The organism is Kitasatospora sp. NPDC090091 (assembly GCF_044747365.1).
Classification (GTDB): domain Bacteria; phylum Actinomycetota; class Actinomycetes; order Streptomycetales; family Streptomycetaceae; genus Kitasatospora.
In genome coordinates this window covers 1-57,671 of sequence record NZ_JBIVDY010000031.1, presented here as the reverse complement: position 1 = coordinate 57,671, position 57,671 = coordinate 1, and the positions used below count along the sequence as shown (strand labels likewise).

General features: G+C 73.0%; 34 protein-coding genes and 1 pseudogene (1 of these 35 running past the window's edge). 11 read left to right on the top strand and 24 right to left on the bottom strand.

Annotation, left to right across the window (positions count from 1 at the left end; genetic code table 11):
• The 4 genes from ACIPSC_RS35600 to ACIPSC_RS35585 all read right to left on the bottom strand — a co-directional run.
• A protein-coding gene (locus tag ACIPSC_RS35600) for a peptidoglycan-binding protein (RefSeq protein WP_400833156.1) crosses the window boundary here: on the bottom strand, positions 1-1,170 show its 5' portion. The gene continues 363 nt to the left of window position 1, outside the view; the window shows 1,170 of its 1,533 coding nt (coding positions 1-1,170); the start codon lies at positions 1,168-1,170; the stop codon falls past the left edge of the window.
• Positions 1,171-1,297: 127 nt separating this feature from the next.
• Positions 1,298-2,278 carry a hypothetical protein gene (locus ACIPSC_RS35595; protein ID WP_400833150.1) on the bottom strand — a complete coding sequence of 327 codons (981 nt, stop codon included), beginning with the start codon at positions 2,276-2,278 and terminating at the stop codon, positions 1,298-1,300.
• Positions 2,279-2,418: 140 nt separating this feature from the next.
• Entirely contained in the window at positions 2,419-2,736 is a 318-nt protein-coding gene (locus tag ACIPSC_RS35590) for a hypothetical protein (RefSeq protein ID WP_400833147.1), read from the bottom strand.
• A gap of 962 nt (positions 2,737-3,698) precedes the next feature.
• Positions 3,699-5,234 carry a phosphatidylinositol-specific phospholipase C domain-containing protein gene (locus ACIPSC_RS35585; protein ID WP_400833145.1) on the bottom strand — a complete coding sequence of 512 codons (1,536 nt, stop codon included), beginning with the start codon at positions 5,232-5,234 and terminating at the stop codon, positions 3,699-3,701.
• A gap of 371 nt (positions 5,235-5,605) precedes the next feature.
• On the opposite strand from ACIPSC_RS35585, the gene ACIPSC_RS35580 reads away from it, so the two are divergent.
• Positions 5,606-6,037 (top strand): hypothetical protein, encoded by a 432-nt coding sequence (locus ACIPSC_RS35580; protein ID WP_400833142.1) that lies wholly within the window; start codon positions 5,606-5,608, stop codon positions 6,035-6,037.
• Positions 6,038-6,204: 167 nt separating this feature from the next.
• Here ACIPSC_RS35580 and ACIPSC_RS35575 read toward each other — a convergent pair whose 3' ends face one another.
• Both ACIPSC_RS35575 and ACIPSC_RS35570 read right to left on the bottom strand, forming a co-directional pair.
• Positions 6,205-6,900, bottom strand: a complete 696-nt coding sequence (locus ACIPSC_RS35575; RefSeq protein WP_400833138.1) for a response regulator — start codon at positions 6,898-6,900, stop codon at positions 6,205-6,207.
• On the bottom strand, positions 6,897-8,159 hold the full coding sequence (locus ACIPSC_RS35570; RefSeq protein ID WP_400833134.1) for a sensor histidine kinase: 1,263 nt from the start codon (positions 8,157-8,159) through the stop codon (positions 6,897-6,899). Before ACIPSC_RS35570 ends, ACIPSC_RS35575 begins: the two co-directional genes overlap by 4 nt.
• Before the next feature lie 257 nt (positions 8,160-8,416).
• Between ACIPSC_RS35570 and ACIPSC_RS35565 the strand changes: the two genes are divergently transcribed.
• From ACIPSC_RS35565 to ACIPSC_RS35555, 3 genes are all read left to right on the top strand, one after another.
• Positions 8,417-10,606, top strand: coding sequence for an MMPL family transporter (locus ACIPSC_RS35565; protein WP_400833127.1), 2,190 nt, complete (start codon positions 8,417-8,419; stop codon positions 10,604-10,606).
• 236 nt (positions 10,607-10,842) lie between these two features.
• Entirely contained in the window at positions 10,843-11,130 is a 288-nt protein-coding gene (locus tag ACIPSC_RS35560) for a hypothetical protein (RefSeq protein WP_400833123.1), read from the top strand.
• Positions 11,131-11,260: 130 nt separating this feature from the next.
• A complete protein-coding gene (locus ACIPSC_RS35555; protein ID WP_400833119.1) occupies positions 11,261-12,484 on the top strand; it encodes an esterase/lipase family protein in 1,224 nt (407 codons plus the stop codon).
• 533 nt (positions 12,485-13,017) lie between these two features.
• Here ACIPSC_RS35555 and ACIPSC_RS35550 read toward each other — a convergent pair.
• A complete protein-coding gene (locus ACIPSC_RS35550) occupies positions 13,018-13,611 on the bottom strand; it encodes a TetR/AcrR family transcriptional regulator C-terminal ligand-binding domain-containing protein (protein WP_400833117.1) in 594 nt (197 codons plus the stop codon).
• A 104-nt stretch (positions 13,612-13,715) separates the two neighbouring features.
• On the opposite strand from ACIPSC_RS35550, the gene ACIPSC_RS35545 reads away from it, so the two are divergent.
• Positions 13,716-14,939: an alpha/beta hydrolase family protein gene (locus tag ACIPSC_RS35545; RefSeq protein ID WP_400833112.1), complete on the top strand. Its 1,224-nt coding sequence runs from the start codon at positions 13,716-13,718 to the stop codon at positions 14,937-14,939.
• A gap of 87 nt (positions 14,940-15,026) precedes the next feature.
• Here the strand turns inward: ACIPSC_RS35545 and ACIPSC_RS35540 are convergent, their stop codons facing one another.
• Complete coding sequence (locus tag ACIPSC_RS35540) at positions 15,027-16,493, bottom strand: ATP-binding protein (protein WP_400833109.1); 1,467 nt, start codon at positions 16,491-16,493, stop codon at positions 15,027-15,029.
• Entirely contained in the window at positions 16,486-17,163 is a 678-nt protein-coding gene (locus tag ACIPSC_RS35535) for a response regulator transcription factor (RefSeq protein ID WP_400833105.1), read from the bottom strand. Before ACIPSC_RS35535 ends, ACIPSC_RS35540 begins: the two co-directional genes overlap by 8 nt.
• A gap of 153 nt (positions 17,164-17,316) precedes the next feature.
• Here ACIPSC_RS35535 and ACIPSC_RS35530 point away from each other — a divergent pair, with 153 nt between their 5' ends.
• The 4 genes from ACIPSC_RS35530 to ACIPSC_RS35515 all read left to right on the top strand — a co-directional run bounded on the left by ACIPSC_RS35530 (position 17,317) and on the right by ACIPSC_RS35515 (position 19,853).
• Positions 17,317-17,853 carry a hypothetical protein gene (locus tag ACIPSC_RS35530; protein WP_400833101.1) on the top strand — a complete coding sequence of 179 codons (537 nt, stop codon included), beginning with the start codon at positions 17,317-17,319 and terminating at the stop codon, positions 17,851-17,853.
• Positions 17,854-17,956: 103 nt separating this feature from the next.
• Positions 17,957-18,604 (top strand): DedA family protein, encoded by a 648-nt coding sequence (locus ACIPSC_RS35525; RefSeq protein ID WP_400833096.1) that lies wholly within the window; start codon positions 17,957-17,959, stop codon positions 18,602-18,604.
• On the top strand, positions 18,601-19,221 hold the full coding sequence (locus tag ACIPSC_RS35520) for a phosphatase PAP2 family protein (protein WP_400833093.1): 621 nt from the start codon (positions 18,601-18,603) through the stop codon (positions 19,219-19,221). The genes ACIPSC_RS35525 and ACIPSC_RS35520 overlap by 4 nt, the downstream gene beginning before the upstream one ends.
• Entirely contained in the window at positions 19,218-19,853 is a 636-nt protein-coding gene (locus ACIPSC_RS35515; RefSeq protein WP_400833089.1) for a hypothetical protein, read from the top strand. Before ACIPSC_RS35520 ends, ACIPSC_RS35515 begins: the two co-directional genes overlap by 4 nt.
• Here ACIPSC_RS35515 and ACIPSC_RS35510 read toward each other — a convergent pair.
• Positions 19,790-20,962 carry a CopD family protein gene (locus ACIPSC_RS35510; RefSeq protein ID WP_400833085.1) on the bottom strand — a complete coding sequence of 391 codons (1,173 nt, stop codon included), beginning with the start codon at positions 20,960-20,962 and terminating at the stop codon, positions 19,790-19,792. The two genes, ACIPSC_RS35515 and ACIPSC_RS35510, sit on opposite strands and share 64 nt — an antisense overlap.
• A 178-nt stretch (positions 20,963-21,140) precedes the next feature.
• Positions 21,141-28,496 carry a LamG-like jellyroll fold domain-containing protein gene (locus tag ACIPSC_RS35505; RefSeq protein ID WP_400833082.1) on the bottom strand — a complete coding sequence of 2,452 codons (7,356 nt, stop codon included), beginning with the start codon at positions 28,494-28,496 and terminating at the stop codon, positions 21,141-21,143.
• A gap of 673 nt (positions 28,497-29,169) precedes the next feature.
• On the opposite strand from ACIPSC_RS35505, the gene ACIPSC_RS35500 reads away from it, so the two are divergent.
• Complete coding sequence (locus ACIPSC_RS35500) at positions 29,170-29,589, top strand: molybdopterin-binding protein (protein WP_400833078.1); 420 nt, start codon at positions 29,170-29,172, stop codon at positions 29,587-29,589.
• A 243-nt stretch (positions 29,590-29,832) separates the two neighbouring features.
• Here ACIPSC_RS35500 and ACIPSC_RS35495 read toward each other — a convergent pair whose 3' ends face one another.
• Positions 29,833-30,438, bottom strand: coding sequence for a hypothetical protein (locus ACIPSC_RS35495; protein WP_400833074.1), 606 nt, complete (start codon positions 30,436-30,438; stop codon positions 29,833-29,835).
• Positions 30,439-30,896: 458 nt separating this feature from the next.
• Between ACIPSC_RS35495 and ACIPSC_RS35490 the strand changes: the two genes are divergently transcribed.
• A complete protein-coding gene (locus ACIPSC_RS35490) occupies positions 30,897-32,012 on the top strand; it encodes an alpha/beta hydrolase family protein (RefSeq protein ID WP_400833068.1) in 1,116 nt (371 codons plus the stop codon).
• A gap of 220 nt (positions 32,013-32,232) precedes the next feature.
• On the opposite strand, the gene ACIPSC_RS35485 is transcribed toward ACIPSC_RS35490, so the two are convergent.
• The 12 genes and pseudogenes from ACIPSC_RS35485 to ACIPSC_RS35430 all read right to left on the bottom strand — a co-directional run.
• The gene (locus tag ACIPSC_RS35485) at positions 32,233-33,255 is read right to left on the bottom strand and encodes a hypothetical protein (protein ID WP_400833065.1); all 1,023 of its coding nucleotides are present in this window, start codon (positions 33,253-33,255) and stop codon (positions 32,233-32,235) included.
• Positions 33,256-33,770: 515 nt separating this feature from the next.
• Positions 33,771-34,058, bottom strand: a pseudogene (locus tag ACIPSC_RS35480) (transposase); the annotation flags it as partial.
• Positions 34,059-34,096: 38 nt separating this feature from the next.
• The gene (locus ACIPSC_RS35475) at positions 34,097-35,329 is read right to left on the bottom strand and encodes an MFS transporter (protein ID WP_400833063.1); all 1,233 of its coding nucleotides are present in this window, start codon (positions 35,327-35,329) and stop codon (positions 34,097-34,099) included.
• A 157-nt stretch (positions 35,330-35,486) separates the two neighbouring features.
• On the bottom strand, positions 35,487-36,068 hold the full coding sequence (locus ACIPSC_RS35470) for a TetR/AcrR family transcriptional regulator (protein ID WP_400833060.1): 582 nt from the start codon (positions 36,066-36,068) through the stop codon (positions 35,487-35,489).
• A gap of 440 nt (positions 36,069-36,508) precedes the next feature.
• Positions 36,509-37,276 carry a hypothetical protein gene (locus tag ACIPSC_RS35465; RefSeq protein WP_400833057.1) on the bottom strand — a complete coding sequence of 256 codons (768 nt, stop codon included), beginning with the start codon at positions 37,274-37,276 and terminating at the stop codon, positions 36,509-36,511.
• Positions 37,277-37,531: 255 nt separating this feature from the next.
• A complete protein-coding gene (locus ACIPSC_RS35460) occupies positions 37,532-38,785 on the bottom strand; it encodes an MFS transporter (protein WP_400833053.1) in 1,254 nt (417 codons plus the stop codon).
• Positions 38,786-38,888: 103 nt separating this feature from the next.
• A complete protein-coding gene (locus tag ACIPSC_RS35455) occupies positions 38,889-40,154 on the bottom strand; it encodes a KamA family radical SAM protein (protein WP_400833048.1) in 1,266 nt (421 codons plus the stop codon).
• 140 nt (positions 40,155-40,294) lie between these two features.
• Positions 40,295-40,510: an MbtH family protein gene (locus ACIPSC_RS35450; protein ID WP_400833046.1), complete on the bottom strand. Its 216-nt coding sequence runs from the start codon at positions 40,508-40,510 to the stop codon at positions 40,295-40,297.
• Positions 40,511-40,600: 90 nt separating this feature from the next.
• On the bottom strand, positions 40,601-41,827 hold the full coding sequence (locus ACIPSC_RS35445) for a cytochrome P450 (RefSeq protein WP_400833044.1): 1,227 nt from the start codon (positions 41,825-41,827) through the stop codon (positions 40,601-40,603).
• Positions 41,824-49,200: an amino acid adenylation domain-containing protein gene (locus tag ACIPSC_RS35440; protein ID WP_400833041.1), complete on the bottom strand. Its 7,377-nt coding sequence runs from the start codon at positions 49,198-49,200 to the stop codon at positions 41,824-41,826. Before ACIPSC_RS35440 ends, ACIPSC_RS35445 begins: the two co-directional genes overlap by 4 nt.
• Positions 49,197-57,107, bottom strand: coding sequence for an amino acid adenylation domain-containing protein (locus ACIPSC_RS35435; RefSeq protein WP_400833039.1), 7,911 nt, complete (start codon positions 57,105-57,107; stop codon positions 49,197-49,199). Before ACIPSC_RS35435 ends, ACIPSC_RS35440 begins: the two co-directional genes overlap by 4 nt.
• The coding region (locus ACIPSC_RS35430; RefSeq protein ID WP_400833037.1) for a phosphopantetheine-binding protein at positions 57,104-57,671 on the bottom strand (568 nt) is incomplete at its 5' end. The genes ACIPSC_RS35435 and ACIPSC_RS35430, both read right to left, overlap by 4 nt.

Here is a 57,671-nt window from a genome sequence, read left to right as displayed (position 1 = left end):
GCCTTGCCCGTTCTGGCTGGAGCGCATGGGGTCCGTGGGGGTGTCGGCGACGGTGGTCACGGTCGCGTCGGCCGCGATCCCGGTGGTCTCGGACAGCAGGCGCACGCGCATTCCCGGACGCACCAGGCCCTTCTCGTGCGGCGCGAGCGCGCCCTTGGCGAGCAGTGCCCCGGCCGAGACGGTGACCGCCTTCTCGCGGACCTCCGCGCCGACCTGCGCGCCGACCGCGTCCACCCGGGCCGGGAACCCGCCCAGGAACACCACCTCGGACGCCGGCAGCATCGCCCCGGCCTTGGCTTCGAGCCCGGTCAGGTCAGTGCGCGCCCGCGCCAGGTCCTCTTTGGCGTAGACGAGTTGCTGCTCGGCGGCCTTGACCGGGTCGGGGCCGTTGCCGGCGGCCCCGGCACCCTTGTCGTCTGCGGGAGCAGCGGACGGCGGCCCGACCGGTGTGCCCGCGCCTGTGTGAGCGGTGCGTGCCGCATCCCGGGTCTCGGCTGCGGCCTTGGCCGCACGCTCCGCCGCAGTGACCCGGTCGCGCGCTGCACGCAGTTGGTCCTCGTTCGCATCCGGAGACTTGGGTGCCTCGTAGCCGAGCTTGCGGTAAAGCGCCTCGACGGCTGTGCGGGTGCCGGGCCCGAAAGAGCCGGACTTGTCGCCACCGCAGCTGAAGCCCATCCCGGACAAGGCCGTCTGCATCTGGGCGACATCCTTTCCTTCGCTGCCGGGCTTCAGGTCCCGGAACACGGGGATCTCGCCGTCCAGCACGAACACTGGCCGTCCCGCGACCTCGAGCAGTACCTGCCCGGCCGTGAGCGTGTCCCCGGCCCTGACCCTGACGGCGGTCACCACCATGCGGCCGCCGCCGTCCTTGCCTCCGCCCTGCGGCGCCACGTCCACGGTCTGCGCGGCGGTGACCTGGCCCCGGACCACCACGGTGTCCGTCAGCCGCCGCGACTCCACCGTCGCGGTGATCACCGACGGCGCGGGCGCAGCAGCCTCGGCCGCGCGCTCGCCCGGCGACTTGATGAATCCGGCGGCCACGACACCGCCGCCGATCGCCAGCACGGCGGCGGCCGTCACCGCCACCAACGCCCGATAGGGTCGGCGGTGCGAGGCCGCGTCGGGTCCCGTCTCGGCCTGCGGGCCCTGTGTGGTTGCGAGTTCGTCCATGGTTTGCGCGCCTCGGGTTGCTGCCCGGCTCGGCGGTTCGGCCGCGCCGTGGGGATGGGACCGCTGTGGCTGCCGCCCGGCGTCGCCGGCGAGCCCGCCGACACCTGTGCCAGGCGAGGGGACCTCATCACGGCGCGGGGGTACCGCCCATGACCGCGGCGGCCTGCTTGAGTGCCGCGTCCTTGGCCTGCTTCGCGGCCGCGAGCGCGGTCGCGTTCTTCTCGACCAGGGCGTTCTGGTACGCGGTTTCGGCCGCGTACCAGATACCGATCAAGTTGGTCTGGGTGCGGCAGTCGATGTCCGCCAACGCGGTGGAGATCTCCACCGGCGTCGAACTCGGGCCGGAGAACCGCGGGTCGTTCGGCGCGTCCATCGGCTTCGCATAGGCGAAACCCTTCTGCGCCATGCACGTCGACCAGGCGCCGATCGCCGCGACAGTCTTCGGGTCGGCCTCCGCCTTGGCGTACGCAGCGTCGTTGAGGTCCTGGACCAGGTCACTGACGAGCGGCCGGCCGGCGGTCACCCGCTGCGTGCCTTCGCCCAGGCAGCCGCCCTTGGGGAGCTCCCGGCCGGCCACCGAGGCAGACGACGACCCGCCCGCGGAGGCGCCTGGCCGCCCGGCGTACCCGCCCGTCAGAACGAGACGTTCGGTCTCGTTCATCGACGCCGACGCCTGCCGACGCGCCTCGCCCTCGTCCTTGAAAACAGCCGCATCGCCGGCGGGGTGATATCCGCGCTCGGCCGCGAGTTTGGCATCGTGGATGCCGTAGCGCAGATCGGTGCGGGAGGCGGGACCGAAGGCGGTCAACGGCGGGCCCGCGGTGTACCGGTAGCCGTAGCGCTGCATGCACTGGTCGGTCAACAGGTTGATCGCCTTGCTGATCTGCCCGATCTCGGCGTCCGTCGGCCGGTACGCGTCCAAACCCAAGGACAGTGGGACCGGGTCGGGAATGGGCGGCGCCGGGCGTTCCGCTGGCACGGACACATCCGTATGCGGGGCCGCGACCGCATCCGGCGACGCACTCTGGCAGGCGGCCGCCGCGGTCATCGAGCCCAGCAGGCACACCGCAGACAGCAGGCGCCGGGCATGGCGCGGGAACAGGTGCACGAACGACGCCCTTCGGGTTGGTGGTTCCGGTGCCCCGCCCCACGGCGGGGCACCATTGCCGCAACGCGGGGGAACAAGATCGCCCCGCCACCGGACGGCCGCGCTTCGGCGCTACCGCCTACGCGCGGAGGCCATCGTTGCTACGAGAACCACTGGAACGAGGCGTTGTTGTTCTTTATGGTCGGAGACAGGTTCCGGGTAGTCTGGCGCATCACGATGTCCGAATTTCCCTGGAACCAGCTGTTGTAGTAGACGCGGGCGTACTCGTGGAAGATGTCGTGGTTCGAGACGGAGGCCGCGTTGTTCTTCACGTTCTGCCCCGCGCCGCTGTACCCGGGGCAGAACGTCGCCGGGCCGGCGCTGGTCGAACCCAGCTCACCGAGCTGGTTGAAGTCGCCTTCGGCGTAGCCGAAGTAGCGCATGGCGCCGGCAAGGTTGGAGTTGTAGAAGAACCCCATGTCGAACCCGCTGTAGCCATAGCAGACGGCGTCTGTCCCCGCGTAGCCCGACCAGTTGCGGACATCGGCATTCGCGGGTGACGCCGTGAACATCACCGCCGCCGCCCCGGCAGCCGCCACCAAGGAAACAACTCGCTTTGCGCGCACCAAGACCCCCACTTAACTTGCGTTCGTCAAGGAAAGTGAACGAGAAGAAGCCTGACGTCTGAGATGGCCGTACCGGCGCAAAGAGGCGCGCGCCATGCGGCGCGACGGAGAATCCCGCAACGAAAGCGTCTTCTAGTGCGACGAGGCAAGGGCAATGCTGAGCGCCCCACCACGCCGTGAATCCCCAATGCCAGCCGCTGAGGCGGCCGCAATCAAACTATTCATGTGGAGGCTGCCGCTGTCAAGGAAGGTGCGGAATATTGCTGGCAGCAGGTTCGCGCGGCGATCAGCGGGTGGTGGCGCGCCTGAAAGGCCGGCCATGTTTCGCACTCGAAACCGGCAGTTCGCAATAAACCTGCCTCAAGTGCAATACCGGCGACTTTGGCGGGTCAAGCTTTGCCCTATTTCGTGGACACTTGCCTTCTATGGCACCAATCCCGGGCTATCGTGGCATCTGAAACTCGAAGTCGGCAGGGCCGAGATGGCCGAGGGCGGAGCAGCGTCGGCGCCGGTTGTACCAGGCCGGCCCGGAGAGCACGTCCCGCGAGCTGCGACCGGGTCAGCCGGCGTGGACCGTGTCGAAGGGTACGTCTGCGTTCACGGGTGGATCTTCGAAGGGGTGGTGGTGGACGTTCACCCCATCGGAGGCCCGCACCTTCGGTACCTCGGCGTGGTTCAAATCCTGCCCCCGCTACCAAAACCGGGCCCGATGCGCTGAGACGCACCGGGCCCGGCCTGCCGAGCAGACTCGCCTCACGTCAGCCCGACCCGCCCGGCGCCAGAGCGCCGGGCTGCCGGGTGGCGGGGTGGTCCGGTCAGGCCGGGCAGTTGCCCAGGATGACCTTGCCGCCCGACTGCGAGGCGGTGGCCGGATCGACCATCAGGCACAGGTTCGTCCACTGGTTGATGAACCGGTAGGCCGCCTGGTCGGCGAGATTGGTGGGCATGATGTTCCACATCTGGTTGCCGGAGAACCAGCGGGTCTCGCAGGGCCACCAGAACAGCTGGGTGCCGGCCGGCGGGGGAGTCCCGTTGTTGTAGGGGGCGGTCAGACACTGGCCGTTGTTGGCCTTGATCCAGAAGTAGCCCATGCTGTCGAAGGTGGACGGCTTGGCGGCCTGCCACTGGTGGCTGCCGGGCGGGGTGCTCTGGCAGGTCCGCTGCTGCACCACACCGCCCTGCCCGGAGCTGTCGAACTCCGGCCCGCGGGTCATGCACCGGCCGTACTTGCTGTCCACGTACGTCTTGTCGGCCTTGACCACCCAGATCGCCGGGCTGCTGTTCCTGGCCTCGTAGTACCTGTTGCGGGCGATGATGTCCTCCACCAGCGCCCAGCCGGGGAAGTCCATCATGACGATGCCCAGCCGGTTGCCGCCGCCGCCGTTGAGGTAGTTCATCAGCCGCACGTTGACGCCGTCGACCCAGACCAGGTCCTTGCCGTGCAGGACGCCGTAGCCGCCCGCGTACTCGGAGGGGACGAGGTTGAAGGGTGCCCGGGACGCGGAGGTGTAGGTCACGAAGGTCTGGTTGGCGGGAGCCGAGGCGGCCGCGGCGAGGTTCTTGTTGACCAGGCTCCACTTGGCCGGGGCGTCGGCGGCGTTCCAGGTGTCCTCGGTGTGGTCCTCGAAGCCGTTGAGGCCGTAGGAACCGCCGTTGGCGGCGTTGAAGACGGACAGCACGATCTTGCCGCGGGCCTGGCCCAGCGTCGGCGGGTCGCTGCGCTTGCCGTTGTTGTAGAACAGTCCCGCGTACTGCTTCGCGTACGCGTCGAAGAGGGCCGTGTGGCTCGCCGTCGGGTGGTCGTCCGAGCAGCTGAAGGTGGAGCCGTCGCACTCGGCCCGCAGCCGCATCAGGACGGTCTCGCCGCGGTGGGCCGAGAGGAAGGCCTTCGCCTTGGTCAGGACGTCGTCGAAGTTGGCGTTCTGGTAGTAGGGGCCGTGGTGGATCACGAACTTGTCGTTGATGATGCGGACCCGGATGTCGATTGCGCGGATCCCGCGGTCCAACTGCGCGGTCAGGGTCGCCGCGCTATCGCCGAAGTCCTGCTGAGTCTGGGTGTTGGAACCCCCGTGCAGGGAAAGCGTCTCGTGCGTGCCGGGAATGGACATCGCCGTCAGCGGTGTGGTCGCCCCCACCTTGCCCATCCAGTCCTGCTGGGTGGCCGAACCGAGGTTCCGGAAAGCGTCGCGGTTGTCCTTCCCCGCGGCCAGGGCGGCGTGCGGTGCGGCCAGCGGGGCCACGGCCAGGGCGAGGGTGGCGACAGCGGTCACCGTCGCGGTCCGGGCCAGACGGCGCAGGCGCCGCAGGGCGGCACCTGACGGGCGGACGGACCTGGCGGGGGTGTTGAGCATGGTCACCTTTCGCGGTTGGGGACGGCCGTACTCGTACGGCCCCCTGATGCTGGCCCGGGCGACGGCTCCAGGGGTAGAGCCGCCGGGGCACGATGGTGGCGCCGAAAGGGCAGGCGGGTCGGGCACCCTGACGCCCGCCCCGCTGGTGTGGATTGTCGTGAGGACAGCAGCGGGGTCTGCCGTGGAGTGGCAGTGGGTCTGTCAGGGGAGGTGTCAGTTGGAATGACAAGGGCGAAAGTTGGGACCGCGGACCAGGACTGTCTCGGCGAAGAGACGCTGTGTCGGCTCCCGGCTCGCCGGAGAAGATCATCGCCGCGGCCGAGAGTCTATGTTGGGGCACAAGCAACCCGATCCCGATTGGCACTGGTCAGATGGCTTACAGCTCCAACACCGTCCCGGCTCGCTCATGCTCGATCGCGCGGTGGCCACTGCCCGCCACCATGGCGGCCCTGACCGTCCCGATCGGACTGGCCTGCACCGTCTACGCGTTCTGGGCCCATCGCCACTACGTTGACGGACTGCTGTGCGTCCCCACCCCCGCGATACCCGTGTCCGCGCAGGTCGCCGCATGGGCCGGCCCTGCCATCGGCATCCTCGCCGCGCTGTTCCTCGCCAGGCTGCTGTGGGCCGCGCCGCGGGGCCAGAACACCACGGCACGGCCTCTCAAGCCACTGATGATCACTGCGCTCGTCATCGACCTGTTGCTCATCACGCCGGAGGTGGCCAACCTTCACTCGGTGCTTCCGGACTTCGAGCCGCACAAGGTCACCGCCAGCTTCTGCAAGCAGGGTTACAGCTACTGAGATCCGCGAGCCCGTGGGCACCGGATTCGAACGCAGGCCGTACCGCCCCGTTCGCGGCCGCCAGGCTCGCCCTGCGCGAGGCCCACTGTGCCAAGTCAGCCGGGGCGCGCACGCCGAGCCCTGACCTCTGCACCGCGCCGCCCCGGCCTTCTCGCTCAACCCCGCCGTCAGGCCTGGTCGCCGCCCCCCGAACGGGCGGTGACCAGGCCGGACTCGTACGCCGCGATGACCGCCTGGGCGCGGTCGCGCACGTCGAGCTTGCCGAAGAGGCTGGTGATGTGGTTCTTCACCGTGGAGTGACTGATGTTCATGGCCCGGGCGATCGCGGCGTTGTCCAGACCGGCGGCCATCAGCCGCCACACCTCCACCTCGCGGGGTGTGAGCTCCCCCGCCACGACCCCGGACGGTGGCAGGACACCGAGCGGCGTCCGGACGTAGGCGGAGATCAGCCGGGTCAGCAGTCGCGGCGCGACCACGGCCTCCCCGGTGTGGACGGTGCGGATCGCCGTGGCGAGGTCCTCCGGCGAGACGTCCTTGGGCAGGAACCCGTACGCGCCGGCGCGCAGCGCGGCCACCACGTACTCGTCCATGTCGAAGGTGCTCAGCGCCAGGACCCGGCATCCGGGCAGCGTGCGGGCCAGCTCCTCGGTCGCGGCGACCCCGTCCAGGACGGGCATCCGGATGTCCATCACCACGACGTCGGGGCGCAGCCGCTGGGCGAGCGCGACGGCCTGCGCGCCGTCCTCCGCCTCGCCCACCACCTCGAAGGCGGGGTCCGGCGAGAGGATCAGTGACAGGCCACGCCGGACCAGCGGCTGGTCGTCCACGATGAGGACCCGGATCCCGGGCGTTACGGTCGTCACCGGCACACCGCCTCCCCGCGCAGCCCGCCGCCGACGCGCTCGGTGCGCTCCCCGCTCTGGACGGCAGCCTCGGCCGTCTCCTCCGCCGCCAGCGGCAGCTCGGCCACCACGGCGAAGCCGCCCTCCGGCCGCGGCCCCGCCTTCAGGGTGCCGCCGTGCAGGGCGACCCGCTCGCGCATGCCGATCAGGCCGTACCCGCTCCGCACCGGTTCGTGCCCCGCGTCCTGGGACGGCACGCCCCGGCCGTCGTCGCACACTTCGACGGTGATCCCGTCCGCGCGGTAGGTCAGCAGGACGGACGCGCTGGCCGGCCCCGCGTACTTGCGCGCATTGGTCAGGCCCTCCTGGACGATCCGGAACACCGTCAGGCCGACGGTCGGCGGCAGTGGCCGACGCGCCCCGCGCATGCTGAACGCGGTCGGCAGCCCGGCCCGGCGGGACTCGTCCACCAGCCGGCCGAGGTCGTCCACCCCGGGCTGGGGCGAGGCCGGGGCGGCGTCCGGTTCGTCACCAGCCCGCAGGACGTGCAGCAGTTGGCGCATCTCGCGCAGGGCCAGCCGCCCGGAGGACTCCAGGGTGACCAGGGCCTCCCGCACCACCTCCGGGTTGGCGAGATTGGCGCGGGCGCCGCCGGCCATCAGCTGCATGGTGGTGATGTGGTGGGCCACGATGTCGTGCAGCTCCCGCGCGATGCGGCGGCGCTCCTCGGCCACCGCGCGATCGGCCAGCAGCCGGCGGTTGGCGTCCACCTCACGCTGCCAGCGGGCGACCGTGAGGCCGCCGCCGGCCACCAGCGCGGCGGAAGCGGCGGCCGCGATGCCCGCCTCCGCGGAGGGCACCGGGAAGCCGCTCTGGCTCAGCATCGTCACCAGCGCCGTTGCCGCGGCGGCGCCCGCGGTGACCGGCCAGGAACGGTTCCGGGCGACCGAGTACACCGCCACCGTCAGGACGGCGCCGAAGTGGATGCCCATCGGGGTCGACAGGTCGATCGCGGACTGGAGCACCAGGACGGCGGTGAGCGCCTGCACCGGGTGGCTGCGCCGGGCGAGTAGCGGCACGCCCGACAGCACGAGCAGGACCAAGCCCGGCACGCCGACGCCGCGGGTGCCCGCCACCTCGCTGACGAGCAGGTGGGTGAGCAGGTCCAGCGTGCTGCTTCCGACGGCCGTCAGCGCGTCCGCCTGGGTCCACGGCAGGCCGTCCGTGCGGTTCTGCGGCACCTCGTCCGCCGCCGCGCCGGGGTGTTGACGCCCGTCCATCCTCATCCTCCCGGCCGACCAGCGTTGATGCCTCATTCTGGCACCGGCCCGCCCGGCCCCGGATGGTCCCTCCGGCCGAGGGCGGGCGGACAGACCAGGAGCACGGTCCTGGTTCCGGCCCGCCGGGGGACCGGGGGCCCTGGCTCGGATCGTCCGCTGCCCGGACGCCCGGCATCCCCTTCGCCTGATGGGCTGGGAGCCTGCCGGGAACCCCCGGCGACAAGGCCGACGTTCGCGTCCATCAGCCGGAGGGCACCGTGATCCGCGCACTGACCAGAAGCTCCACCAGACACGCCTGGAAGGTCATCGCCCTCTGGGCGGTGCTGGGACTGGCACTGGGTGCGCTGAGCCCGACGCTGCTCGGCCGGGTCACCCAGACCCAGACCGGTGACTTCCTGCCGAAGAGCTACGACTCGGCCGCCGCCCTGCGGATCGCCGAGGAGGAGTTCGGGGTGAAGCCCGACGCCACCACGGTCACGGTGCTGGTCGCCCGGAGCGACGGCAAGGCGCTCACCGACGGCGACCGGCTCCGGATCGAGGCCGAGGCGGCGGAGCTCGGCAAGCGCCGGGTCACCATGCCGAGGGAGGAGGACGAGCCGGCGTTCCTCAAGCCCGACCGCTCGCAGACCCCCCGGGTTGCCCCGGCGATGACGGCGCCCGACCGGAGCTTCGAGCTGCTCTCCGTCGAGCTGACCGGCAGTGCCGCGGACGAGGGCGTCCAGAAGGTCTACCGGACCTTCCGGGACTCCGCCCGTGCGGAGTTCGCCGCCGCCGGGATGCGCACCGGATTCACCGGCGGACTGGCCGAGGCCGCCGACAGCGCGGACGACAACCGGGTCGCCGCGCTGATCGGCAGCAGCCTGGTCACCGTGCTGATCGTCCTGCTCAACGTGCTGGTGTTCCGCAGCGTGCTCGCGGCCGTGCTGCCGCTGCTCGCGGTCTCCCTGATCGGCGGCGTGGCCGCGGGAGCGGTGGCCGGCACCGCGACGCTCACCGGCCTGCGGTTGGACGTCTCCACCCCGGGCCTGATCTCCGTGGTGCTGCTCGGCATCGGCGTCGACTACCTGCTGTTCCTGCTCTTCCGGTTCCGCGAGCACCTGCGCGCCCGGCCTGACCAGCCCGCCCGCGAGGCGGCGGCCGAGGTGTCCGGCCGGGTCGGCACCGCGATCACCTCGGCCGCGCTGACCATCGTGGCCGCCTTCGCCACCCTGGGCGTGGCGAGCTTCGGGCAGTTCCGCTCGCTCGGCCCGGCGATCGCCGTCGCCGTCCTGATCATGCTGCTGGGCAGTCTCACCCTGATGCCGGCCCTGCTCGCCGCCTGCGGCCGCAAGATGTTCTGGCCCTCCCGCAGCGTGGACCGGGAGCCGCGGGCGGGTGCGGCCGCCCGCTACGGCGCCTTCGTCGCCCGTCGCCCGACGGTCCTGCTGTTCGGCTCCCTTGCGCTGCTCGGCACCCTTGCCGCCGGGATGACCGGGATCCGGATGGACTACGGCCAGGGAGGCGACTCCGGGACGGCGGCCGCGGCCACCGCCAAGGAGATCGCACGCGCCCTGCCGGCCGGCGTGTCCGACCCGACCACCGTCTACGTCACCGCAAACGACGGCGGCACCCTCGACCCCGCCCGGCTCGACGGCCTCTCCCGCGCCCTCGCCAAGACCGAGGGCGTCGGCCAGGTCGGCGGCACCGCCCTGAACGAGAACCGCCACGCCGCCCGGATCGACCTCTTCCTCACCGCCGACCCGCAGAGCGCACGGGCCCGCGACCTGGCCTCCGGCCCGGTCCGCGCCGCCGTCGCCGCCCACACGCCCGCCGGGACGAGCGCCCACGTCGGCGGCACGGCGGCGATCTTCGCCGACATCTCCGTCGCCGTCGACCACGACCTGACGATCGTCTTCCCGGTCGCCGCCGTCCTCATCGCCCTGATCCTGCTGCTCCTGCTGCGCAGCCTGCTCGCCCCGGTGGCGCTGATGCTCGCCGTCGGGCTCGGCTTCGCCGCCACCCTCGGCGCCGCCACCCTGCTGTTCCAGCACGTGCTGGACGAGCCCGGCGTCAACTTCACCCTCCCGCTGGTGCTGTTCCTGTTCGTCGTCGCGCTGGGCACCGACTACAACATCCTCATCACCGACCGGATCCGCGAGGAGATGCACCGCCCCGGCCCGGCCCGCGCCGCCGTGGCCCGCGCCGTCCGCCACACCACGCCCGCCGTCGCCACCGCCGGCCTGGTCCTGGCCGGCTCCTTCGCCACCCTCGCCACCACCCCCGGCAGCGCACAGATCGCCTTCGCGCTGACGCTCGGCATCCTCCTCTCCGCCGTCGTCCTCTCACTCGCCCTGGTCCCGGCCCTGGCGACCCTCCTCGGCCGCGCCCTTTGGTGGCCCTTCCGCCCCACCCGCCACCACACCGCCACCGCCCCGACCCCGCCCCCGACTCACGTCCTCGTCCCCTGACCGCCCCACTCCCGACCGGGCCTCGGCCTGCCCGGACACCCGAGGAGGCCCGGCCCCGAGGGCCGGGCCTCCTGATCGGAGGCGGGCGCGCCGCCCGGCGGCCGACCGGGACGACAAGGGCCGGGATGTGCTGCCCGGCCCCGGTCGGCCTTCCCTGCTCCGAGGGCGTGCGGCTGCTTCCTGCCAACGATCGCCTCGTCCCGCCGAAACCTCGAGGGGGTCGGGGAGGCCTCGTCGTGGCTGCACAGTTCTTGTCGGAACGGCCGCCGGCGCACCAGGAGTTCAAGGACGGATCGCTCCTGTGTGTGAACGTTCCCGACGAAGTCGATTGCCTCCGCGTCTTTGGCGGGGCGACTGACCCGATCGACCCGCAGGTGGAGACCGCCGAGCAGGTGCGCGACCGCGTGCTGCAGGCCGCCCGCCACATCCCGGCGGACCGGCTCGGCACCTGCGACGACGCCGGCTTCTCGCCGTTCGCCGATGCGCCGGAGCCGACGGGTCTGGTGGGTCGCTCGTCCGGGTGACCGTCTTGGGCGGGTCGCGGATTGTTGTGACACGAAGCGTTGAGGATGCGAGGCAGTCATGTCCCCGCCGGCGCGTCGCGGACCCCGTAGGGGCCGCTGCCGTGCGCAGCAGAGCAGTAAGGAGCCGGCCTTGGCCGAGCAGAGCATCGAGCAGGACTTTCCCGTCTTCACGCTTGCCGATCCGATCGCGTCCCCGACGCCGCTTCCGTACCCGGTTCCGCCGGCGGACGAGGAGTGGCCGCTCCCGGGCGGCTTCGCCCGTGTCTACTACGGCGAGGGCACCAAGGGCGTCGTGCGCCCGGTGATCATGGCGGACGGGTTCAACCTCGGCCCCAGCGACCTGGACTGGTTGTACGCCGGGCTCGACCGGGACTTCCCGCTGATCACCAAGATGCGCCAGCGCGGCCGCACCGTCATCCTGCTGGGCTTCGAGGAGCGCACCGCCTCCATCCTCGCCAACGCCCAGACCGCGCAGGCCGTCATCATGCGCACGATCGCCGAGCAGCTGGGCGACGCCCGCCTGATGGTCGGCGGCTTCAGCATGGGCGGCATGATCACCCGCTACGCCCTGGCCAAGCTGGAGGTCCAGCGCATCGACCACCGGACGGCGGTGTACTTCTCCTGGGACAGCCCGCACCGCGGCGGGGTGATCCCGATCGGGCTCCAGGCGTTCGCACACTTCATCCCCACCCTGCCCGGTGTCACGCACCCGTTCGCTCAGCAGATGAACAGCCCGGCCGCCCGGCAGATGCTCTGGCGGCACTACGACAGCGGCAGCGGCGAGGTCCGCGTCGACCCGATGCGCACCGAGTTCCTGGCCGAGCTGAAGCGCGTCGGCGGCTGGCCGCGGATCCCCCGCCTGCTGGCCCTCGCGAACGGCACCGGCACCGGCACCGGCCTGGACGTGCCGCCCGGCGAGATCGCGCTGAAGAGCACCGGGAAGATCGGCTTCCCCGGCACCACCTTCCACACACAGGCCGCCGGCTCCGGCATCACCGTCGCCGAGCTGAAGCGCCTGCTGCCCCCGGCCGCCAAGACGATCACCACCAGCGACTTCCCCGAGCTCGACGGTGCCCCCGGCGGCACCCTCGCCTCGTACCAGATCGTCGCCGACGCCCTGAAGAAGAGCGGCGGCACCGCCGACCTGCGCCACCCCGAGATCTGCTTCGTCCCCTCCGTCAGCGCCGTCTCCGTCCGCGACATCGACAAGCAGGACGACCTCTACACCGCGATCGACAACCTGCCCCCGGACGAGAGCGACCTCGACGACTTCATCTGCTCCTCCGCCACCACGCCCCACACCGCCATCACCGCAGAACTCGGCGACTGGCTCCTCGACCGCCTCCCGGACTGACCACCGACCCGCACCCGCCGGGGGCGTTCCGTGGGTACCACTGACCGGCGACCCAGAACCACATCAGCCCCCGTCCAACAGGTGGCCCGGCCGCTGCGCCCGACAGAGCGCGGCAGCCGGGCCACCCGGCGCTGTCCGGCCGCGGCCGAGTGCGGCGAGCCGGTCGCCGGTCAGGGGCCCCGCCGGTGCCGGTGACCACATCCGGGCACGCGAGCCCGGGCCGGCCACCACCCTGTCGCCCCCTGCTCGACGACGAGGACCTGACGGTCCGCCACGCCTGCGTCTTCACGGCCCTCCCCCTGGTCGAGCACCCTCAGCCGGCACCGCACCGTGCCCTCCTTGCGCTCGGCGAAGCGGTGGGTGACGGCCCCGCGGGCCTCACCTTGGCGGATTCCTTGATGACCGGCGCCCGGAGACCTTGGTGACCCTGCGGACACCTTGGTGGAAGGGCCGGCCTTGATGCTGCCCGCCCCGCACCGCTTCGGCTGCGCGCGGGTGTCGCCCTGGCGCCCGGGCGCAGGAGGTTCACGGCGTCAAGCCTTGCCCGGCGCGCCCGTGGTGCCGAGCAGTCTGTCCACGAGGAGTTCGGGGTAGCCGGTGGCCGGTGGGTCGATGCCGAAGATGGCCCGCAGGTAGAACGGTGCGATGAGCTGGTCGAGGATCTGCTCCAGGGGTGGGGGGGTCTCGCCCCGGGCCGTGGCTCGCCGGCGGATCTGCTCGATGGAGTGCATGCGGCGCCGGAAGTGCTGCGCACGCTCGTCCTGGGCCTGGGGGCTGTTCGGCATGGACAGGACGACTGCGCGTACGAGGGCGCGTCCTTCGGGTGTGCGGATGCTCGCGACGCTGGCCTCGGCCCAGGCGAGGAGGTCGCCGCGCAGGGTGCCGGTGTCGTTCAGCGGTGAGTCGCGTTCGAGGCGGGTGGTGACCATGTCGGCCAGGAGTGCGTCGAGGCTGCCCCAGCGCCGGTAGACGCTGGTGTGGTTGACGCCGGCGCGTTGCGCGATCGCGGGGATGTTGAGGTCTTCGCCCGCCGGGTCGGAGAGCAGGTCGATGACCGCCTGGTGGACGGCCGCGCGGACCTGCTCGGGGCTCTTGCGGATGCGTGTGGTCGGTTGCTTCGAAGTCACCCCCACATCGTAAGCACAGATGTTTGCTTAGTGCGCCCGGAGGGGCTACTGTCTTCATCGCAAGCACAGATCCGTGCTTACCGTCTCCGAGGAGAGTGTGTGCGATGAAGCAGCTGCTGTTCCCGAACAACATCCAGTTCTGGTACGAGACCCTGCGGTCGATGAGTCACATCGCCTATGGCGGCGCGGACTTCGGCGAGGTCGTCGCCACCGGCGAGCGCATCGTCGAGGGCGACTACGACAGCTGGTACACCGAGTGGATGGCCACCGCCGACCGGGTGTCCCGGGAGGCCGAGAAGGCGCTGGCGGCCGGTCACCAGGTGAGTGCCCGGGACGGGTTCCTGCGGGCGTCGAACTACTACCGGTCGGCTGAGTTCTTCCTGCACGGCCACCCCTGCGACCCGCGACACGACCACGCCTACGACCGCAGCGTGGCCTGCTTCCGGGCGGCGGCCGGGCTGTTCACCCCGATCATCGAGCCGGTCGAGATCCCGTACGAGGACACCACCCTGCCGGGCTACCTGTACCGCGTCGACGACTCCGGGACCCCGCGGCCGACGCTCATCATGCACAACGGCTTCGACGGCACCGCGGAGGAACTGCACTTCTTCGGCGCGATGGCCGGCGTCGAGCGCGGCTACACCGTGCTGGTCTTCGACGGCCCCGGCATGCCCGGGCCGCGCCACCACGAGGGACTGGTCTTCCGCCCCGACTGGGAGAACGTCATCACCCCCGTCGTGGACTTCGCCGAGACCCTCCCGGAAGTCGACAACAGCCGCATCGCGCTCCTCGGCATCAGCATGGGCGGCATCCTCGCCCCCAGGGCCGCCGCATTCGAGCACCGCCTGGCCGCGCTGATCGCCGTCGACGGCCTCTACGACCTCGGCCAGACCTCCGTCCGCAACATCCCCGGCACCCGCGCCGAGGCCGAGCGGCTCCTGCGCGCGCAGTCCGCTCCCGAACTCGACGCCGCCCTCGAACAGATCATGACCAAGGACCCGATCGCCCGCTGGGCGATCAACCACGGCATGTACGTCATGGGCGTCGACACCCCCCGCGCCTTCAACGCCTCCTACCTCGACTACACCCTCGCCGGCGGCATCGCCGAACGGATCCAGTGCCCCACCCTCGTCTGCGACGCCGAAGACGACATGTTCTTCAAGGGCCAGCCCGAACAGCTCTACGACCACCTCACCTGCCCCAGGACCCTCATGGTGTTCACGGCCGAGGAAGGCGCCGGCGCCCACTGCCACCCCGGCGCCATGCGCCTGACCCAGGCCCGCATCTACGACTGGCTCGACGACACCCTCGCCACCACCAGCGCCTGAGGCCTCGGCCCACCTCTCATGACCCGCACCGGCATCGAGGCCGCTCTCACCGACCTGCTCCTCGACGTCGCCGAAGGTCCGCTCGTGCTACGTCCTGGCGCCCGGCAGGCGGGTCCGGAAGGTGGTGCCGTCGGGTGTGTCCTCGGCGATGAGCGTGCCGCCGTGGATGGCGGCGATGTCGCGGGCGATGGGCAGGCCGAGGCCGGTGCCGCCTTCGTCACGGCTACGTGCGTCATCGAGGCGCGTGAACCGTTCGAAGATCCGCTCCCGGTCGGCGGGCTCGATGCGGGGGCCGTCGTTGGAGACGTCCAGGAGCACGTCGCCGGTCGTGCCGTCGGTGGTCAGCCGCACGGTGACCAGGCTGCGGGCGTGCCGCTGGGCGTTGTCGAGGAGGTTGGTCAGCAACCGTCCCAGCCAGAGCGGGTTGCCGGTGACGGTGATCTCCTCGGGAGCGTGGAGGGCGATCGGATGGGCCCTGGCCGCGCCGGGGGCCGCGGCCGTGCGGACGAGTTCGGTCAGGTTGACCGGTTCGTCGGGCCGGTCGTGGCCCGTGGCATCGAGCCGGGCGAGCAGCAGCAGGTCGTTGGCGAGGACCTGGAGGCGTTCGGTGTCCTGGAGGGCCCCGGCGACGAGGTCGGTGCGCACGTCCGGCTGGGGGTGGGTGAGGGCGATCTCCAGCTGGGTGCGCAGGACGGTGAGGGGGCTGCGCAGTTCGTGGGAGGCGTCGGCGATGAAGCGGCGCTGGCGGGTGCCGGCGGCTTCGAGACGGTCGAGCATGGCGTTCATGGTGTGGGCGAGGCGGGCGATCTCGTCGTCGCTTCGGGGTTCGGGAACGCGGCGGTCGAGGTCGCGGTCGCCGATGGCGGCGACCTCGGCGCGGATGGCCTCGACGGGGCGCAGGGCCCGGCCGGTGGCGCGCCAGGTGAGGAGGCCGACGGTGAGCAGGAGGACGCCGCTGAGGCCGGCGAGGGCGGCGGTGGTGAGGTCCTCGGCGGTGTCGGCGGTGTGCAGGGAGGCGCCGACGCGGATGGTGACCGGGCCGGCGGGAGTGTCGGCGGTGAGGGTGGTGACGCGTTGGTGGTGTTCGTCGCCCAGGACGCCGAGGTCGTAGGTCTCGTGACCGTCCCGGGTGGCGGTGGGGGTGAGGGGCGGGCGGCCCGCGAGGTTCTGGCTGGCGGCCACGACCTTGCCGTTGTTGTTCGTGACCTGGATGAAGTCGGTGCCGTGGTCCAGGGCGAGCTGTGGGGGCAGGTGACCGTCGGAAGCGAGGCGGGCGACGGCCTGGGCCTGTTCCCGCGCGCCGGTCTCGACGGTGCGTTCGAGGTTGACGCGCAGCAGGAGGAGGACGGCGGCGGAGGCGACGAACAGGACGATCGCCACGCTCGCGCAGGCCGCGAGGGTGGTGCGGGCGCGCACGGACCGCGGCGTGAGGCGTTCGAGCAGGGGCGCGATCCGGGGGTGCCGGGTGATGCGGTGCAGCGCGGTGGTGACCCTGCGGCGTGTGCCGCGGGGATGGTCGCCGCGGGGATGGGCGGCGCGGGTCGGGTCAGCCACCGTCGGCCGCCAGCCGGTATCCGGTGCCCCGGACGGTCTGGACGGCGGACCGGCCGAACGGGGTGTCGATCTTGCGTCGCAGGGCGCTGATGTGGACCTCGACGGTGTTGGGGTCGCCGTCGGCGGCGCTGTCCCAGACGGCGTCGAGGATCTCGCGCTTGGAGACGGCTTCGCCGGCGCGGCGGGCGAGGTGGTCGAGGACGGCGAACTCGCGCGGGGTGAGCGGTACGGCGGTGCCGGCGCGGGTGCAGGTGCGGGCGGCGGAGTCGACGACGAGGTCGCCGAGGACGGTGCGCCGGGGTGCACGACTGCCGATGCGCCGGGCGAGGGCCTTGAGGCGGGCGACCAGGACGACGAAGGAGAACGGCTTGGAGAGGAAGTCGTCGGCGCCGGTGTCCAGGGCCTCGGCCTCGTCCCACTCGCCGTCCTTCGCGGTCAGCATCAGGATGCCGGCGTCGCTGCCGACCGCGCGCAGGCGCGAGCACACCCGGTAGCCGTTGAGGCCGGGCAGCATGATGTCCAGCACGATCAGGTCGTAGGCATGATCGGTGGCCCGGGCGAGGCCGGAGAGGCCGTCGTGGGCGAGGTCGACGGTGAATCCCTCGGCGGTCAGCCCGAGCTGCAGGGCCCGGGCGAGCCGGCGTTCGTCCTCCACCACGAGTACACGCATGCTCCCAGGGTGGCAGGTACCGGAGCCGGGAAGCTGAAGGTGTCTTCAGGTCTTCAGCGGGTCTTCAGCATCGCCTCGCCATGCTGGTGCTGTCGTCCGGGCACAGGGTCCGGACCGTGCCACATGATCGGGGTGGGCGTAGTGAGCGAGTCCATGGATGGTCCGCAGCCGCAGCCGCAGCCGCAGCCGCAGCCGCAGCAGGAGACGGGCATGACGGGAGCGGGCCCGGTGAAGCGCGTGCGGGTGTGGCTGGGTGGCCGCCGGGTGCGCTGGGTGGTGCTCGGGGCTGCTGCCGTGGTGGTGGCCGGCGGTGGCATGGCCGCCGTCGCGGAGCACCACGAGGGCGAGGGGCGCGATCGGCACGGCCGCGCGGCAGCCGCCGAGGACGGCCACGAGGGGCACGACTCCCGCAAGGGCCGGGACGGTCGGAACGGCCGTGAGGCGGGCGAGGGCGGTCGCGGGGACCGGTCCGTTCCGGCGCCGCTGCCGTCCACCGACGCGGCGGAGGCGGTGGTCAAGGCCTCGTCGGGCGTTGCCGGCGGCAAGGTCGAGTCGCTGCGGGCGGTCACGGGGCAGGGCGGTGGCCGGGCCTGGCAGGCCGTGGTCGTCGGGCCCGACGGGGTCCGGCACCTGGTCACGGTCGACGGCGCGAGCGACACGATCACCGGCAACACGGTCCTGGGCGGCTGACCACCGGGTGGGCGCGGAGTGAGTGCCTGCGCACGGCGCCCGCTCCCACCCGCCGTCCGAACCGCGCCGCCTCCACATCCTTTCCCGGAAAGGCCCTGTCACGATGTCGTCCTCATCGGTCCTGCTGGCCGTCAACCCCCTGGACGCCGGCTCGCTGCTCGGCGCGTTCGGTGCGCTGGGCATCGCGGTGATCCTGTTCGCCGAGACCGGCCTGTTGGTCGGCTTCTTCCTCCCCGGCGACTCCCTGCTGTTCACCGCCGGCCTGCTCTGCACCACCGGCGCGCACACCGGGCCCCACCTGGACCTCGCCCAGGTCCTGGCCGCCGCTGCCGCCGGCGCCCTCGCAGGCGCTCAGGTCGGCTTCCTCATCGGGCGGCGCGGCGGGCGTGCCCTGCTCGCGCGCTCGCGCAACAAGCGCCTGCACGAGGGTGCGCTGAGGGCGGAGGAACTCCTCACCCGCTACGGGCACGGCAGGGCCGTCGTCCTCGCGCGGTTCGTCCCCGTGGTGAGGACGGTGCTCAACCCGCTCGCCGGCGCGCTCGGTGTCAACGCGCGCACGTTCACCGTGTGGCAGGTGGTCGGCGGCCTGGTCTGGACCCTCGGTCTCGTCCTCGCGGGCTACGCGCTCGGCTCGTCGGTGCCCAACGTCGACCACTACCTCCTGCCGATCGTCGCGGTGGTGGTCGTCGTCTCGCTGCTGCCGCTCCTGCTGGAGCTCCTGCGCTCCCGTCGTCAGGCGAGGGCCCGATGAGCGCATCCGCGGCATTTCCGCTCGCCGTGGACGGCCGTCCACTCGACGGCGGCGTGTACCTGTGGGCCGACCACTGGGCCCAGCACCTGCCCGCGCCGGTGCAGGACGCGATCGCCGCGTTCTCCGCCTACGGCCTGGGGCTCCTCGCGGTTCTGATGCTCTGGGCCTGGTGGGGCGCCCGCTCCGCCGACAGCACCGCCATGGCACGGGCACTGGCCGCCCCGTTCGCCGTCACGGCCGTCTTCGCCGCCGACACCCTGCTCAAGGCGGTCCTGCGTGAGCCCAGGCCCTGCCAGGCCCTCGACGCGGGCCGCACGCTGGAAGCCTGTCCCGGACTCGGGGACTGGTCGCTCCCGAGCAACCACACCGTCATCGTGTTCGCCGGCGCCGCGGTGCTCTGGCGCGTGGACCGCCGCATCGGCGTGCTCGCCCTTCTGCTGGCCGCGGCGATGGGCGTCTCGCGGGTGCTGGTCGGCGTCCACTACCCGCACGACGTCGTGCTGGGGGCGGCGATCGGCGCCGCGGCCGGACACGGGCTCGCCACCCTGGCAGCGCGGGGCCGCAGCCTGGTGGCCCGGGCGCGGTCCGGAGGGCTGAGCTGGTGGCTGACCGCATGACGGAGCGAGGCCGGCCGTTCGTACTCGCCGCCGCCTGGCCTGCCTTCCTGGCGATCGCCGTCGTGGTCGCCGCCCACGACTGGAGACCGTTCGCCTTCGAGCAGGCTGCTGTCGACCGGTGCGTCGCACACCGGCCGCCGGCGGCCCGGACCGCAGCGATGGCCGTCACCTCCCTCGGCACCGGCGTGGCCCCCTACCTCCTCGCTCTGGCCGCAGGCGTCATCGCAGCCCGGACCACGGGATCGCCGAAGCCCCGCCGGACGGTCGTACGGGTGCTGCTCCTGCCCGTGGTGTGGCTGGCGCTGGGACAACTGCTGCGGCAGGGCTTGATGCACGCCTTCGGCCGGCCCCGGCCACCCGAGACGGACTGGGCGTTCACCGCCTCCGGCTTCGCGTTCCCCTCCGGGCACGCCTTCACATCCGCCCTCTGCGCCGGTCTGCTCGCCCTGGCCGTCGCCCGCGCGCGCCCCGTGAGGATCAGGGACGGCGAGCTGCTGGCCTTCGGCCTGGCTCTGAGGGCATGGAGCGGGGTGAGCCGGGCGGCTCACCCCGCACCACGTCCGATGCGTCAGGCCGCCGAGGACGGGAGTCCGCGGCGGGCGAGCGCGTCCGAGGCCTTGGCGGTGGCGTAGAGGGAGACGGCCAGGGCGATCGCGAGGGCGGCGCCACTGGCGAAGAGGGTGCCGGAGGAGACGGCCTTCGGACTGCCGGCCTCGGTCCGGGCCGAGCCGGAGATGAACGGCACCACGACGAGGACGGCCACTCCCAGGATCACCTCGCCCCAGACGACCTTCGGGAAGTGGCGCAGGGTCAGGTGCAGCAGGGAGGTGGTGTCATCGGTGGTACGCGCCCGGACGATACGGGGCATCAGCCAGAACTGGTTGAAGGCGCCCGCGGTCACCAGACCGGAAACCAGGAGGAGCTTGACGAGGAGTGCGATGCCGTAGCCGGTGGTCCAGAGCTGGGAGATGCCTCCGACGTGCTTCCAGCTGAGCCAGAGGCCGGAGACGGTGACCGCGCCCACGCAGACCATGGCGACGAGGCCGAAGCGCCGCCACGTCTCGGCCCACAGCAGGCCGGCTCCGTCGCCGAGGTGCTTGCGGGTGCCGGCGAGCGCGACGAGCAGGGCCAGTCCGCCGAGCCAGACGGTGCCGGCGACGATGTGGGTCTGGCCGAAGACCGGGTTGAGCCATGCGTCGAGGTCGGCCGGCGTCGTGGTCGGCACGCCGGCGATCAGGGTGACGGCCAGGGCGAGCGGAAGGGCGGCGAGGGCGATCCGGTCCGTTTGGCGGCGAACGGCCGGTACGAAGAGGGCGATCAGCGTGGCGGCGGCCGTCACCAGGACGACGTTCTGAACGAGGTAGAGCGTGCCTTGGGCCATCCAGGCTCCCTTGGCCGCCGGAGCCTGCAGGTAGTCCCGGATCCGGTCCGGCGCGAGGGCGTCCCCGAAGGGCATGCCCTTGCCGGCCCGGGCGACGCGGGCGGCGAGCTGGAAGTAGCCCGCGACCAGCAGGACCACGCCGGTCCAGGCGAGGTAGTGCGCTGTGCGTCTACGCAGGACCTCGGCGTCTTCGGACCTCGCTGTCGCGGTCCGCAGTGCCGGGCGGACCGTGGTCGCGTAGGTGACGGTGGCGCCGATCGCCCCGCTGAGGCCGATGAAGTAGCCGGTCTTGGTGAGGATCCGCCAGAGCTGGGGCATGGCGTATCCGGCCGTGGTCGCGGCCAAGGAGGCAGTGTGCATGAGGGTAGGCTAGCCTAAATAAGGTCAGCCTTATGTCGGGTGACCATGATCCGGACGATCGTGGAGTGGATCTGGGCTTCAGCATCCCGCCCGTCGCGGGGTTCGGGCCGATCACGTCGAGGGAGCTGTGGAGGCCCGGCCCTCCGGTGTGCCGGAGGGCCGGGCGGATGTCGGTTCTCTACTCCGAGATTCCGAAGTAGCGGCTGAGGTAGCCGATGATCTCGGGGGCGTGGGGGAGGAGTTCGGGCAGGTGGGCGGCGAGGGCGCTGCGCGTGGCGGCGGCCAGGGCGTCGCTGGTGGTGGCGGCGGGGCGGACGTACGGTTCGAGACGCCTGATCAGCTCGTAGTTGCTGGCGATGTTCTCGGCGCGCATGGCCTTCTCCAGCGGCGGCGCCCCGGGCGGCGGGACGGGCGCGAGCACCCGGCTGACGTACGTGACCCGGTGCAGGACGCGCCAGCACGGCGGCTTCGCCGAGTTCTGGCGGGTCTGCCGCAGGGCGGCGGCGTCGGGGGCGTCGCTGTTCGACAGCCACTGCGGGTCGACGACCTTGTGGTAGAAGTCGTCGAAGTTGGCGCTGTTCTCGCCGAGGTAGAAGCTGAGGAACCGGTAGGCGTCCACCTTGCCCGGCACCAGCACCGGCTTGCCCGCCGCGTCGTAGACGGGCTTGCCGTCCTTGTCGCGGCGCTGCAGGTCTCCGGACGGCGTGCACTGGACGTCGAGGCCGAAGCTGCGGGAGGCGTCCCTGCTCTTGGCCCGGGTGACGGTGAACCCGCCGCCCATGGAGACGTCGGCGTTGGCGGCGAAGCCGATGGGGCCGACGCCGAAGGCGAGCTCGGCGGAGACGCCGACCTTTGCGCTGAAGCTGTAGGAGCCGGAGGTGGTCTCGCTGACGGCGTCGGTGGCCTCGGTGGTCTCGGAGAAGAAGCCGCCCTGGGCCGTCCAGACGTAGGTGTTGACCAGGTCCCGGTGCGAGAAGCCGGTGGCGGTGCTGCTGCTGCCGGCGGTGGGGCGGGGGCCGTCCTGGGTGGCGGTCACGCCCATCGAGCGCAGGGCCTCCTTGGCCTGCGCCTTGGCCGCTTCGTCACTCGTGGTGTGGCCGACCTCGGTCGAGATCGACTCGTAGTAGGCCTGGAGCCGCTGCTGGTCGCGGGTGATCCGGCGCTTGAGCGCGTAGGCGTCCTTCGGCTTGTAGTAGCTGTACTCGCCGTAGCCGGTGGCGGTGGGGTAGTCGGGGTCGGTGACCTTTCCGCGGTCGTCGAAGCCGACCGCGCCGTCGAGGGTGCCCTGCTTGGTGTAGCGGGGGTTGATCGGGAAGTGGATGATGTTCCAGTCCAGCGGGATGTCCGGGTTGGGCATCATCCGGTAGGCGACCAGGGCGCCGGTGTGCGCCAGGCGCAGCGCGAAGATGTCGGCGGTCTGTGACTGGACCAGCGCGATGCCGGTGTTGGCGGGTACGTACCGGCGGCCGACGGTGGAGTTCAGCACCTTGGCGGGGTCCTCGGTGTACCCGGTCAGCGCCAGCTTCGTCTTGCGGGCGGTGTTCTTGCCGACACTGATCTTGGTGTCCTCGCTCCAGCTGTTGGAGCGCTCCACGCTGCCCGTCGCGGAGATCTTCAGGTGGAACTTGGCCGCCGGGAACGCGGTGCCCGCGCCGAGCGGCGCGGCGACCGTCATGATGCCTTGGTCGTTCTCCAGGCCGAGGGAGGCGTTGAACGCCTGGTTGCGGCTGTTCTCCCGGCTGGCGGACAGGCTCTGTACCACCTCCTCGGCCTCGCCGAACTCCACCGAGGAGGCGCCGGCGTAGCCGTCGGACTTGTCGGTGAGGTTCTCGGACGGCACCGGCGGTGCGCCCTCGATGTAGCCCATGAGCTGCGGGTCGAACTGGGCCTGGCCGACCCATTCGGTGATCAGGTCGCCCACCTTGTAGCCGGTGATCAGGTGCCAGCGGCCGTCGCGGACGAAGCCGTAGCAGCGCTTGAGCACGCCGATCGCCTGGCCCTTGGCGTCGTACTGGAGGTCGGCGTACTCGGTGACGCCGGGGGCTCCGGCGATGGTGCTGTGGAAGGGCGTGCGCACGTCGGCGAGGGCCGAGCGCACCTGGGCGGTGTCGGCGGAGACGGGTGCGGTGGAGAGCAGGACGCGCGGCCGCGTCGGGGAGAAGTGCAGGTCGTTGCCGCGCAGGCCCTCGTCGCGCACCGAGGTGGTGCCGGTGTCGGTGGAGTCCCGGTCGAACGGCCAGTAGCCGAGCACGTCCTGCTTGTCCCCGCGCAGGCGGGTGAACAGGTTGTCCGAGATCTGCTCCTGGGTGCGGACGGTGCGCCAGACCCGCACCTCCTCCAGGGTTCCGGTCAGCAGTTCGGTGGGCTTGCCGCCCACCAGGCGGGCGCCCAGGGTGAGTTGGTTGTCTCCCGAGGTGTCGTGGTCGTGGGCGGTCGCCGTGCCCTCGGTCAGCGGCTCGCCGTTGCGGTACAGCCGCAGGATGCTGGCCTTCGGGTCGGGGTCGCGGGTCCAGCGGGCGCCCCGCAGCTTCGCGGGGAAGGAGCCGCCGAGGTCGACGGAGACGTTGCCGGTGTTCTCGTTGAACGGCCAGCAGGCCAGGAGCCCCTTGTCGCGCGGGCCGACCGGCAGCCCGAGCTGGGGGGCGGTGCGCGCGGTGTTCCACAGCCGGACCTCGCACAGGACGCCCCGCAGCCCCCGGCCCATCTCCACCGGGCGGCTGTTGGCCTGGATACCGGTGCCGCCCCACAGGGTGCTGAGGGCCAGCTTGCCGTCGAGGTACAGGTAGACGCGGACGGCCGGTTCGGCCGGCTTGCTCTCGCTCGTCTTGACGGTGTCGAGGGTGTCGGGCTGGCGCTGCCGCACCACGGTCACCCGGTGGAAGGTGCCGGGCTTCACGGTCTCGCCGGAGGTGAACCGGGTGGCCTTGCCGGCGGCGTCGGCGAAGGCGAACTCCAGCCGGCCGTCGCCCAGGATGCTCAGCTGGTAGGGGACGCCCTCCCGGCCGCCGTCGACCGCCGATCCCTTGGAGACCAGGACCGCGGGCTTGCCCAGCTGCTCGACCTGGACGAACGCCTCGATGGTGAGGTCCTCCAGGATGTTCAGCGAGTCCTGGGAGGCCACCGACAGGCCCTCGCCGCCGTCCAGGCGCACCGCCCAGGACTGGGTGAAGGTCGCGGCGACGTGGCCCCACTCGTTGCACGGGAAGCGCTCCGCCGACCGCACCGCCTGGTGGCCCACCCGCGCGACCACCTGGTAGCCCTTGATCGGCGAGGCCGTGTCGTTCGGCCCACCCTCGAACTTCCAGTGGCCCAGCAGTCCGGGCTCCAGGCCGGACAGCCGCTGGAACCGCTGGGAGAGGATCTCCTGCGGGCTGCGGACCCGGTCGAAGACGCGGACCTCGTCGATCTGGCCGTAGAGGGAGGTGCCGTTGAACGGCTGCTGGCCCAGGATCAGCGGCCCGTTGCCGACGTACGATCCCGTGGCGACGTCCTTGGCGACCTCGACGCCGTCCCGGTAGACGAACCGCTCGCGGGTGGCGTTGCGGTACACCACGGCCCAGTGGTGCCACTCCAGGTCGGAGTAGGCCTGGGTGGTGGTCAGGTCGTCGTGGAACATCCCGAAGCCGAAGGAGCCGTTGGGCTCGAAGTGCAGGTGCAGCGTGTGGTCCTTCAGGCCGCCCGCCATGTGGCCGTGGGCCAGCAGCGGCTCCCGGACGCCGCGGACGCTGTCCCGCTTGGCCCACAGTTCGATGGTGAAGTCGCGCCTCGACAGGTCGAGCGAACCGGTCAGCTCGATCTTGGAGTTCCCGAGGAACTGCCACACCGGGAGCCCGGCGGCGGCGAGCGCCAGGGAGTAGTTCGCCCCGTCCGTCCGGCCGTGGACGAGCCGGCCCTGCCCGGTCTCGGGGTGGACCCAGGCCTCCAGGCTCAGGTCGCCGCCCGGGGTGACGGCCTGCTGCTTGGCGGCGGGCAGCGTCAGGTACTGGTCCTTGCCGTCGAACAGGAAGGCGCGGCCGGGCATCTCGGCCCGCCAGCGGCAACCGCGACCGGTGACGGACGCCTTGGCCGTGCCGTTGGGCACGGATTTGACCTCGCCCGTGGTCAGACCGATCAGCCGGGACCCGGCGGAGAGCAGGACGCCGGGACGGCTGGACTCGGCTCGGCCCCAGTCGTAGCTGACGACGCTGACCTTGTCGCCGGGCTTGACCGCGGTGCCCGCCGAGGTGAGGGTGAGGGTCTTGGCGCCGACCGGGGCGTCGGCGGACGCGGCGTAGTTGGTGCTGCCGATGAGCAGGTGGGCCCTGGCCGGGACGCGGACGGTGGTGGCGTCGGTGAACTCCACCGTGCTGCCCGTCACTTTCGCGACCGCGCCGACCGTCACCGGACGGCCGGGGTTCCCGGCCAGCGCGGCAGCCATCTGGTCGGCCTTGCGCGGCAGGGACTTCCAGGTTTCGGTGACCGTCCCAACGGTGACGGTCAGGTCGCAGCGGTCGGGCGCGTCGCCGTCGCCGACCCGGATGGTGCAGGTGTCGAGGGTGACGGCGGGGTCACGGGCGAGGAAGGTGAGCGTGCCGCCGTCCCCGGCCAGCGTCCGGGTGCCGCGGATGACGGCGGTGTCGTAGTACACGGCGAAGAACTGCCCGTTCACCCCGCGGAAGTACAGCACGAGGTTGCCGGTGCCGCTGTCCAGCAGCATCGGCCGGTCGGTGCCCCGGGCGAAGTCGAGCAGGCCGGCGGAGAGGCTCAGGCCGGTGGCGTCCACCGCGAGCAGCGGCATGGCCAGCGTCAGGTCGTCGTCGCCCAGCAGGGCGTTCGACAGGGCGGCCAACTTGGCCTGGGCGTCCTGCAGTTCCACCTGCCGGGCGGTGACCGCGAGCTGCAGCTCGGCGACGCGCTGCTGGGCCGTCCGCGCCCCCTGGAGCTGCGTGCTCAGGGTGTCCATCGCCTGCTTGGCCGGCCGGTACTGCACGTCCAGCCCCGACCGCAGGCCCAGGCTCGTCATGAGGAGCAAACCCGAATCCGCCTTGAGGCATTCGCTCGACTGGACCGGGATGGCGTGGTTGATCGTGGAGGGCGCCCCGAGCGCGAGCCGGGTCTTGCGGTTGACGATGCGGACGTACTTCTCGTCGGAGTTCAGCTCGCCTTCGGTGATCAGCTGGAACTGCTCGAAGTGGTTGCCGGGGATGGGGTTGCTCAGCAGGATCCTGGCGTTCTCCGCCGTCGAGTCGTTCTCGATGCGCAGCCACAGGTTCCCGTCGAAGACCAGCCAGTAGCAGGGCCTGCCGTCCTGGCTCTCGCCGACGGCCTCAAGCCGCCAGGTCGACCTCTTGGTCTCCTCCGGCTTGGTCTCGTCGAAGTACGCCACGCCCCTGGTCGGGTCGTAGCGCGAGCCGAGCAACCAATGCCGCCGGTGCCCGCTCGATGTCACCTGCGGGTTCTTGAGCCTCAGGGTGTAGTCGTAGGCGGTCGGCAGGTCCTTCTCGGCGAGGTAGCGCCGCTCCAGGTCGTCGAACCCCGGCTTCATCCGGTCGTACTGGGCCTGGTACTCGGCCACCTTGCCGGCCTCGCCGGCCAGCTGGGCGATCTGGCGCTGCAGGCCGGCGATCTCCGGCTCCAGCCGCTTGATCCGCTGCTGCTGCTCGCTGATCTCTTCCGAGTCCTGCCCCTTGACCGGCCGCTTGAGCGCCGTCGGGTCCAGCACGTCCGGGGCCTGGGCGAGCCGGCCGTCGCGGCCGACCGCGAAGTCCAGGGTGGCCATGGACGGGCCCTGTCCGTCCTTGGCGACGAACGCCAGCATCACCCGGGCCTGCCGCTTGGCGGGCTTGGGGTCGGGGCGGTACCCGGCGACGACGTTCTCCTGCTGGTGGTAGAGCACGGCCGACATGCCGGACTCGACCGTGCGTCCGGCGAGGGTGAAGCTGTCGCGCCGTACCCCCGGGTGATCGCCCACCGGCGCGTCCGAGCCCGTCCACTCCGCGCCGCCGCGGAGCGTGCCGTGCAGCGCGTTGTCCGTCTGGTCGTAGGCTTTGCCGCCCGCGCCCTCGTCGAAGCGGTAGTAGGCCACCAGGCCGGAATCGTTGCCGATCAGCCGGTGGTTCATCTCCTCGCCGAGCTCGGCCTCCGAGCGGACCCGGTTCCACACCCGGAGCTCGTCGAGGTCGCCGTCGAAGTGGTCGCCCGCGCCGTCCTGGCCGATCAGCGTGTTCACTCCGGTGACCGGGGTGAACGGCAGCGCGCCGCTGCCGGCCGGCTTGCCGTTGACGTACAGCTTCGCGGTCCTGCCGTCGAAGGTGGCGGCGATGTGGGTGTAGACGTCGGTGGGGACGGTCTCGGTGGAGGTCAGCGGGGAGGGCGCGCCGGTGTGGGTGAGGGTCACCGCGCCGGTGGTGTCCACGGCCAGCTGGTACTCCCCGTCGCGGCCGAGCACCGGGCCGTCGTGGGAGGTCGGCTTGACCCAGGCCTCGATCGAGTAGGCCTTGCCCCCGAAGCGCAGTGCGGCCGGATCGCCCAGGTCGACGTGCGGGTCGGTGCCGGTCAGCCGCAGCGCGGTCTCCGCGTGGCCCTCGCCGCCCGTCACCGGGACGAGTTCGCGCCCGGTGAACGGACAGGTGCCCGGGCCGCGCTCGAACACCGAGTCGCGGTAGTCCGCGTCCGGGCTGGTGTAGAAGCGGGTGCCGAGGGTGTTGAACAGGCCCTGGGCGCCCTGCTCGACGTTGAAGCAGTCGACCCGGCCGGTGGCGTCGTTGTGGGCGAACAGCTGCCAGCGCTGCACGTTGCTGATCGCGGTCGGCACGAGCACGGCGGCGAAGCGGCCGCGGGTCAGGTTCCGGACGAAGGACAGCTCCTGGGTCGGCTCGTGGAACGGGCGGCCCTCCATGTCCTCGGTGCCCAGGCTGTCCTTGACCGACTCGGGGAGGGTGGCGTGCCTGCTGCGCTTGAAGCGCACCTCAAGGACGGGCTTGAGCTTGCCGTCGACCAGCAGGAACCGGTCGCACAGCAGGGTGTTGTGCACCAGCGGGATCTTCTCGGTGCCGCTGAGCTCGTAGTCCGTGCGGCCCGGGTCGCCCGAGGAGCCGCGGCCGGTCAGTTTGTGCACCGCGCCGGGGTCCGTCCCGCCGATGGACTGGCGCAGCACCACCACGTACGTGCCGTCGGAGACCACGTGGAACGGGGCGTCGGCCGTCAGCCGCGCCGTCGTGGACAGGAACGGGTCGATCTCGGCGGGCAGCGGCCGCTCGTCGCGGCCCGCCTCCGCCCCGCCGCGCTTGACCGTCGGCATGGCCGTCGGCCCGACGGCGGCGAATCCGACCTCGGCGATCTCCCGGGGGAAGACCAGCTCGGCCGGGTTCTCGCTCCAGTACGCCGAGTCGATCTCGCCCTTGGCCTGCTGGCCGGCCAGGTCCAGCACCGAGTAGACGATCCGGCGGGAGGAGTCCATCGCGAAGGCGATGGTCGTGCCCTGGTGCCGGGCCATGGTCACGTGCCGGTACGACCGGTCTCCGTAGATCTTGAGCAGGGATTCCTGAGGTGCCACTGTTCCCCTCCCATGAGCCTGGACGCCTACCCCGGTTCGTCCCCCGTGCCCGGAGCGGCGGTGAATCCACCTCGTCCCCCTGACGAGGCGTCAGCCAGTCTGGCAGTGGAGCTTCGGTGGAGAGGTCGTGCTGAACTTATCGACGTTGCAGACGACTTGAACGCAACCCTCGGTGGCCGGAATCTCACGTTCCGGTCGTTGGGGCTGGAGAATGTCCGCCAGGCCGGCTCGGGTCGGGGAGCTGGAGGGGCGGGCGGAGAGAGCCCGACCGCTGCGATGTCACCGTGCGGCCGGCGGCAGACAGGAGAGAGTTGTGCGCGACTCTTCGCTGACGCCTACCGGTTTGAGGACAACGATCGCGCAGCGCTGGCCGGCACGGCCCGGGAGCGCTTGGAACACCTCGTCCACCACATGCACCGACAAGCCGACGACGGCACCGCCGCATTCGCCGAGCGCATCGCGGCAGGACACGACGGGCGGAAGAGGGCAGCTCCGACGCTCGGCGGTGATCGCGGAGACTCGAAAACACATTCGGCCCATCCGATCTGCGCCTGATTCCGTCGTGCGTCCTGGCACCTGCAAGGCACGGCCTGCGAGCTTTCGATCATGTGGCTAGCGTTGGTGGTGACGTGCAGGAAGCACGTGTGATTCCCAATCCCGCGAGGTCGGTCCCATGAGCCTGAGCATCCGCAACCAGATCCCCGGTACCGTCACCTCCGTCACCACCGGTGAGGCGATGGCGACCGTGAAGGCCCGCCTGGACGGTGGCCAGGAGATCACCGCGGCCGTCACCGCGGACGCCGTCAAGGACCTCGGCCTCGCCGAGGGCACTGCCGTGCGGGCCATGGTGAAGTCCACCGAGGTCGCGCTCGCGACCGGGTCGGTGGCCGGTCTGAGCATCCGCAACCAGATCCCCGGCACGGTGGTCGACGTGGCGGCCGGCGCTGCCATGGCGACCGTCAAGGTCTCGGTCGCGGGCGGCGAGCTGACCGCCGCCATCACCAAGGACGCCGCGACCGAGCTCGGTCTCGCGGCCGGCTCCTCGGTCGTCGCGCTCATCAAGTCCACCGAGATCTCGCTCGCCACGGTCTGACCCGGTCGGTGCCCGGCGGCCGGGAGCCCGTGAGGCTTCCGGCCGCCGGGGCCTTGTCCGGCCGATCATGTGCGGAGCCGGGTGACGAGGGCGGCTGCGGTGACGGTCCCGAGGTGGACGTATCCGCGTTCGTCGTATGCGGGTTGCGACTGCTCTGGTGTGCCTGGTTCTCTTCGATCGCGGGGCTTCCGGCGGCGCGGCCACACCTCGGCTGTCCTCAGGAACCAAGACTGAACGCCAAGCTCAGCCGACCAGGCGGAACTTGGTGGTCGGTACGCCCTGGATGCTGGCGCAGTCCAGGTTCGAGGTGGTGGCGCTGTAGGTCCAGCCACGGGGGACGTCGCACGCCCACATGCCGTTCACCGGCGTGCGCAGGTGGAAGGTGGTGGAGGGGATGCCGCTTGCGTACGACAGGTTGCAGGAGGTGCTGCGGCCGACGTAGTCATAGGTGAAGGCCGGGGTGCCCACACACGCGGTGAGACCGTCGACCGGTGTGCGCAGGTGGTAGGCGTTGGAGATCACGCCGGACATCTCGCTGCACGCGTAGCCCCAGGAGATGGAGTCGTAGACGAAGGCCGGCGTGCTGATACAAGCGGTCAGGCCGTCAACGGGCGTGCGCAGGTGGAACTGCGGAGAGTTCCAGCTGCCGCCGCCGCTGCAACTGCGGTTCATGGACACCTGGTCGTAGACGTAGCCGGCCGGGACGTCGCAGGCCCACACGCCGTCCAGGCCGGTGGAGGTGGTCGTGGTGGCGGAGGCGGGTACGGTGGCGGCCACGCCGGAGAGCAGCAGCGCCAGCGCGGCGAAGGCCGCGAGCAGGGCGGATCGGACGGTTCGTGCGACGGACATGGGTCTCCTTCGGTTGGAGGAGCTGTCGGTGGGTGCACGGTGCCGGCGGCGGAGATCGCGGGTGAGCGTTCACTGCCGCCGCTGACGGTTCTAGCACGCACGACAGGCCTCCGTTCTGATGATCCGCCCCGGACGATCATTCCGTCACCCGCCGTCTACGCGCCTGCGTGCGGTTCCGCCGGTTCATGTCGGCAGATCGGGCGACCCGGCCGCTGCCGCGTCGTCCGTCCGTGCCGCGGTAGGGACAGCCACAGGACGGATACGCCTGCTGGCCGGACTGCGGCACGAGGGTGACCGTACGTAGCGTGGGCGACATGAAACCCACATACCAGGCAGGCAGATTACGGTCCGCGCTTCGTCGGCTGAGCGCCGGGGCGGTCCTGGCCGTCGTGGCCGCTGCGACCGTGACGGCGGGGGCCGCATCGGCGGACACGGTGCGCCGTGGCGATCGTGGACGTTTGGTTTCCGCTGAACAGACGACCACCCTGGCCACGAAGGAGGACGTCGCCGCGGCACTGGCCGCCGCCAGGTTCGACGCGAGCACGGCCCGGTTCGGAGTGGACGCCTACCGGCTGGTGTACCGAACCGTGGACCCCGGCGGTCGGCCGATCACCGCCAGCGGGCTGTTGGTGCTGCCCCGCGGCGGCGAACACGAGTTGCGGACGGTGTCATTCACCCACGGCACGACCAGTTACCGGTCGGACGCCCCCTCCGCGATGGTCAAGGCGGGGTTCGTGTCCTCGCCCGCCCTCACGTACGCGTCCGCCGGGTTCGCCGCCGTCGCCCCGGACTACCTCGGTCTGGGCACCGGGCCGGGACCCCACCCCTGGATGGACGTGCCGTCGGAGACGACCGCCTCCCTGGACATGCTCCGGGCAGCCCGTGCCTTCGTCCCGGGCACGGGCCGTGCGTTGGGCCACGACGTGCTGGTCACCGGGTTCTCCCAGGGTGCCTCGGCGGCGATGGGACTCGCGCGGACACTCCAGGCCGGCGACGACCGGTGGTTCCGGCTCCGGGCCGTCGCGCCGGTCAGCGGCGCCTACGACTTCCGGTACGCCGAGCTACCCGCACTGCTCGAGGGGTCTCTGGAGCCGAAATCGAGTGTGCTGTACTCGGCATACCTTCTGGTCGCCTGGAACCGGCTGCACCATCTGTACGACTCCCCGGACGAGGTCTTCCGAGCGCCGTACCACAGCACGATCGAGGCACTGTTCGACGGATCGCACACCGGCCCGCAACTCTTCGCCGGCACGCCCGACACCATCGACGCACTGCTCACCCCGCACGGCTTCGAGATGCTGCGTCACCCGACCGGCCGCCTGGCCGAGGCGCTCCGGGTGGCCGACAGCACGTGCGACTGGGCACCACGCGTCCCGGTCCGCCTGTACGTGGCCGACGGGGACGAGCAGGCGGCCGACGCCAACACCGACCGTTGCGAGGCCGCGTTGCGATCGCGCGGCGTGAACGCGGCGGTCGTCAACCTCGGTACCCCGGACTTCGCCGGTTCCAGGCACCTCGGCTCCAACGTCGCCGGCACGGCGGACATCGTGCGCTGGTTCAGCCGGCTTCCTTGAGAACCGTCGGCCCGTCCCTGCTCGCGGGACGGGCCGACTGCCGATGAGCCGGCCACGGCCCGCGGGCGCTCCGTCAAAGGCACCCCTCGTGGAGTCCCGGTCAGCCCCCGGTCGACACAGGATGTCCATCACCGGCTCGGCAGGACGCCTGAACAGCGGAGGCCCAAGGCTCGGCCGTCCGGCTTCGACGCCGTCCTCGATGGCGTCCGGCGCCGTACTCCTACGGGTGGTAGTCGTAGATGTTGAGCCCGCCGGTGATGTCGCTCCCGTCCACCCAGAACGTGCCCGTGTTGCCGTACCTGTCCCACACGACGACCCTCGGGGTGTAGTACACGTGCCAGTTGGTCACCGGCCCGTTGGGGATGTGCCATCCGTCGCCGCCGGTGGTGGAGTGCACCCACGTGAAGCAGAGGTACTGATCGGGATACGACTTGTCGTAGACGGTCGTGTAGTCCCACCAGTTGTTTCCCGCGGGGAAGTTGACGATCTCCCCGGTGCCGTAGGCGTGCGGCTCGCTGTACCAGACGTAGCCGCCGTAGAAGTTCCTGCGGTGGTCGTCCGGGGGGATGTGGCTCGCGATGAGTCCGTCGTAGCCGGAATCGCTGCAGTGGCCGTGCACCCGGAACGTGACGAAGTAGTTCTCTTCGTCCTTCAAGGACAGGTAGTAGTTCCAGGCGTCGGTCGTCACGTACTTCGTGTTGCCGGACTCCTGGGTCGACGCGCGCGAGTAGTCCCAGTTGATGTCATCCCGCGTGAACGTCAGGGCCGTCCGCGGACGGAGTACGACGCTGCTGTCGAATCTCCCGTCCTGGGAGCTGGTGATGGTGTTGACACAACCGTCGTCGTCCGGGTCGGTCCTGACCCGGACGGCGATCGACTTCTGGTCCACGTCGGGCGAGCAGTAGACGTAGAAGGTGACGTGGTGGGTTCCGTTGTCGTCGGTCGCGACCTCGGCGTGTTCGCCGGCTCCGTCGGGGACCGCGGTGAACTCGTTCATGGTGTCCGTGTAGGCCCAGCCCGACTTGCCGTTCCAGCTGAGCGTCGACTCGTCGAGGTAGTCGATGAGCCACAGATTGGAGGCCAGGTGCTGGGGGTCGACCTGGATGCGATCTCCGTTTTCGTCGGTCGGCGTGACGCTGATCGTCACGCCGACCCTGTTCTGTCCGTTCGCATAGATCTTGCAGCTCGGAGCGCCGGTCGTGAGTTTCACCGAGAGCTGCGACACGCCCGTCCACGTTGACATTTACGTCTCCTTTGTTCGTGCGGTCATCGCCGGGATCGCTGATGATCCACCAGCCCCTTCGCGTCAAGGACACGCCTCGAACCGGACCCGCAGGACGACGGCCCGAGGTTGCGATTGGCGACCGGATTCCCCGGCGCGGCCCGGGCGTTGAACAAGCCCGTCAGGGGATCCATGCCCCCTGCATCGCACCGCCGAAATTGCCGGCCTGCGTGAAGAACGACGGCGTTGAACTCATACTGAGGCCCCCGACAGAGCGGACAGCAAGAGAGATCGACCGTGCCGAAAGCGGTTCCTGTGCCCGCGCCCCCGCAGGCAGCCGTCCAGTAGGACACCGCACACGGACTCCAAGCTCCGCATGCGGTCGAGCAGCTCTCACCAGACTGCCGCATCGCCGTCCCCCTCGGTGCACGAATGCGCAGAATGGCTGATTTCCGAAGACGGCGGCGGCCGGCGGGACGGCCGTCGGCACGCAAGTGGAGAACAGCGCGCCGGCGGACATTACTGACCTCGGCTCGTCAGGGTGAGGTTGGGGCGTCGAGGGTCAGGCCAGTGCCGGCTATGAAGCCGTCGAGGGTGTCGGGCCGGTACTGCAGGCGCTTGAGCCGGTTGCGGACGAGGGCCTCGAGTCGGTCGAGGGCCATGACGGCGAGGTTGGCCAGGCTGCGCTTGACGTATGCCCAGACCCACTCCACGGGGTTGAGGTCGGGCGAGTGGGCGGGCAGCAGGAACACCGTCAGCCAGGCGCGCTCGGCGACCAACTCGCGCATGGCGTGGGAGACGTGGGTGTTCAGGCGGTCCCGGACCGCCTCGGCTGTCGGGTGGTGGTCCCTTCTGCCGTCGGTCAGCGTCGCGGGCCGGGTGCAGTCGCCGTCTCGGCCGACCTCCGCTCCCTCGGTGCGCGACGTTGCAGTGACGGGGCCGACTCCGGTGTCACACGAAGATGCAGTGCGGCGAGCAGTAGGCAGAATGCGGCCATCGCCGACCACAGTGCGGTCGTCCCCGCGTGGGCGAGCAACTGGGTACCGAGGACGGGTGCGAGCGTCGCGGCAACGCCCCAGCTGGTGCCGAAGACGGCCAGGTAGCGTCCGGTTCCGCCGGGTGGCGCGAGGTCGGTGACGAGCGCGTAGACGCGGCCCATGACCAGCAGATCGCCGAGGCTCGTCACAGCGGCTGAGGCGAGCAGCGCCGGCAGGGTGCGGGTGAGGGCGTAGCCGGTCAGCCCCGCGGCCAGGAGGAGATGGGCGAGGGCGAGTGCGACAGGCGTGGTGAGCCTGGTCACGCAGGGCAGACGGATCAGTGGTTGGGCGAGCACGGTGGTGGCCGCGGTGGCGGTGAACAGCAGTCCGGCGTCGGCGGCGGGCAGGCCCTGCCGTGCGAGTGCGAGCGGCAGGGTGATCACGGTCTGTTGGTTGATCAGGGCGTAGGCGGTGCCGGTGGCCAGGACGCTCAGCAGAGCCCGGTCGCGCAATGGTCGTACCGCGGTGCCGTCCTGGTCCGCTCCGGGCGGTACCGGACGGTCGCGGGGCAGGGCCAGCCGGATCAGCAGTGCGCAGGCCAGGCAGGTGGCGGCGTCGGTGACGAAGAGCCAGCGCAGGTCCCAGCGGCCGAGGAGAGCGGCGAGCAGTCCGGCGCCCATGCCGCCTGCCGCGAGCGCGGCGCTGAACAGGCTGAACGCGCGCACCCGTTGCTGCTCCGGCACGGACTCGCCGATGATCGCCTGGCTCGGGGGCTCATAGAGCTCGAAGGCCAGCCCGAGCAGCAGCGCCCCGGCGACGGCCCAGGTGAGCGACGCGCAGGCTGCGATCGCCAGCTGTGCGGCGGCGCATCCGACGAGGCCGAGCACGATGGTCGTGCGCCGGCCGAGTCGGTCGGCCAGGTGTCCTCCGGCCAGCCGCGAGGGGATCGTCGCGAGCCCGAAGGCGGCGCTGACCAGCCCGGCGGCGGTCAGGCTCGCGCCGTGGTCGGTGTTGATCAGCGCGGTGAGAAAGGGCAGCGAGAATGCCCCGAGCCGGTTGACGACCCGGGCGAGTAACAGCAGGCGGACGGTGCGGGGCAGTGGTTCGGAGCGCGACATGGCGCCTCCTGTTCTCGTTGATCGTCAATGTCAGTGATCGCTGGGGTGGGTACGTGCGCCGATGTCCGTCCCGTCCTCGTCCGACCTGCCGGCCTTCCCCGACACCGTCTGCTCCGGCCGTGGCATCGGCCTGCGCTGCCGGGTCGGCGATTCGCCGTCAGGTCGGGTCGACGCCACGGGCGAAGTGCGGCAGGACCATCGCGACCAGCGCGTCGACGTCGGCATCGACCATGGGCTCGCCGGTCATGCCCATCCGGTGGAGCAGGGTGCCGACGACGGCATCGATGAAGAACAGGACCCTGTTCTCCGGCTCGTCGAGCGCGTCCTGGAGAGCGAGGCGGTAGGGGTCCTGCAACCGTGCGGAGAGGATCTCGCGCAGGGCCGGGTCGCTGACGGCGTCGCTGAACACGCCCGCGAACGCGTCGCCCACCCCGGGCTCGCCGATCGTCGCCGCGATCCAGCGGATGGTCGAGGACATGAGCTCGGCCCGGTCGGCGCCCTCCTTCAGCGGCGCCGGGCCGAACGCGTCGAGGAGGCAGTCCACGATCAGTGCGCCCTTCGACGGCCAGCGGCGGTAGATCGTCGTCTTCGCGATGCCGGCCGCGGCGGCGATGCGCTCGACCGTGGCGCGCGCGTAGCCGATTTCGTGGACCGTGCGCAGGGTGACGGCGAAGACCTCGGCGTCGATGCCGGTGCGCGGGCGTCCGGGCGGCCGGGCGGGAGGAGGCGTTCGAGTCATTCCCTCACCATAGCTAGTTCCGCTACCTTAGGTATCGATACCTAAGGTAGCGAAACCGTACGGGGAGGGGAAGGCATGAACGGGGACAGTGGTGCGCGGCAGCCGTCGGAGGGCAGCAGCAGGTTGCGGCAGCAGGCATTGGGGGGCGAGCCGGACTGGGCGGCGATGACTTCCGAGCAACTGGCCGCCTACCGCGAGACGGAGAACCGCAGGCGGGCGTCGCCTGAGATGCGGGCGATCACCGGGATGCCGGACCCCGGTGCCGCGATCGACTGGCAGTCGCTGGCGCTGCCCGACCGCCGCCTGCCGGTCCGGGTCCACCGGCCGGTGCGCGAACGCGGAGCCGGCTCCGCCGACCGGGCGGCGGCCCTGCCCCTCGTGCTCCACGTCCACGGCGGCGGGTTCGTGGGCACGGCGGTGCAGAGCGACTGGATCACCAGTCATCTCGCTGCCCGGTTGCCGGCCCTTGTCGTCTCGGTCGAGCACCGCCTCCTCGCCCCGGACACTGCGCTGCGGGTGCGGCGCGCCAGCAGCCGGTCGAACTCGCCCATCGCGGCGGTGACCTGGTCGGCCGTGATCAGTCGCAGCGGACGCAGCGCCTGCTCGCCACCGAACTCCTGGGCCGCCCGCTGCCCGATCCGGTTGTCCTCGGGGAGGTACGTACCGGTGCTCAACGGCACACCACAGGTCGGGCAATGCTCGCCCCGGCCCTCCGCCGTCAGCCCGTCGAAGCAGCCGGCACAGAGCAGGTGCGCGCACGGCGCGAGCGCGCCGATGCCGGCCTCGGCGCCGCGTCGACCGCAGTGCGAGCACGGCTGCCGGGGCTGGTTGAGCAGGAAGGCCCGGATCTGCCGGGTCCAGAACAGCTGCGCGTGGTCGGGCACGGCATCGGGGAAGCGGCGGAACAACGGTACGTGCTCCCGGTCGGCACCGAGCAGATGGTCGATCCGGGCGAGCAGCCCGTCGCCGACCTCCGCCAACCGTGTGGGTGACAACCTTGCCAGGGCGACTCTCAGTTGACTGGTGAGCAGGAACCCGCGCCGTACCAGGTCGGCGTCGAGCGCCACCAGCCCACGGGTACTCCACGGGTCGGCCACGGGCAGCAGATCACCGGGCGCCACACAGACGGCACCGCGCCGGCGGAGCAGGAACGAACCGAGATCGAGATCGACAGCACTGTCGAAGGGAGCCTTGATGGCTCGGGGCATGCGGAGAGACCCTCACGAAAGTGGCAGGGAAGAGGAGAGGCGGGCGGAGAGGGGGCGCACTACAGGTGTCAGAAGGAGTGGAGAAGGAAGCACGCTGCGGAGCCGCCCGCCCCACCAACCTAGCGGTGCCCGTTCATCGGCACCATCGAATATGTTCGCGCGGAGTCCTCGTGCCGGGTGTCTCGCCGGCGCGCCGGGGTCGGTCGCCGGACCTTGGTGAAGCCGGATCCCCCGGTCTGCTGCTCCGACGGGGTGTCAGAGTTCGGTGGGCATGGACCTGATACCGGTACTGAAGGTGGCGGTGACGGCGCCGATGGAGACGATCAGGGCGAAGACCAGCATCGCCGCCGCGCTGGACAGGTGGTCCAGCAGGAGGCCTGCGAGGGCGGGGGCCAGGGCCGCGGCGGAGGTGGCGGCCAGGATGACGACGCTGAAGACGCGGCCCTGGAGGTGGTCCGGGGTGATGGCCGCCTGGTACCCGAAGAGGGCTGCGTTGGCGGTGGGGCCGAGGAAGACGGCGGCGGCCAGCGGGACGGCGGCCAGCACGCTGGTGGAGAACAGCGCACTGGCGGCCATCAGCGCGGCGGTCGCCCAGCTGAGCACCAGGATCAGGGTCGGCAGCCGCAGCCGGCGCTGGACGGAGGGGGCGGCGAAGGCGCCGAGGAAGCCGCCCACCGCGAAGATCGTGCTCGCCAGGCCGACCAGGTAGGACGACGTCCCGGAGCGCTGGAGCGAGACGATGATCGCGAAGATCATGCCCGTGAACGCCATGTTGAGCGGGGCGGCGATCAGCAGCAGGGCGCGCAGGAACGGGTTGGCCAGGACGAACCGCAGGCCCTCGGCGCCGGCCGCCGCGCCGGAGGATTCGGCCGCCTCCTTCCGGGGCTCCTGCATCGGTTCGCGGATCGCCAGCAGGGCGGCCAGCGAGAGCAGGTGGCTCACCGCGTTGCCGAGGAACGGCACCGACCGGCCCAGCCCGAACAGCAGACCGCCCAGCGGCGGGCCGGCGAGCTGCGTCCCGTACGAGCGGGCCTCGTTGCGGGCGACCGCGTCGGAGAGCTGGTCGGGACGGACCAGGTTGCGCACCGCCGCGTGCTCGGCGGTGCTGAACACGGCGTTGGCGGCGGCGCCGACCACCACCAGTACCAGCACCATCGCCATGCCGGCGGCGTCGGCGAGCACGGCGGCGCCGAGCGCGCCGTAGGCGACGGTCCGCAGGACGTCGCAGAGCACCATCAGCCGCCGCCGGTCGAAGCGGTCGGCCAGGACGCCGGCCGGCAGCCGGCAGACCATGCCGGCCACCAGGGCGGTGGTGCCGACCAGGCCGGCCTGGGTGGGCGACCCGGTCAGCTGGAGCACCAGCAGCGGCAGGGCCAGGTTGGCCATGGCGCTGCCGAGGTCCGAGAGGCACTGGCTGGTCCAGAGCAGGTTGAACGCGCGGTTGCGCCAGAGACCGGGCGGCGGCCCGGTCCCGGTGGCGGGGGTGGTGTCCTCGGTGGTCGGCCGCACTACTGCCTCGCTTTCGGAGCACGTCGGGTACGGCGGGCGGGTCTTCCCGGACGTGAGAGAGCCGGGACGGCCGGGGCGGACGGGCGGGACGGCACGGACGGCGTCACCGGGGCCACCAGGAGCCGAGGGCGGGGCGCAGGTCGTCGAACCACTCGGCGGCCGGGTCGTGGTGGGCGAAGAACTGGCGGCCCACCTGGCGTGCGTCACGGGCCTGGAGCAGGCGCAGCGAGAACACCTCGGTGCCGCCGATGTCCGTGACGGCGTCGATGAGCACCTTGCCGGGGGCGGCCGACATCACCGGCCCCCGGGCGCTGCGGGCCAGGCCGGAGACGCCCCGCACGGAGTCCGTGTAGATCTGCAGGGCCCGGGTGAGCGGGACGCCGAAGTAGTTGCGGGCGCCCGTGTCGCGTTCGACGAACATGTAGTAGGGCACCACGCCGAGTTCGACGAGCCGCTGCCACATCGCGGACCAGTCCTCGGCCCGGTCGTTGACGTGCGCGATGACCGGGGCCTGGGCCCGGATCACCGCCCCGGTGGCCCGGATGCGCCGGATCGCCTCGCCGACCTCGGGGTGTTCCAGTTCGCGGACGTGGGAGAAGTGGGCCATCACCGCCACGTGCCGGCCGCCGGCCACGATGCGGTCGAACAGCCGGAGCATGTCGTCGGCGTCCTGGTCGGTGGTGAAACGGGCGGGCCAGTAGGACAGCGCCTTGGTGCCGAAGCGGATCGTCCGTACGTGCTCCAGCTCCGGGGCGAGCAGCGGGGCCACCCACCGGTCCAGCACCGTGGCGCTCATGATCATGGGATCGCCGCCGGTGAAGAGGACGTCGCTGACCGAGGGGCTGGCGGCCAGGTAGGAGACCACCCGGGAGACGTCGGTCGCGGCCTGCCGGATGTCGGCGTTGCCGACGAACTGGGACCAGCGGAAGCAGTACCCGCAGTAGGAGTGGCAGGTCTGCCCCTGGGAGGGGAAGACCAGGACCGTCTCGGCGTACTTGTGCTGGACGCCCGCCAGCGGGCTGCCCTCGTGGACCGGGACGTTCGCGTCCACCTGGGCGCCCGGGTTGGGGTTGAGCAGGGCGTGGGCCGCCCGGGCGGCCTTGCGGATCACGCCCGGGGATGCGGCGGCCAGGTGGAGTGCCGACAGCGTCTCGAAGATGTCCGGCGGCAGCATGTCCCGGTGCGGGAAGGTGAGCCGGAAGATCGGGTCGTCGGGGACGGCGGACCAGTCCACCAGCTCGTCCACGACGTACTGGTTGACCTTGAACGGTAGGACCGAGGAGACCACCCGCAGCTCGTGCAGGTACTCCGCGGGCATGCCCCGCTCGGCGGCCAGCCGCTCCAGCCGCTCGTGGGAGTAGACCTTCATCACCACCACCTCACGCTCTGTCCTGCTTTCTCGTGGATGCCCGGAGCTCCCTCGGCCGCCGGGCGACTGTGGGCGCGCGGGCCCGGGGCCGCCGCGTCGGCGCGGCGGCCCCGGGTACGGATTCGTCGGGTGCGGATGCGTCAGGACCGCTCGGCCGCGGCCATCCGCAGGCGCAGGCTCAGCGGGCGCATGTCCGTCCACACCTCGTCGATGTGGGCCAGGCAGGCGCTCTTGACGCCCTCGAAGCCGGTGGCCGTCCAGCCGTTGGGCAGTTCGCGGCCCGCGGCCCAGATGGAGTACTGCTCCTCGTGGTTCATCACGACCTGGTAGACGGCGTCGTCCTCGGTGTCGGACATCTCAAGTGGTCCCTTCGGGTGTCGGTGTCGGGTCCGGTATCGGGTGTTGGTCTCGGGTCTCGGGGCTCGGGTGGATCGGTGGCGGGCGGTTCAGAGCCGGACCGGCAGCGACCGGAGGCTGCGGTTGAGCAGCGAGGGCTGCCAGCCGACCTCGTGGCCGGCCAGGGCGAGGTGCGGCGAGGCCGCCAGCAGGTCGGTGAGCGCCGCCCCGGCGACCAGCCGGGCCAGCGGCGCGCCCAGGCAGAAGTGCTCGCCGTGGCCGAACCCGAGGTGCGGATTGGGGGAGCGGCCGATGTCCAGCTCGTCGGGGCGGTCGAACCTGGACGGGTCCCGGTTGGCGGCCGCGGTGACCAGGTAGAGCCGGTCACCGGCCCGGAGGGTGCGGTCGCCCAGGGCGAAGTCGGCCGCGACCTGGCGGACCGACAGCTTGGAGGGTCCGTCGAAGCGCAGCAGCTCCTCCACGGCGCCGCGCGCCGACTCGGGGTCCGCGCGCAGCAGTTCGAGCTGGTCGGGCCGGCGCAGCAGGTTCCACACGCCGACGGCGATCAGGTTGCTGGTGGTCTCGCCGCCCGCGAACGCGATGTGGGTGAGCATGGCGACGAACTCGTCCTCGCCGACCTCCGCGCCCACCAGGCCGCCGGCCAGGGCCGCGCTGATCAGGTCGGCCCCCGGCTCCTCGCGGCGTCTGCGGACCAGCCGGCGCAGGTAGCCGAAGAGGTCCAGCAGGGCCCGGTGGGAGTTCTCGGTCTCCTCCGGCGACTGCACCGAGCCGAGGGCGAGGTCACCCACCAGGATCGCCCAGCGCTGGAAGTCCGCGGTGTCCTCCGGCGGTACGCCCATCCAGGCCGCCGCGACGGTGGCGGGCAGCGGGCGGGCGAAGTCGGCCACCAGGTCGGTGACCGGGCCGCCGGCCCCGGCCCTGGCGGTCAGCCGGGCCACCGCCTCCTGCACCATCGGGCGGTTGCGCCGGATCTGCCCGGGGCCGAAGGCACCCCGGAAGACGCTGCGCAGCCGGCGGTGCTCGGGCGGGTCGACGAAGACCATCCAGCCGGCCATGATCTGGAAGGCCCGGGCGGCCTCCGGACCGAGCAGGTGCAGGGGCGTCTGGGCCAGCACCGGGGTGATCCGGTCGGCGGACACCGCGGGCTCGGCGAAGCATGCGGCCACCTGGTCGTAGCCGGTCACCAGCCAGGCCCGGTTGGCCGGGCTCCAGTGCACGGGCGCGGCCTCGCGCAGCCGGGCGAGGTGGGGGAACGGGTCGGCGACGACCTCGTCGTCCAGCAGGTAGGGGTCGATGGCCCGGTCGGTGGCGGTCACGGGGTGCGCTCCATCAGGTCGGCGGCGATGGCGGCGACGGCGGCCACGTCCGGGTCGGTGACCATGCTCCGGTGGGTGCCGGGCAGGTGGTGGACGGTCAGCGCGCCGGGGAACAGCTCCCGGCAGCGCCGCTCGTACGCGGGGTAGCCGTCGCCGGCGGCGACGGACCTCCGGTCCGGGGCGGCGTCGACGGCCTCGGCGCTGACCACCAGGTGCACCGGGCCCCGGTAGGGCTCGGGGCGGTGGCCGGCCGCGGCGCGCAGCAGGGCCGTCCACATCGCCACCGGCCAGTCGGCGCCCAGGCGGGCCTCCGCCTCGTTGACGCCGGCGGCGAGCAGGGTCGCCACCAGCTCCCGCTCCTGGCTGAGCCTGGCCGGGGTGCCGGGGGAGAGCCCCCGGACCGCCTCGCGCAGGGCGACCGCGCGGTCCAGCAGGTCGAGCGCCTCGGTGACGGCGAACATGCCGTCCTCGTCGGGCACGGCGGGCTCCAACAGCAGCAGCACCTCGACCTGCTCGCCCGCCGCCGTGAGCTGGATGGCCATCTCCTGGGCGATGTTGCCGCCCATCGACCAGCCGAGCAGTGCGTACGGGCCCTGCGGCCGGTGCGCCCGCAGCTGCCGGACGTAGTCCTCGGCCAGGGCCTGCATCGTGTCGGCGTCGGTGCCGCCGTCGAGGCCCCGGGCCTGGAGGCCGATCACCGGCCTGCCGGGCGGCAGGGCCTTGGCGAGCGGGAGGTACCAGGCGACGCTGCCGCCGCTCGGGTGCACGCAGTAGAGGGGGTTCCCGCTGCCCTCGCGGAGCACGACCAGCACCTCGCCCTCCCGGCGCCGCGCCGGGGCGGCGTCGCCCTCGAGCCCCGCCGCTGCGTCCGGGCCGGCCTGGACCCGGGCGGTGACGGCGGCGGCCAGCGAGGCCACGGTGGGGTTCTCCAGCAGGTCGGCCACCCCGACCGGGAGGCCGAGGTCGCAGGCCCGGGCGGCGACCCGGACGGTGGCCAGCGAGTTGCCGCCGAGGTCGAAGAAGTCGTCGTGCACCCCGACCCGGTCCAGCCGCAGGATCTCCGCCCAGAGCTTGGCCAGCGTGGTCTCGGCCTCGGTGCGCGGCCCGACGTACGGGTGCTCCGGCTCGACCAGTCCGTCCGGCGCGGGCAGGGCGGCGCGGTCGAGCTTGCCGTTCGCGGTCACCGGCAGGGCGGGCAGCGGCACCAGCGCCGTCGGCACCAGGTAGGCGGGGAGGCGGTCGCGCAGCCAGCGGCGCAGTTCGGCGGTGCTCGGCAGGGCGGACCCGGCCGCCGGGACCAGGTACGCCACCAGGACGGCGTCGCCAGGCCGGTCGGTTCGGGCGAGGGCGGCGGCGGCGGCGACGCCCGGGTGCGAGGTGAGGACGGCCTCGATCTCGCCCGGTTCGATCCGGCGGCCGCGGATCTTCACCTGGCCGTCCAGCCGCCCGCCGAACTCCAGCTCGCCGTCGGCCCGCAGGCGCCCCCGGTCGCCGGTGCGGTAGAGCCGCCGGCCGTGGCCGGCCGGGTCGGGGACGAACCGCTCCGCGGTCAGACCGGGCTGGCCGACGTAGCCGAGGGCCAGGCAGTCGCCGCCGACGAGGATCTCCCCGGACACCCCGGCCGGGACGGGGCGCAGCGCCTCGTCGAGGACCAGGACGGTCGTCCGGGCCAGCGGCCGGCCGATCGGGACGGCGACCGCGTCGGGGGCGACGGCGCGCACCTCGTGCCGGGTGACGATGAAGGTGCACTCCACCGGGCCGTAGGCGTTGATCAGGTGCAGGGCGGGCAGCCGGCTGCGCAGCTCGCGCAGATGGGCCGGGGAGCCGGCCTCGCCGCCGGTGATCAGCTGACGCAGGCCGGCCAGTCCGTCCGGGTCCTGCTCGACGACCAGGTTGAGCAGCGTGGTGGTGAGGAAGGCGGTGGTGACGCCGTGCCGCCGCAGCGAGTCGGCGATGCCGGCCGGGGTGAGCGGTTCGGCCGGGTGGAGCGCGCAGGTGCCGCCGGTCAGCAGCGGTCCGAGGATCTCGAAGAGGGCTGCGTCCCAGCTGACGCTGCTCAGGTGCAGGACCGTCTCGTGCTCGTCCAGGCGCACGAAGTCCTGGGCGACCAGGGAGTCGACGACCGCGCGGTGCGGCAGCGCGATGCCCTTGGGGCGGCCGGTGGAGCCGGAGGTGTAGAGGACGCAGGCCGCGCTGTCGGTGTCGGGCAGGGTGAGGCGGTCCTGCTCGGGGCCGGCGTCCGCGAGGCCGGCGTCCGCCTCGGGTCCGTCGTCCGCCTCGGGGCCGTCCTCGGCGAGGCTCAGGACGGTGCCCACCCGCGCGGGCACGGCCTCGCGCCACGCGGGCTGGACGAGCACCACGTCCACGCCGGTCTCCGCGACCATCCCGTCGAGGCGCAGCGCCGGGTCGCGGGGGTCCAGCGGCAGGTACGCGGCGCCGGACCGGAGGATCCCGAGCATGCCGGCCACCAGGTCGGTGGAGCGCTCCGCGCACAGCCCGACGACCCGGCCGGGCCCGGCGCCGTGCCGGCGCAGCCGCCGGGCGATCCGGTCGGCCCGGGCCCGCAGCCCGGCGTACGTGACCGTGCGGCCGTCGGCCGTGGCCAGCGCCACCCGGTCGGGGTGCGCGGCCGCCCGCTCCTCGAAGACCGCCACCACGCTGCGGTCGTCCCGGGCCGCGGCGGCGGCCCGCGCCGGGCGGAGGTCCTGCGCCTCGGCGGGCAGGCCGGGGGCCGCCTCCGGGTCGGCGACCATCGCGGCGAGCAGCGCGCAGTAGGTGTCGGCGAGCCGCTCCACCTCGGCCCGGGACATCCGGCCGGCGTCGGCCTCGAACGAGACGCCCGTCGGGCCGGTGGTGACCATCAGCCCGAAGTTGGTCCGGGCGATCTCCTCGATGTCCTCCTTGTGTTCGCTGCCCAGGCCGTGGAAGTGCACGTAGTTGAAGGCGGTGTCGACCAGCACCTCCCCGGCCCACCGGCCGCTCTGCAGCTCGGCCAGCGGGAAGCGGCGGTGGGGGATCACCTCCCGCTCGGCGGCGAAGACGTCCCGCAGCAGGCCGAGCCAGCTGGTCGCGGCGGAGTGCGTGCCGAAGGGCACCACGTTGAGGAACACGCCGCGCATGCCGTCCGCCCCGGCCCGCTCGGGGCGGCCGTTGGTGGCCATCCCGGTCGAGTAGGCGTCGCCGTCGGCGAGCCGGCGCATCAGGTGGTAGTGGGCGGTGAACAGCACCGTCTTGCGGGGCACTCCGGCCCGGGCGGCGAGCGCGTCGATGCCGGCCCGCAGGTGACCGTAGGAGCGCAGCGCCTCGCAGGTGGACTTGTCCGCCAGGTCGCCGCCGGCGGCGCGCGGCAGGCGCACCGGCGGGAAGGACTCCACCATGGCGTCCCAGAACGCCCGGGCGGCGGGGTCGGCGACCGCGGCGCGCTCCAGCGCCACGTACTCGGCGAAGGCGGGCACCGGCGGGCCGTCCAGCGGGTCCGGGGCCGCCTCCGGCGCGCCGGAGGCGAGGACGGCGCCGGCCGCGGGGTCGCCGGCCGCCAGGCCGCCGCCGGTGCGGGCCCGACGGTGCCGCTCGACCAGCTCGGCGATCAGCGAGGTGAGGCTCCAGCCGTCCAGGACGGCATGGCAGTCGGTGATGGTGAGCCGGTATTCGGCCTCGTTGAGCACGTGCACGTGGAGCCGGATCAGCGGCGGCAGCGCCAGCTCGAACCAGCGCCCCGCCTCGGCGCGCAGGTACTCGCGGACCCGCTCCGCCCCGGCCTCCTCGTCCAGACCCCGCAGGTCGTCCACCCCCACGGGCAACTCGGCCGAGGGGTGGACCAGTTGCAGCGGTTCGTCGTAGCCGCTCCAGTCGAAGCCGGTCCGCAGGATCTCGTACCGGCCGACCACCGCCCGGGCGGCGTCGCGCATCGCCCCGGCGTCGAACCCGGCGGGCTCCTGGATCCGGAAGCTGGTCACGTTGTGGTACGCGCCCTTGCCGGCGTCGGCGAGCAGCTCGTAGAGCATGCCCTGCTGCATCCGGGTCAGCGGATACGCGTCCACCAGCCCGGCGGGCAGCCGGTCGCGGTCCGACGCCGACAGCAGGGCGAAGGGCTCCACCGGTCCGGCGACCGCGGGAACGTCCCGCCCGGAGGCGTCCGGCGCGAGCGCCCGCGCCGCGGCCTCGTCCACGGCGCGGGCCAGCTCGCCCAGCCCCTGGTGGGTGAAGACGTCGCGCAGCGCCACCGTCAGCCCGCGCTGCTCCGCCAGGCCCACCACGCGCAGCGCCAGGATCGAGTCCCCGCCGAGGTCGAAGAAGCGGTCGGTGACGCCGACCCGCTCCACGCCGAGTGCCGTGCACCACACCCCGGCGAGGGCCCGTTCGGTCGCAGTGGCCGGCGGGACGTGCCGGCGGACGCTGTCCAGCCCGGCGCCGTCGGCCGTCGGCAGCGCCCGGCGGTCGATCTTGCCGTTGGCGGTCAGCGGCATCGCCGCGAGCACCGTGAACGAGGCGGGCACCATCGGTTCGGGCAGCCGGTCGAGCAGCCGGCGCCGCAGCTCGTCCCGGTCCAGGGCACCGCCGGGGACCAGGTAGGCGTGCAACCGGTACTCGCCGCTGCGCGTCCCCCGGGCCACCACGGCGGCCTGCTCGACGGCCGGGTGGCCCAGCAGCGCGGCCTCCACCTCGCCGAGCTCGATCCGGTGGCCGCGGATCTTCACCTGGTCGTCGGCGCGGCCCCGGTACTCCAGGGTCCCGTCGGGCAGCCGGCGGGCCCGGTCGCCGGTGCGGTAGAGCCGGGCCCCTGGCCGGGTGCCGAACGGGTCGGGGACGAAGCGCTCGGCGGTCAGCCCCGGCCGGCCGAGGTAGCCGCGGGCCGGGCCGGCGCCGCCCACGTACAGCTCGCCGACCACGCCGGGCGGGACCGGCCGCAGGTGCCGGTCCAGGACGTGGACGCTCAGGTCGCCCAGCGCCCGGCCGATGGGGGAGAGCGCCGCGCCCGCGAGGTCCGCGGAGGCGACGGTGTGGTGGGTGACGTGCACCGTGGTCTCGGTGATGCCGTACATGTTGACCAGCCGGACCCCGGCGCCCGGGCCGTCCAGCCAGCCGTCCAGCTCGGGCAGGTCCAGCTTCTCCCCGCCGAGCACCACGGTCCGCACACCCAGTGCGGCCAGCGGCCGCCCGGCGAGGGCGGCGCGCAGGTTGCGGAAGGCACCGGGGGTCTGACTGAGCACCGAGACCCGCTCGGCCTCGACCAGCTCGGCGAACCGGCCCGGGTCCCGGGCGGTGTCCCGGTCGACCAGCACCACGCTGCCGCCCCGGGTCAGCGCGCCCCACAGCTCCCAGACCGAGAAGTCGAAGGCGTACGAGTGGAACAGGCTCCACACCCCGCCCGGGGCCAGCTCCAACGCCTCCTCGCAGGCGTCCAGCAGTCGGACCACCTGCCTGTGCGGGACGCAGACGCCCTTGGGGCGGCCGGTGGAGCCGGAGGTGTGGATGATGTACGCCAGCGTGTCGGCGTCGCCCAGCGGCTCCGGATTCCGGTCCGGGTCGGCGTCCGGCGCCGGGTCGTCCAGCACCGGGTCGTCCAGCCGCAGCTGCGCGCCGACCACGGGCGGCACCCGGTCGCCGAGGCCGGGCGAGACCACCGCCAGGGCGACGCCCGCGTCCGCCGCCACGTACGCCAGGCGCTCGCGCGGGTGCTCCGGGTCCAGCGGCAGGTACGCGCCGCCGGCCTTGAGGATGCCGAGGATCCCGACCGCCAGGTCGGCGTTGCGCTCCACGCAGAGCCCGACCACCGTCTCGGGGCCGACCCCGGCGGCGCGCAGCCGGTGGGCGAGCCGGTTGGCCCGCCGGTTCAGGGCCGCGTAGCCGATCCGCTCGCCCCCGGCGACCACCGCGACGGCGTCCGGCTGCGCCGCCGCGTGCCGCTCGAAACGCCGGTGGAGCAGGTCGCCGCCCTCGTACGAGCGCTCCGGGGCCGCCCAGGCGGCCAGCCGGCGCCGCTCCTCCTCCGGCAGCAGCTCCAGCGCCGACAGCGGGGTGTCCGGGTGCGCGAGCGCCTGCTCCAGCAGGTGCGTGTACTGCTCGGCCCAGCGCCGCACGCTCTCCGGGCTCCACAGGTCCGCCCGGTGGAAGAAGGCGGCGGCCACCCCGTCGGGCCGGCGCGCGGCCTGGAGCACCAGGTCGAACTTGACGGCGTCCAGGTCCAGGTCGTAGCGGGTGCCGGTCAGCCCGGCGAGCCGGACCGGACGGTCGTCGGCGTCGTCGTCCAGGCTGAACATGGCCTGGAACAGCGGGGTGCGGTGCAGCTCCCGGTCGGGGGCGAGCTCGTCGACGATCCGCTCGAACGGGACGTCCTGGTCCTCGAACGCGTCGAGGGCGTCCGCACGGACCCGGTCCAGCACCTCGCCGAAGGACGGGTCGCCGGACAGGTCGGCCCGCAGGACCGAGGTGTTGACGAAGAATCCGATCAGCTGCTCCACCTCGGGGCGGCTGCGTCCGGCGACCGGGGTGCCGACGGCGAAGTCGCCCTGGCCGCTCCAGCGGGACAGCAGGATCTCGAACCCGGCCAGCAGGGTCATGAACAGCGTCGCCCCGTGCCGGCGGCCGAGCCCCTCCAGGCCGGCCACCAGCTCCGGTGCCAGCGTGAACTCGCCGACCGCGCCCGCGGTGGAGCGCCCGGCCGGGCGGGGGCGGTCGGTGGGCAGCTCCAGCGGCGGCAGCCCCGCCAGCCGGCTGCGCCGGCGGTCCGGCCGTTCGGCCTGCCGGTCCGCGGCCGCGGTGCGGCGCTGCCAAGCGGCGAAGTCGGCGTAGCGGACGGGGAGTTCGGGCAGCGGTTCGCCGGCGTAGCAGGCCTCCAGCTCGCGCACCAGGACGCCCATCGACCAACCGTCGGCGGCGATGTGGTGCAGCGCCACCAGCACCACGTGCTCCTCCCCGGCGAGCCGCCAGAGGGTGACCCGCAGGACCGGGCCGGCCGCCAGGTCGAAGGGTTCGTCGGCAGCCTCCCGGACGGCCCGGGCGAGCTCCCCGGCCGGGACGTCCCCGCGCCAGTCGAGGCCGGGCCAGCCGGGGTCCACGTGCTGGCGGACGGCGCCGTCGGTCACGGTGAAGCGGGTGCGCAGCGGCTCGTGCCGGGCCACCACCCGGTCGAAGGCGGCGGCCAGCCGCGGGCGGTCCAGCGGCCCGGTCAGCCGCCAGGCGACCGGGATGGTGTACGCCGGGCCCGGTCCCTCCAGGCGGTCCAGGAAGACCAGGCGCTCCTGACCGAACGACACCGGCAGGTCCCCGGTGCCGGCGACCGGGGTCATCGCGTCCGCGTCCGGTCCGGGGCCGGCCAGCCCCGCCAGCCGTCGGCGGAGCAGCTCCCGCTGAACGGGGGAGAGGTCGTTCATCGGTTCTCCTCCAGCTGCCGGGCGAGCCCGGCGATGGTCCGGGCCTCGAAGAAGGCGCGGAGCGTGACCGTGGCGTCGAGTCGTGACCGCATCCGGGAGATCACCCGCATGGCGGTCAGGGAGTGGCCGCCGAGGTCGAAGAAGTCGTCCTCGACCCCGATGTCCGGCCGGTGGAGCAGTTCGGCCCACACCTCGGCGAGGGCCTTCTCGGTGTCGGTGCGCGGGGCGACGTGCGCCGCCCCGCCGCCGGCGACCGGCTCCGGCAGCGCGGCCCGGTCCACCTTGCCGTTGCCGAGCAGCGGCAGGGCGTCCAGGACCACCAGGGCGGCGGGCACCATCGCGTACGGCAGCACGGTCTCCAGGTGGGCCCGCAGTGCGGAGACCGTCACCGGGGAGCCCGGCGCGTGCTGGGCGTAGCCGGTGAGCCGCCAGCCGTTCGGGCCGTCGGGGCGGGCGACCACGGCCGCCGCGCCCACGCCGGGGTGCGCGGCCAGGGCGGCCTCCACCTCGGCAGGCTCGATCCGCACGCCCCGGACCTTCACCTGGCGGTCCAGCCGTCCGGCGAACTCCAGGGAGCCGTCGGCCAGCCAGCGGCCGCGGTCGCCGGTGCGGTACATCCGGGCACCGGGCGCGCCGAAGGGGTCGGGGACGAAGGCGGCCGCGGTCGTGCCGGGCCGGCCGTGGTAGCCCCGGGTGGGACCGGAGCCGCCGATGTACAGCTCGCCGAACACGCCGGTCGGCACGGGACGCAGCGCGGCGTCCAGGACCTGGACACTGGTGCCCGGCATCGGCCGGCCGATCGACACGGTCCGCACCGGCACCGCGGGGTCGAGGTCCTCGACGGTGGTGGTCAGGGTGCACTCGGTCGGCCCGTAGTGGTTGACCACCCGGCGCAGGCCCGGCAGCGCGCTGTGCAGCCGGGCCAGCAGCTCCGGCGTGCAGGGCTCGCCGCTGAGCACCAGCAGGCGCAGCGCCGGCAGGTTCGCGGGGGTGAGCTCGCCGCCGTCGATCAGCTGGTGCAGCAGCGACGGCACCATGCTCAGCACGGCCGTCGGGACGGGCCGGCCCTCCCCGGCGAGGTCGTCCGCCAGGCCGGACAGGTCGGACTGGCCGGCCATCAGCACCGTCGCGCCGACGGTGAGCGGGCCGATGCAGTCGCGCAGGAAGGCGTCGAAGGAGGGCGAGGCCCGCTGCAGGACGACGTCCTCGGAGCTGAGCCGGTAGTGGGTGAGCACGGTGTCGAGGTAGGCGGTGACGGTGTCGAAGGAGGCCAGCACGCCCTTCGGCGTCCCGGAGGAGCCCGAGGTGTAGACGACGTACGCGAGCCCGTCGGGCGCCGGGGCGGTGTCGGGGGCGGTGTCCGGACGGCGCTCCAGCGCGGGGTCGGCCAGCGTGGCGGCGTCGACCACCAGCCGGATCCCCGCGTCCTCGGAGATCCGGGCGGTCCGGGCCTCGGGCAGGTCGGGGTCGAGCGCGACGAACGCGCCGCCGGCCTTCCAGACGCCGAGGACGGCGACCACGGTGTCGGCCGCCCGGCGCAGCCGCAGCCCGACCCGGGTCTCCGGGCCGACGCCGAGGGCGATCAGGTGGTGGGCGAGCCGGTTGGCCCGCCGGTCCAGCTCGGCGTAGCCGATCCGGACGTCCCCGCTGACCACGGCCGTCGCGTCCGGGGTGGTCCGGGCGTGCTCGGCGATCCGTTCCAGCAGCGGGCGGGCCGGTGCCGTCCGCGGCAGGGCGCCCGCCCGGGGCAGCGTCGGCAGCAGGTCGCCGATGCGGGTGGCGGGGGCGACGACGGCCTCCCGCAGGATCGCGGTGTACGCCTGCGCCATCCGGCCGACCGTGGCCGCGTCCAGGATGTCGGTGGTGAAGTCGAGGGCGCCGGCCAGCCCGTCGGGGCCGTGCACCAGCTCCAGGGTGAGGTCCAGCTTGGCCGCCCCCCGGTCGACGGGCACGGCCGTGCCGGTGGCTCGGCCGAGCCGCAGGGTGTCCAGGTTCCAGTCGTTGAAGCTGAACATGGCCTGGAACAGCGGGGATCGGTTGAGCTCCCGCTCCGGGTGCAGCTCCTCCACCAGGCGTCCGAACGGCACGTCCTGGTGCTCGTACGCGCCGAGGGCGTCCTCGCGGACCCGGCCGAGCAGCTCGGCGAAGGACGGGTCACCGGCCAGGTCGGCCCGCAGGACCAGGGTGTTGAGGAAGAAGCCCACCACGTCCCGGACCTCGGGGCGGCCGCGGCCGGCCACCGGGGTGCCGACGCCGAAGTCCCGTTGCCCGCTCCAGCGCCCGAGCAGCACCTGGTAGGCGGCCAGCAGGGTCATGAAGAGGGTCGCGCCGTGCTCCCGGCCCAGCTCCTCCAGACGCGCCGTCAGCTCGGGGCCGACGGTGAACCCCACCGAGTCGCCGGCGCCGGTGCGGACGGCCGGGCGGGGCCGGTCGGTGGGCAGCTCCAGGACCGGCAGCCCGGCCAGCCGCTCCCGCCAGTGGGCGAGTTCCCCTGCCGGGCCCTCGCCGCCGAGCCGCTCGCGCTGCCAGCGCGCGAAGTCGGCGTAGCGCACCGCGGGGCGGGGCGGCTCGGCCCCGTCGTGGCAGGCCTGGAGGTCGCGGACCAGCAGCCCGGCCGACCAGCCGTCGGAGACGGTGTGGTGCATCGCCAGCAGCAGCACGTGCTCGTCCGCGCCGACGCGCCAGAGCACGGCCCGGAACAGCGGCCCGCCGACGAGCTCGAAGGGCGCCCGGGCCTCGTCCCGCACCGCCCGCTCGGCCTCGGCACCGGAGTGGGCCTCCCGCAGCTCCAGACCGGCCCAGCCGGGGCGGATGTCCTGCGACACCACGCCGTCGGCCAGCGAGAACCGGGTGCGCAGCACCTCGTGCCGGTCCACCAGGGCGTCGAGGGCGGCGGCCAGCCGGCCGTGGTCCAGCGGGCCGGTCAGCCGCCAGGCCACCGGGACGGTGTAGGCGGCGCCGGCGCCCTCCAGGCGGTCCAGGAACACCAGGCGCTCCTGCCCGAAGGAGGCCGGCAGCCCGGTGTCGCCCGTACCCCGGAGGATCGGGGCGTCCTCGGCGGCAGCGGCGCCGGCGAGCAGCCGGGCCAGCCCGGCGACGGTGCGCGCGGTGAAGAGGTCCCGGAAGGTCAGCTGCCGGCCGGTCCGTTCGGCCACCGCGCCGACCACCTTGATGGCGAGCAGCGAGTGCCCGCCGAGCGCGAAGAAGTCGTCGTCCGCGCCGGGGTCGTCGACGCCCAGCACCTCCGACCAGACGGCGGCGAGCTGCTGCTCCAGCCCGGGGGCCGGGCGGCGGCCGCGTACGGCCGGGGTGCGGGCGGGCGCCGGGAGGGCGGCCCGGTCCACCTTGCCGTTGCGGGTGAGCGGCAGTTCGTCGAGCACCATCACGGCGGACGGCACCAGGTACGCCGGCAGGTGCTCGCCGAGGAACCCGGACAGCCCGTCCAGCCCGGCGCGGTCGCCGACCACGTAGGCGACCAGGGCGAGGGCGCCGCTGCGGTCCGGACGGGCCACCACCACGGTGTCCCGGACCGCCGGGTGACGGCGCACCGCGCCCTCGACCTCGCCCGGCTCGACCCGGAAGCCGCGGACCTTGACCTGCCCGTCGGCCCGGCCGACGAACTCCAGCCGGCCCCCGGCGTCCCAGCGCACCAGGTCACCGGTGCGGTAGACCCGGCCGCCGGGCGGCCCGAACGGGTCGGGCAGGAACCGCTCGGCGGTGCGGCCCGGCGCCCCCGCGTACCCGCGGGCCAGGCCGGCGCCGCCGAGCAGCAGCTCCCCGACCACGCCGACGGGCACCGGCCGCAGCCGCTCGTCGACCACGTACGCGGTGGTGTTGTCCACCGGGAGGCCGATCGGCACCCCGCCGGCGCCGCGGTCGCTGCCGTCCACCCGGTGCCAGGTGGCGAAGGTGGTCGATTCGGCCGGACCGTACATGTGCAGCAGCCGCTCGGGGCCCGGCCCGGCGAGCAGGGCGCCCACCGCCGACGGGTCGGCGGCCTCGCCGCCGAAGAGCACCGTCCGCAGGGCCGCGAGCGCCCGCGGCCGCTCCCGGACGACCTGGTTGAACAGCGCGGTGGTGAGGAACAGGGTGGTGACCCCGTGCCGCTCCAGGTGCCCGGCCAGGGCGTCCGGCGACAGCACCACGTCCGGCGGGGTGATCACCAGGGCCGCCCCGGCCACCAGGGTGGCCCAGACCTCGAAGGTCGCCGCGTCGAACACCGGGCTGGCCGCGAAGGCCACCCGGTCGTCCGGGCCGAGGGCGAGGTGGCTTCCCGCGCGGACGGTGCGCACCAGCGCCCGGTGGCCGATGGCGACGCCCTTGGGCCGCCCGGTGGAGCCGGAGGTGTAGACGAGGAAGGCGAGGTTCTCCGGGGCGACCGCCGCCTCGGGCGCCGTGCCGGGCCGCCGGCCGATCCCGGCGGCGTCGCGCGCGAGGTCGACCACCCGGCAGCCCAGGGCGTCGAGTTCGGGCCTCCCGCCGGAGGTGACGAGCAGCCGCGCGCCGCTCTCCCCGGTCAGGTGGCGGCTGCGCTCCACCGGCTGGTCGGCGTCCAGCGGCAGGTAGGCGGCGCCGGCCTTGAGGACGGCGAGCTGCGCCGCCACCAGCTCCGCGCCGCGGGGCAGGCTGACCGCCACCACGGTCTCCGGGCCGGCGCCGAGGGCGATCAGGTGGTGGGCGAGCCGATTGGCCCGCCGGTCCAGTTCGGCGTACGTCCAGACGGCGTCGCCGTCCACCACGGCCGGGCGGTCGCCGTGCGCGGCGGCCCGGGCGGCGATCAGCCGGTGCAGGGCGAGCGGTTCGATCGGGGGCTCGGGGGCGGTGCCCGCCGCCACCAGCCGGGCCGCCTCCTCGGGGCCGAGCAGGTCCCAGTCACCGAGCCGCCCGCCGGGGTCCGCGGCGAGCGCCAGCAGCAGCCGGTGGTAGCCGGCCGCGAGCCGCTCCACCGTGGCGGGGTCGAACAGGTCCGTCGCGTACTCGATCAGACCGGTGCAGGTGCCGTCGGCGGCCCGGTCGACGAAGAGGGTGAGGTCGAACTTGGCGGTCCGCCAGCCGAGCGGGATCTCCTCGGCGGCCAGTCCGGGCAGCCGCAGCGCCGCGGTGGCGTCGCGGAGCGCGAACATGGTCTGGAACACCGGGTTGCGGCTGAGGTCGCGGTCCGGCCGCAGCTCCTCCACCACGCGCTCGAACGGCACGTCCTGGTGGTCGTACGCGCCGAGGACGGCCTCCCGGACCCGGTGGAGCAGCTCGGGGAGGGTGGGGTCGCCGTCGAGGTCGGCCCGCACGGCGAGGGTGTTGGCGAAGAAGCCGACGACGTTCTCCACCTCGGCGTAGGTGCGGCCGGCGGCCGCCGTGCCGACGGCGAAGTCGCGTTGCCCGCTCCACCGGCCCAGCAGCACCTGGAACGCCGCCAGCAGCACGGTGTGCAGGGTGGTGGAGCCGTCCCGGGCGTACCGGTCCAGCGCGCGCAGCGCCTCCTGCGGCAGGCCGAAGCGGTGGGTGGCCCCGTCGGTGCCCAGGACCGCCGGCCGAGGCCGGTCGGTGGGCAGCTCCAGCACCGGGACGCCGGCCAGCGCGCCGCGCCACCACTCCAGCAGGGCGGCCAGCCGCTCCGGGGTCAGGTCGGCGCGTTGACGGCGGGCGAAGTCCGCGTAGCGCACCGGCGGCAGCGGCGGTGTGCCGCCGGCGTACAGCTCGCCCAGCTCCCGCGCGACGACGCCCAGCGACCAGCCGTCGGCGACCAGGTGGTGCAGCACCAGCAGGAGGACGTCGTGCCCGGGGAGCCGGAGCAGCAGGGCCCGCCAGGCCGGCCCCGCGGCGAGGTCGAACGGCCGGCGCAGCTCGGCGGCGATCTCCTCCTCCCAGCCGTCGGCGTCGGTCAGGCGCAGGTCCACGACGGGCGCGGGGGCGATGACGGGCGGGTGGTCCCCGCCGGGGAAGCGGGTGCGCAGGGCGTCGTGCCGGGCCGCCAGGCGCTCCAGCGCGGCCCGCAGGACGGCCGCGTCGAGCCGGCCGTCCACCCGCCAGGCGATCGGGATGACGTAGTTCGCACCGTCGGCGTGCAGGCGGTGCAGGAACAGCAGCCGCTCCTGGCCGAACGAGGCGACCACCGGCCGGTCGTCGCCGCCCCGGGTGAGCGCCGGCCGGGCGGCGCCGGTGCCGGCGAGGTCGAGCGCGGCGGCGAGTCCGGCGACGGTCGGCCCCTCGAACAGGTCGCGCAGCGAGACGTCGGCGCCCAGCTCCTCGCGCAGCCGGGCGATCAGCCGCACCGCGAGCAGCGACTGGCCGCCGAGGGCGAAGAAGTCGTCGTCGGCCCCGATCCGTTCGAGGCTGAAGAGCGAGGCCCAGACCGCCGCCAGCCGCTCCTGGAGCCCGCTCTCCGGCGCCCGGTACGGGGTGGCCAGCTCGGGCCGGTCCGGGGCGGGCAGGGCCTTGCGGTCGAGCTTGCCGCTGGGCGTCAGCGGCAGCGCGTCCAGCAGGACGAAGGCCGACGGGACCATGTAGCCGGGCAGCCGGGCCGCCAGCCGCTCGCGCAGGTCCCCGAGGTCGAGGCCGTCGCCGACGGCGTACGCGACGATCCGCCGCTCGGCGGCCGAACCGGCGGCCACCACCACGGCCGCGCGCACGCCCGGCTGGTCGTTCAGGACGGCCTGGATCTCGCCCAGCTCCACCCGGTTGCCGCCCAGCTTGAGCTGGTCGTCGGCCCGGCCCAGGTACTCGACCACGCCGGGCCGGTGCCAGCGCGCGAGGTCCCCGCTGCGGTACATCCGTCCGCCGGGCTCCCCGTGCGGGTCGGGCAGGAAGCGCTCCGCGGTGAGGCCCGGCTGCCCGAGGTAGCCCCGGGCGAGCTGGACGCCGGCCAGGAACAGCTCGCCGCTGCCGTCGTCGGGCACGGGGCGCAGCTGCGGGTCGAGGATGTGCAGCCGGGTGTTGGCGACGGCCGCGCCGATCGGCACGGACGGGCCCGGCCACTCGGGCCGGCACTGCCAGGCGCTGACCTCGATGGACGCCTCGGTCGGGCCGTACAGGTTGTGCAGCTCGACGTGGGGCAGCAGCCGCAGCACCCGGTTCTGGAGGTCGGTGGGCAGCTCCTCACCGCTGGTCAGGACGCGGCGCAGGCTGTGGCAGTCCTCGACCCCGCGCTCGCCGGCGAACAGGCCGAGCATGGTGGGGATGAAGTGGACGGTGGTGACGGCGCGGCTCCGGATCAGCTCGACCAGGTATCCGCCGTCGCGGTGCCCGCCGGGCCGGGCGATCACCAGCCGGGCGCCGACGGTGAGCGGCCAGAACAGCTCCCACACCGACACGTCGAAGGCGTACGGGGTCTTCTGGAGGACCCGCTCGTCGGGAGTCATCCCGTACTCGTGCTGGCCCCAGCGCAGCCGGTTGCACACGCCCCGGTGCTCGGCCACCACGCCCTTGGGCTGCCCGGTGGAGCCGGAGGTGTACATCACGTAGGCGGCGTTCCGCTCGTCGACGACCACGCCGCACGGGCCGTCGGCCGCGTCGGAGGCCTCCGGCTGCCCGACGACGTCGGCCAGGACGACCTCGGGCAGCCCCGGCCGGCCGAGGTCCAGGTCCATGCCGGGACCGCGGACCAGGGCGACCGGCCCGGCCCGGCCGACCATCGAGGCGAGCCGGTCGACCGGCAGCTCCAGGTCCAGCGGCAGGTACGCCGCCCCGCTCTTGAGGATGCCGAGCAGGGCCACGACCAGCTCCGGGGAGCGCTGCGCCCCGACGGCGACCACGCTCTCCGGCCCCGCGCCGAGGGCACGCAGCCGGTGGGCGAGCCGGTTGGCCCGGCGGTCCAGCTCCCGGTAGGACAGTTCCTCGCCCTCGAACTCCAGGGCGACCGCGTCGGGACTGCGGCGGGCCTGTGCCTCGACCAGTCCGTGCACCGTGCTCATGGCTGCTGCCCCTTCAGTGCCTCGGCGATGTCCTCGCCGGTCATTGCCGCGATCTCCCGGGTCAGTTGCTCCTCGACGGCGGTGGCGAGCCGCGCCACCGTCGGCCGGTCGAAGAGCGTGCGCACGCCGATGTCGCTGCCGAACGCGGTGCGCATCCGGATGGCGACCCTGGTGGCGAGGAGGGAGTGGCCGCCGAGGTCGAAGAAGTTGTCGTGGATGCCGATCCGGTCGAGCTGCAGCACCTCCCGCCAGACGTCGGCGATGGTCTGTTCGGTGGGGTTGCGCGGGGGTGTGTACGCGTGGGCGAGGTCCGGGCGGTGGCCGTCGGGGTCGGGGAGGCGGGTGCGGTCGGTCTTGCCGCCGACGGTGCGCGGGAGTTCGTCGAGGGTGATGAGGGTGGTGGGGACCATGTGGTCGGGGAGCCGCTCGCGGAGCCACTCGCGGATGCGGTCGGTGGTGGCGTCCGTGTCGGGGGGTGTGGCGAGGTAGGCGATGAGGCGGTCGTTGTGGGTGGTGACGGCGGCGTCGTGGATGTGGGGGTGTTCGCGGAGGCGGGTTTCGATT

Bases quoted from the DNA above. Each gene is read 5' to 3' on its own strand.
- ACIPSC_RS35590 (WP_400833147.1), bottom strand. From the start codon at position 2,736: ATGGGGTTCTTCTACAACTCCAACCTTGCCGGCGCCATGCGCTACTTC.
- ACIPSC_RS35585 (WP_400833145.1), bottom strand. From the start codon at position 5,234: ATGCTCAACACCCCCGCCAGGTCCGTCCGCCCGTCAGGTGCCGCCCTG.
- ACIPSC_RS35580 (WP_400833142.1), top strand. From the start codon at position 5,606: ATGGCTTACAGCTCCAACACCGTCCCGGCTCGCTCATGCTCGATCGCG.
- ACIPSC_RS35570 (WP_400833134.1), bottom strand. From the start codon at position 8,159: ATGGACGGGCGTCAACACCCCGGCGCGGCGGCGGACGAGGTGCCGCAG.
- ACIPSC_RS35545 (WP_400833112.1), top strand. From the start codon at position 13,716: ATGAAGCAGCTGCTGTTCCCGAACAACATCCAGTTCTGGTACGAGACC.
- ACIPSC_RS35535 (WP_400833105.1), bottom strand. From the start codon at position 17,163: ATGCGTGTACTCGTGGTGGAGGACGAACGCCGGCTCGCCCGGGCCCTG.
- ACIPSC_RS35530 (WP_400833101.1), top strand. From the start codon at position 17,317: ATGGATGGTCCGCAGCCGCAGCCGCAGCCGCAGCCGCAGCCGCAGCAG.
- ACIPSC_RS35525 (WP_400833096.1), top strand. From the start codon at position 17,957: ATGTCGTCCTCATCGGTCCTGCTGGCCGTCAACCCCCTGGACGCCGGC.
- ACIPSC_RS35520 (WP_400833093.1), top strand. From the start codon at position 18,601: ATGAGCGCATCCGCGGCATTTCCGCTCGCCGTGGACGGCCGTCCACTC.
- ACIPSC_RS35515 (WP_400833089.1), top strand. From the start codon at position 19,218: ATGACGGAGCGAGGCCGGCCGTTCGTACTCGCCGCCGCCTGGCCTGCC.
- ACIPSC_RS35510 (WP_400833085.1), bottom strand. From the start codon at position 20,962: ATGCACACTGCCTCCTTGGCCGCGACCACGGCCGGATACGCCATGCCC.
- ACIPSC_RS35500 (WP_400833078.1), top strand. From the start codon at position 29,170: ATGAGCCTGAGCATCCGCAACCAGATCCCCGGTACCGTCACCTCCGTC.
- ACIPSC_RS35495 (WP_400833074.1), bottom strand. From the start codon at position 30,438: ATGTCCGTCGCACGAACCGTCCGATCCGCCCTGCTCGCGGCCTTCGCC.
- ACIPSC_RS35485 (WP_400833065.1), bottom strand. From the start codon at position 33,255: ATGTCAACGTGGACGGGCGTGTCGCAGCTCTCGGTGAAACTCACGACC.
- ACIPSC_RS35475 (WP_400833063.1), bottom strand. From the start codon at position 35,329: ATGTCGCGCTCCGAACCACTGCCCCGCACCGTCCGCCTGCTGTTACTC.
- ACIPSC_RS35470 (WP_400833060.1), bottom strand. From the start codon at position 36,068: ATGACTCGAACGCCTCCTCCCGCCCGGCCGCCCGGACGCCCGCGCACC.
- ACIPSC_RS35465 (WP_400833057.1), bottom strand. From the start codon at position 37,276: ATGCCCCGAGCCATCAAGGCTCCCTTCGACAGTGCTGTCGATCTCGAT.
- ACIPSC_RS35455 (WP_400833048.1), bottom strand. From the start codon at position 40,154: ATGAAGGTCTACTCCCACGAGCGGCTGGAGCGGCTGGCCGCCGAGCGG.
- ACIPSC_RS35450 (WP_400833046.1), bottom strand. From the start codon at position 40,510: ATGTCCGACACCGAGGACGACGCCGTCTACCAGGTCGTGATGAACCAC.
- ACIPSC_RS35440 (WP_400833041.1), bottom strand. From the start codon at position 49,200: ATGAACGACCTCTCCCCCGTTCAGCGGGAGCTGCTCCGCCGACGGCTG.
- ACIPSC_RS35435 (WP_400833039.1), bottom strand. From the start codon at position 57,107: ATGAGCACGGTGCACGGACTGGTCGAGGCACAGGCCCGCCGCAGTCCC.